Raw genomic sequence first — 57671 nt, forward strand, 5'->3', positions numbered from 1 at the left:
CTCACCGGGCCGAACAAACCGAAAAGTCGCGGTTATGTTCGGGTGCGTTCCGCGGACCCTTACGAACATCCGCAGATTCAATTCAACTACCTGCAACGCGAAGAAGACCGCGAAGGCTTCCGCCGCTGCATCCGCCTGACTCGCGAGATCATCGGCCAACCGGCGATGGACCGCTTCCGCGACGGCGAGATCGCCCCCGGGCCACAGGTGAACACCGACGAAGAAATCGACGCCTTCGTGCGTGAAAACCTGGAAAGCACCTACCATCCCTGTGGCTCGTGCCGTATGGGCGAAGACGAGATGGCCGTGGTTGATTCCGAGCTGCGTGTGCGGGGCATCGCGGGGTTGCGGGTGATTGACTCGTCGGTGTTTCCGACCGAGCCAAACGGCAACCTCAACGCACCGACCATCATGCTGGCCGAGCGGGCTTCCGATCTGGTTCGTGGGCGCACCATGCTGCCGGCGTCCGATGCGCCCGTAGGGCTTGTGCAGGATTGGGAAACCAGCCAGCGATCATCGTTGCCGGGACGCAATGTGAGGGTTTAAACCCGACGGGTTAACCGCTTAGGAGAAGACATATAAAACGGGCGCCTTCAGGGCGCCCGTTTTTTTACTTCGCTGCACGTACAGACGCTAGCTCATTTCAACACCAGCAAGCGATAAACCCCGCCCTCGCTTTCGATCCCATGGGTGTCATGGGTGTCATGGGTGTCATGGGTGAAACCCGGGAAGGATTTGTCGAAGGCTTCCAGCGCCTTGAGACAGGCCAGCAACGGCCTATCCGCAGCTTCTTCGAGTGTCACCCGTTCGATCAAAAAACGTCCGTAAGACAACGGAGAAAACAAGCTTTAGCGCACTTAAGGCATTTTGCTGGCCCCGAAGTCTGAAACTTTTGACCAAAATCAATTTATTTTCAGTTAGTTGGGATCGAATGCAAATGCGGAATGTGATGGTTGCGCTGATTTCGTTAGGCTTGGCGAGCGCTGCTGCTTCTGTCCAGGCCAAAGAGCTGGCATCGAATGATCGTTACATTTGCAGCTGGGGCGCAGGTACCGCGGCGAGAGCCCAGGAACTCAAGCTGTCCGGGGTTTCACTGTATGCAGCGCGGCAGAAGTTACATACCTACAAGTTCAGCAAGCCGTGGATGCACATGATGGCGATGGGCATTACCGAGCAGACCTATGACAGTCATTCGCGGATGAAGCCCGCAGCCCTGCGCGAGAGCTTTTATGAGGAGTGCGTCCGGTACAAGTTGGCGCGCAAATGACGAGGGCGGTCCGCCACAATCACCCAGACACGGCGCCTGCGCCGTGCCGGGTTGGTTACGTCAGACATTGGGTACTTCAGACTTCCCCTAAATGGAGAAAACTATCGAGTTCTTCTCAGGTTTTTTGCCTTCAACCTCCTAAGCATACCCATTACCGGCCGCAGGAGAGGCACTCTGTCAAAGATGGAAAGCTCATGCAGGTCCGTCCGCGAGGGCCTTTGATAGCCACAATTCCAGGTGAAATAGTAAGCCGAAATTTCTTTATTCTTATGAATAAGCGTATTGAGAGCAGCGTCATAATGCATCGGACCTCCGTCAGGATGCCCCGGCGGCCGCTCCAGAACCTGGAATAAAAAATCCCTCAATTTCCCAAAGCATCTTCCGTTTACAGCATAGAAATGGGCCAAATGTATTGGCCGGTCGACTGCTTTCCAAGCGGGCAAGTTTGAATTTTCTTCAAACGGATGCCCAAAATAGACGATGTCCCACTCCAAACCTTCCAGAGACTCGATCGCCTCTTTCCCATATTGAGAAATATGTCTGGAAAACTGTATGTCGTCCTCCATGATCAAGATATTTTTCAAATTCAGGCGCATTGCCTCTTCGAGCACCCCCAGATGACTCAAAAAGCAGCCTCTGACCCCGACGCTCGGGAAGCCATTTCCCTCACTGGGCGTAACAGCCTCAAAAAAGCCTATTTTTTCATCATCAATGTGAAAGCCATTGCGAGTGAATTCTTCTACTGTTTCTAAACGGCGATCCCTTCTTGACGAGATATTGATGATTCTTACTCGATCAAAATATTCGATCACATTCATCTGTCAGGTCCTTAGCGCAGACAATCAGGGCAGTTGGATTGGGGAACCCGCAGAATTCGGAAAAAATCGTACGTAAACACTGCCGACAGAGGGCAATCCCTTACGTCTTCTGGGTTGTGTTCGATTGAAGTGCACCTCATCAACCAGGCTGTCCGGCGGTTCACGCGCGCAGCGTCAGAGTAGGGCCACTTTCTGCATTTCCTGACGGCTCGGCGTCAACTTCCATGATCTCAACCTGACAGGCTGAATGCTTGGCGATTTTGTCCGTTTTCTCTATCGACCCCGGACTGCAGTATAGGCAGCATTTGCGGATGAAGTTTTAGTCTCGTAAATCGGCGTGCAGCACCCGTTCGAGAAGACACGCCAGATAGGTGCTCAGTGAATGGGCTCCGGGCGGAAAGCTCCGATAGGTCCGGACATTTACCGCTCGCGCCAGCTCTTCGGCGGGGTGCAGAGCGAAGTCTTCAAGGTCTCCTATACTGGATCGTTCCGAGAGTTTCCCTACCCTTCACAGCGAGGAGAACGCACATGACCATTCGTATTGGCGACGAAGCACCGGATTTTACCGCCGAAACCACCGAAGGCACGCTCCATTTCCACGAATGGATTGGCGATAAGTGGGCCATCCTGTTCTCGCATCCGAAGGACTTCACCCCGGTCTGTACCACTGAACTCGGTTATATGGCCGGGCTCAAGCCGGAGTTCGACAAACGCAACACCAAGATTGTCGGTCTCAGCGTCGACCCGGTCGGTAACCATCAGACCTGGGCCAAAGACATCGAAGAAACCCAGGGCCATGCGGTCAACTACCCTATGATCGGCGACGAGAATCTGGTGGTGGCAAAGCTCTACGACATGATTCACCCGAACGCCAGTGGCGGCACTCGTACTGCCGTGGACAACGCCACGGTGCGTTCAGTGTTCATTGTCGGCCCGGATAAAAAGATCAAGGCGATGCTGGTCTACCCGATGAGTGCCGGGCGTAACTTCGATGAAGTGTTACGGCTGCTCGATGCTATTCAGTTAAACGCCAAGCACACGGTTGCCACGCCGGTGAACTGGCGTCCGGGTGAGGACGTGATCATTCCTACGTCGGTATCCGACGACGACGCAAGAAAGAAGTACCCGGATGGCTTCAAGACGGTGAAACCTTATTTGCGTACGGTGGCGCAACCGAAGTAATGGTCAGGCATTCATCCTGTCTTCAATCGCGATGCCTTTTACACGCATTGCATTGATCTGCTCGGCGCGGGTGCCAGGGAGGTTGAGCATGGTTCCCTGGCACAGCGCCGAGACTTCTACAGTGTTCCAGGGCTGAGTATGCACGGGGAGCCTTTACCTGCCATGCCGTCTTCATGCGTAAAAAACTCTAGGCCTCCGGGTACTTTCAGAAAGTCGCCGACAAACCCGCCTTTACAGACGTCGTCGGCGGTCGAGCCCATGACGTTGTCAAGGTGCTTCGTAGCCCGGTGCAGGGCGCTTTGCCGGGTCATGTGCCAGCGTCCTGATGCGGGCTAACGCCCATGCGTGAAGCTATTTCACATGGATAGAATTCACTGGACTGATGTGCTTGTTGTGGCGTTATTTTGACGCCACCCTCCCTAAAATGAAATTTCGATTTATTATTGTGACGAGCTATTGACGTAATGGCGATGTGCTTATAGGCTCAATTTAACCGATAAAGATTCCTTCAACCGACAAAAGAATAACCCCCTGCGCAAGGAGGCGGTGTTATGCGCTCAACACTTGTCATTAAATTTGTGTTGTTTTCTGTGATCCTGAATGCTGCAGCCGTTGCTAGTGCTCAGGCGACCAGTTTGTCTTATGAAATTAGTCGTATAAGCAACACGAGCGAGGAGTCAAGGCCTCAACTTGGCACGGCTCTTGAAGAGCGTACAAGTGGCGCGTCGCTTACTTTTGGAAAGGGCCTTGGTTTGCCTTCGTTGATCACCGATATTTACTTCGATGATGCCCATTCTGCCAAATTTAACAGTGTCATTCATCACGCTGACTCAGGCGTGGGCGTATCCGTCAATTCTTCTTCGGGTGACGGATTAATGGCGGCGGTTGACACTAAGCAGTTCAAGATTGATTCGACAATCCAGGATAAAAGCCTGGTTGAGGTCTCTGATATCAACCAACTGAATGCGGTACCGCTTCCTGCGGCAGCGTGGTTATTTTCTTCCGCATTGTTTGGTTTTATTGTGGTCGCCAACCGACGGAAGATATAGGTGTTTGTTAACGCTTTTGGTAATAATGGTTATTTAAACGGCCACTCTGGTGGCTGGCTGGACACACGTCTTTCTGTATTGTTTTTGCGGATGATGTCCATCTTGCAATAATACTTAGTGTGTAATCGTTGACATCAGTTAGTTGCGCTGGCAAACGTAGCCATCGCCAGGTTGACAGTGTCACAGTTGAGCCGGCTCAAGCGGGTACGGTGTAGTTAATATTGGCGCGGAGTACATCGGGGGCGGTTTGCTTGCTCCAAACCATTGTTAAATAACACTATTCTGCTGTTTTGTACTAGCGTTCCGGTTTCAGGTGTGTTGCATTGGCGGAATTGACCGCCCAGAAGCTCAAGATGATTGCTGTTTCGTAGTTTCTTTGGCGTGAAATAGGCTAGAGTGATTTGACTAGGTTTTTTTGTTCTAAACTCCTTGCATGGCTACTTAGACGGAGGGATCCCGATGTTCCGTTCATTGATACCTGTGCTCTGCGCGCTGGCTGTTTGGCCCAGCATTTCCAGTGCCGTCGAAAACGACCCGACTTACCGGCTGAGTCCGGGAGATAACCTTTCTGTTTCCGTGTGGGGCGAAGACAAGCTCAAACAGGATGTACGCGTACTTCCCGATGGCAGCATTACCTTCCCGCTGGCAGGGCAAGTCAATGTTGCGGGGCTTGATGCCACCGCTGTCGCGAAGCAAATCGCTGCCAAGCTTGAGGCGTTCATACCTGATCCGCAGGTGAGCGTTGTCGTCACCGGCACCGAAGGTAATCTCGTCTACGTTCAGGGCAAAGTGCTGAAACCCGGCACCGTGCATATGTCAGGTCAAACGTCAGTGCTGCAGGTAATAAGCATGGCGGGAGGGCTCGACAAATTCGCCGATAAAGACGACATTAAGGTCGTGCGACTCAATGGGGCTAGACAAGAGATCCTGCGCGTCAACTACAGCAAGTTGATGTCGGGGGATGACATGTCCACCAATTTTCTACTTAAAGCCGGCGATACGCTGGTCGTGCCTTAGCCTTGCGCGAGGCACTAGGGATTATCTTGCTTGGATTTCGAACGACCGGGGTTGCGACGGCAATCCTGGCTTTGTCGTGTTCGGACATGGCCTATGCTGCTACTTGGCAATCAGCTATAGCAGTGCCTTCGACGGTCGAGTACGACAGCAACCCACTGCTGCTCACGAGTGGTGAGAAGGGGGTGACCCGTACCATCATCGCCCCCGATTACAGCCTTGTGGGTACTTCCGGACGGGATGAGTTCCAGTTCGGTCTCGGATTAAATATCGTGCGCTCGTCGGATACGTCCATCGTTTCGGACCGTGAAGACCCCAGGTTAAAGCTAGGGTGGCAGCGCACGACCGAAACGGGTGCTTTTGGACTCACGGCGAGATATGAAGAAAACTCGACGCTCTCCACGGTGGTTCAGGAAACCGGCGTAGTTGCCTCTGATGGCACGCAAAAGATGTATGTGGTGGGCGGCAACTGGAGCACTGCTCTCAGCGAGCGAAGTACCCTGGTTAACGAGACCGACTACACTCATGTCACTTACGATGTTGCTTCACTGACCAACTATGACGAGCTGGCGACCCGCTTCAGCTGGAACTATGCATGGAGTGAGCAGGTCGAGCTGTTCACCCGTCTTGGCGTGACGCGCTATGAGCCGGAGAAGGGGTCTGCGGTGGCTTCCTCAAACAGCTACACCCCCGCAGTCGGCTTGAATGTCCAATTCTCCGAGCGACTTAAGGGTACGGCCTACGCGGGTCTCAACCAAGTCTCCGGCACCGGTAGCGGCCCCAAAGGCCAAGGCGGTTTAATGTTGCAATATACCGGTGAGCGTATTGATACCAGCATCGACGCCAGTCGTAGCACTCTCGCCAGCGGGGACGGTGGTTTCGTCGAGGTTGATGCCCTGAGGGGTACATGGAGCTATGCCGTCGACGAGACCCGACGCACCGGTTTCGATGCCTCTTGGCAAGACGCAAAAGGCCGGACGCCTAATACCCTGAAAAATTACAGTGCCTGGTTTAGCCAAGAACTCTCGCCTTTTTGGATTGCACGCCTATCCTACACATACAAACAACGCCAGCAAGATGGCTTGCCGGATGCCACTGCAAATGTCGTCGGGCTGATGCTGACTTATAGTTATCCCGGTCTCTGAAATTCAGCTGTGTGAGAAATATGGCCTCTGAATACGAAATGTCGTTCAACGACTACCTAGCTATCATCAAGCACCACGCCCTGCTGTTGATCGTGAGTTTCGTGGTCATACTGGGCGTGTGCATAGCGGTAGCGATCTCTCTCCCGCCGACCTATGAGTCATCTGGCACGATTCTGGTGGAGTCTCAACAGATTTCGCCAGACCTGGTGGCGGCCAACAACAATACCTTTGCCGATGAGCGCATCGAAGTCATTCGCCAGCGCGTGATGACCCGTGAGCATCTGGAAGGGATCATCGACAAATACAATCTTTTTGCTTCGCAAAGTCGGCCACTGAGCGTTAGCGAAAAGATCGAAGAAATGCGCAATGCGATTGTGGTCTCCCTCGTCAGTGCTGCTGTTAAGGGGCGCGGAGAGGTGACGATTGCTTTCCGTCTTTCCTTTGAGCACCGGCAGCCAGAGATTGCGAACAAGGTTGCCAATGAGCTGGTGACGCTGTTTCTGGATGAAAACATCAAGCAGCGCACCGAGCGCGCCAGTGAAACGACAGAGTTCCTGACGCAGGAGGCGGACAAACTCAGGGTGGAACTGGAAGCCCTGGAGAACCGGCTGGCGGACTTCAAGCAGGCACACAGCAACGCGCTGCCCGAGCATCAAGAGCTGCGCATGAATATGTTGACGCGCGCCGAAACCGAGCTTAAAGAGGTCGACCGTGACTATAAAACTGCCCGTGAGGAGTTGCGCTTCAATGAGTTGGAGCTTTCCGCTGCGAATGCCGGGCTAGCGACCAAGCCTGGAACACCCGGTGCGGCAGTTGATAAACCACAGGATCTGGCTAGCCTCAAAGCGGAGTACACCCGGTTGCAGTCGCTGTATACGCAAGCCCACCCCGACGTGCGAGCCGTCAAACGCAAAATTGCTGCACTTGAGGCTAACAAAGGTGCTGATGGTGCAGCAGCTTCGGTCAACCTGGACGTTGCCAAGGCCGAGGCGCGGATCTCCGGAGCAGAAGCACGTATCAAGTCGCTGGCCGATCAAAAGCAGCAAATACTCAGCAAAATAGCCGAATTAGAGGCACAAATTATTGAGGCACCGCAAGTCGAACGCGGCTTGGTCACGGTGATGCGTGACCATGATAACGCTCGTAAGAAATATGAGGAGATTCGCACGAAGGAGATGAGTGCGAAAATTTCCGAAAGCCTGGAGCAGGAAAACAAAGCCGAGCGTTTTGTTCTTCTGGAGTCGCCGCTGATGCCCGAAAAGCCGGTACGGCCGAACCGTAAAAAAGTGGTTGCCATGGGTTTCTTGCTTGCCCCGGTGGGTGCTGGCGCGCTGGTGATGCTCCTCGAGATGATGAGTCAGCGTGTGCGTGGTGCCCAGGCCCTGGCTGCCGTGCTGGGTAGACGCGTATTGGTTTCCATTCCCTACATTCACACCAAGGCTGAACTATCACGCCGCAGGAAGTGGCGAACGCTATTGATCGTCTGTGGAGCCGTGACAATCGCGATCTTTCTGGTGCTCCTGCACTTCCTCTACATGCCTCTGGATCTTCTGATGTTTAAAGCTCTGGGCCGGTTTGCATAAGGAATATAGCCATGGAAATAATCAATCCCGATACCGAAAAAGCCGAGCAACAGACCTCGTCAAAAGCCATGACGCCGACCGCGCAGTCCACAGGTCTGAATGCACTCAGTTATGTGCAAACCAAGGTTGTACCTTTGCGACCAGATCACCTTGAGCGCAACCGCATTGTGGCTTACAACAAAAATTCGAATATGAGCGGGGCATTCGATCTACTGCGTACACAAGTGCTGAAAATCATGGAAGAAAATGGCTGGCGCACGCTCGCCATCACCTCGCCGACTCCGGAGGCAGGCAAGACGGTATTGGCGATAAACCTGGCGATGAGTATCGCGCATCACACGACCAAGACTGCGTTACTGGTGGACTTCGACTTGCGTCGTCCGAAGGTGGGTCAGTATCTGGGTCTGCCGATGGATAAATCGCTTAATGAATTGTTGGCAGATGAAGCTGAACTGCAAGAAGTACTGGTCAATCCGACCTTGCCGCGCTTTGTGGTCCTGCCGACGCGTGAGCCGATTCCTCTTTCCACCGAGGTGTTGTCATCGCCTGCTGTGAGCCATTTGATTGCTGATCTGCGCGAGCGCTACAACTCACGCATCGTGATTTTCGACTTGCCGCCGTTGTTGAGTTCGGATGATGTAATTAACGTCCTGCCCAGGTTCGACTGCGTCCTGCTCGTTGTCGCTAATGGATTGAACAGCAAGAAAGAGATCGAGGAAAGCCTGCATCATCTTGGGACAGCCAATCTGATTGGCACGGTGTTGAACAAAGCCGAGCCCGAAAACCGCTCTTACTACTAGAGCATCACCCGCAGGAGGTCGGCGCTATTGGCTAGCGCCGACGCTCAGTGCCAAGGGTACTTCTGCTCCCAGCTCCAGGCATGCGCCACTATCTGTTCAAGTGAGCCAAATTGCGGTTGCCAGCCAAGTAATGTGTTGGCCCTGCGGGGATCGGCCACAAGGCGTGGTGGATCGCCCGCGCGACGTGGCGCTTCGCTGACAGCGATATCCTGGCCGGTCACGTAGCGCGCGGTATCTATCACTTGCTGTACTGAGAAACCTTGACCGTTACCGAGGTTGAACGCCGTGCTTGCACCCCCTGCCAGCAGATATTCCACGGCAAGCGCGTGAGCGGCAACGAGGTCGACAACGTGGACATAATCGCGAATACAAGTGCCGTCAGGCGTATCGTAATCACGGCCATAGACGGTGATGGTTGCGCGCCGCCCGGAGGCTGCTTGCAGGATCAGGGGCAGCAGGTGGGTTTCCGGTTCATGGCGTTCACCTAACTGTCCTTCAGGGTCTGCTCCGGCGGCGTTGAAGTAGCGCAGGCAGACTGATTTCAGCCCGTATGCACGGTCGAAATCTTCAAGCATCTGCTCCACCATCCACTTGCTGCGTCCATAAGGGTTGATCGCGGCCTTGGGATGCTCCTCATCGATGGGTACATACACCGGGTCACCGTAGACGGCAGCGGTCGAGGAAAAAATGAAGTTTTTAACCCCGGCGCGAACCATCGCCTGTAGCAGTGTCAGGGTGGCGGCGAAATTGTTTTGATAGTACTTGGCAGGTTCAGCGACGGATTCGCCCACCTGTATAAAGGAGGCGAAGTGGAACACGGCATCAAAGTGGTGTCCCGCAAACAAGGTGTTCAGCGCCTGTTCGTCGGCGATGTCCAGTTCGACCAATGTCCCACCCCTCAACGCGCTGCGATAACCCGTTGAGAAATTGTCTGCCACCACAAGCTCGTGACCTGCACTCAGTAGCTGCTTTACCATGTGCGAGCCGATATATCCCGCGCCACCCACCACCAAAAATTTCATCCTGATCTCCGATTTCCTGGGCACTATCGCTGTGCAAGCTACTGCCAGTCGAACTTGATTGTATAACGGCCATCAAGGCAGGTCGCGGGCGGCTTCTTCATTTGCCCCAGAATGCCAAGGGTGAGCAGTGTCAAGCCTTGCGACTCGCTACATTTGGAACGCCAAAGGAGAGAGTATTTCGAACAAGATACAGCGAGCGCGCCAATTGAAGCTACCCTCTGAGGAGGCATTTGGGCATCCTGCGAGAATAATTATCACATGAAAAATTCTGCCAAAATTATCGATTACTCATTAAAAATATTTAAAGCAGAATGGCCAAATTTAGTATTGTGGTCATTTCTGCTATCGCCGTTGATTGTTAGAACGCTAACAAACTACCAATACTCTAAAATTGATTTATTAGTCTTTTATACCCTTGGCATGTCGGTGTTGTGGCTTTTGGCAATTAGATTTATTTCATCCAATCAGTTCAAGGTTCACATCATTCTGCTGCCATTCTATTTGGCAGCAGCTATTGATCTATTTTTGGTTTTGAACTTCAACTCGAGATTAACAGCTGCCTATATATTTATTGGCATGACAAATTATCAGGAGGCAAGCGAATTTCTGCCGACCTATTGGCAGCCCATCAGTATCGTTTTGGTGATTTTCATATTTTGCTATGGGGCTGGATTAATAGGACTGCATAAGCGCGAATTATATAAAAACAAAGGTGTTTTTGTTTTGGTCGTTAGCGCCTTGCTCGTGGGGTATGGGGCGTATTTTTATAAAACCGTCAAACTTAATTCTTTCGGGAAATCTGCAGTCATGGATCTCCTTGCAAAAGATCAAAGCGCGCCAGTAGGTTATTTGTCGCAAATTGCCCTGACTGCAAATTTGTATTTGGGGACGGAGGAACTTATCAAGCGCCGTCGGGAATCTGATGTAAAAATAACCAGCCTGTCGAATCAATCAAATATAGAAACCGTTGTTTTTGTGATCGGTGAGTCATCACGGCCGCAGAACTGGTCGCTTTACGGTTATAACAAGGAAACAACCCCGAATCTCGGTAAGCAGGCGGGGCTTTTCAAGTTTAACAAGATCTGCACGACAGCCCCCTATACCTCGTTTGCGGTTCCTTCGATGCTGAGCCTTGAGCCTATATCGGATTGGGACTCCATTGCGTCAACAAAATCATTGGTGGGTATATATCGCGCAGCCGGGTACATGACCTATTGGTTGTCTGTGCAGGAGGTTGATAGTTTTGGCGGAATAATTCCACAAATAGCTGCAGAGGCACAACACCGTCAATATTTTGAGAGAAGCTATGATGGAGCATTGATTTCAGAATATGAAAAAATACTAAATAAAAGCGATACGGAAAAGAAAGCCATATTCATTCATGTCAAGGGTAGTCATTTCGAGTATTCACGCCGATACCCGGAAAATTTCGATAAATTCAAGCCGTTAACAGACAGCTTCAAAGACAAAACTACCGCAGAATATGATAATAGTATTTTATATACGGACTGGTTGTTGAGCTCAATTATTGATCAATTGAGGTCAAGTAAAAAACCATCTGTCTTGGTTTATTCATCGGATCATGGTGAAAACATGATGGATGACAGTCGAGGGCTCTTGGGTCATGGCATTGGCAATAAATATGACCTCCCGGTTTCGGCATTTATCTGGGCGTCCGATAATGTTTCAAGCCAGCAATCGCTCAAGCTTTTAAAGCTGAAGGAAAGAGAAAGTCAGAAAGTCAGCATATCGTCCTTGCCACATACGCTTTTAAGTATCACAGGGGTTTTTACGAATAAGTACAAAAGTTCGGATGATTTATTAAGTGATGATTTTGTCTCGTCGAAATGTCCATATCTGCTCGGCGCAGGCTATGTTCCATCGTTTGATTTTGACGCCCATTAAATAATCCTCGCTGAACAACGCCGCAAGGCGTTGTTCCATCAAGTCGAGGTCGGCTGCGCATCGCCTAAGGTTGTGCTTGCGTGACGCCTTTTTTCAGAAACAACCAGTTCGACGCCTGCAAGCCGTCGAACTTGATTGTATAGCGGCCATCAAGGTAGGTTGCGGGCAGCTTCTTCATTTGCCCCAGAATGCCGTGGGTGAACAGTGTCAAGCCTTGCGGCGCCTGGATGGTTAGCGTGCCCTCAAGGGGCTCAACGTAAAAAGGTATTTTGTCGTCGTCTTGGGGGACGGCACGGGTGCCTAACGAAATCAGTAAATCCTGCGATCGGCCCAAAGGCGCGTCGTCCAGACTTTGCACCACCACACTGGCGTTGGCGGTCTTCACTTGAACCTTAATGTTGCCGAGGCTGATCGACTCACCGCCGATCCAGCCGGTAGCGGTCTGGGTGCGCGGTGTATTGATGGTGTAGACGCCTTGTTTCCAGTTGCGCTTTAGCTCTCCCGTGTCGGTCGTGGACTCGATGGCATTGGCGTCCAGCAGCGACTGGTCAGGGTCATGGAATTCCTGTGCATTGCTTGGGATAACGCTCTGTTGCAACCAAGGCAATTCCGGCGTCTGTGGCATCGCGATTTCCAGCTTGCCTTTCTCCATGGCTGTGCGCAGGAGAGCAGAGTTGGCCGGTGTGATCATTTGGTTGAACAGGGTGGCTGACGTCGGCGCGAAGACGTAGGTCGTTGTTGCTTCGCGAACGTCTGCACGGCGATAAAGCAAGGCGGCGGCGGGCAGGGTGGCCAGCATTGCAGGGTCGTTATAGGCGTGCCAGTTGTTGGCACTCATCCCTACGCCCCCCATTGGCTCCTGGCTGTAGGCATATTGCATCAGTGCATCCCAGCCTTGGTGGCTGGCGGTGCCGGCGATATAGAGTGGCAGCGAGTGACGGTCTGGTGTCGGGAAGGGCTCATTGTTCCACTCAGTGACGGTCAAGGGTTTGCCGACGACCTGGCCGGCGGCAATCCAATTCACTATGCCGTCGCTGTAGAGCGGGTTTTTCTCGACCTGTCCCGAGCCACCGTAGCTATGGACATCTATTACGTCTCCGGCAGTAAGGGCCGGCAGGGAGTTCAGGCCATTGCGGCCCCAGCTACTGGTCGTGGCGATGGGGACCTTCACGCCTATTCCACGCAGGTGTTGAATCATGTCGATGTTGAAACGTCGCTCCAGATCGTTAAGGAACATCTTGGAGGGGCCTGGCTCCCAGGAGCGCCAGGTCTGGTCTGCAGACAGATTGTGCTGTTTGGCAAAAGCCTCGGCCTCCGCCATGTAGACGCGGTTGTGCTTCGGCACATTCTTGTCTGGCAGCAGGGCGTTGCCAAAGTGGTTGGTGACGTCGTTTTCGTTGGTAATCAGTACGGCGGCAATCGCCGGGTCGTCTTTGTACGCGAGGCCGGTATAGCTGTTTACATGGGTCAGATAGGCTTCGGTAAAGCGCTTCATCGCTTGCTGAATGGTGAGATTTACATAGGAGTAGCCCTTGAGATAGGTGAAATTCTGTTCTTCTTTGGGCAATTCATCGAAGCCATAAATGTTGTCCTTTTCAGTAAAGACTCGCTGGACGTGCAGATCGAGCCACACATAGATGCCTTCGTCTTTCAGGCATTTGATCCACCAGTCGATTTTTTTCAGTGATTCCGGGCTCAGTTGCTGGGTGCTGCGCGTGACCCTGCCGTCGCCAAAGATGTTCGGGAAGACCCATGGCGAGTCATGGTGGTGCAGTCGTACAAGATTGAAGCCCAGTGCCGACAGGCGTTTGGCCTGCAGCTTGATTGCATCGTCTGAGGTTTGGAACAGCGCGTAGGCCGAAAGGTTGGTGCCCCAGAAACGCGCCGTGGTGTTGTCGGCAAATTGCAATTGCTCGCCGGAGGCTTTGACGAAGCCGCGCTTGCCTGCAGGTTTTTCCTGAGCGTTGAGAAAGGACAGGTCGACCGGCGAGGTTTTCCAGTCGAGCTTGTCAGTCGGCCAGCTCTTTGGGTCCGACAAGCCGAAGCGCTCGGTAACGGTTGGGCCGACCGCCACATCGCCAGAAACGCTCAAGGTCGCTGTGAAATCCAGGCGGCCAGGTTTGATCGTGTTCTTGTAGAAAAAAGCACGCACCTCGGATTTACTGCCCGGTTCTAAGTACACACTCGCCAGTGCGGGCTCGAAGCGCATTTCGATGCGTCGCCCTTGCGCATTGCCCCAGGTCCAGCCGCGGTTGTCGGGTAGCAAAGTCGGCTCGCCCATTTCTCCAGCAAAAAGAGCGGGGTCGAATTCGAAGACCATTCCACCACCTGAAACGCCCGACTTCCCGCTGTGTGCATCCACGGCAAAGTTCCAGGTCAGCTTTTGCTCGTCTTGTTTCTGAATCTGCGCAGTCAAGTCGAAATCCAGCGCTTTGTTTTTGCCTGCAAGGGCGTATCGATAAGGGGTGTTTACCTTGAATTCGGTCTGCAAATACGTCCAGTCCCAGTTGCGCCCAAAAAACGAAAATGTCGTAGCAATTGCCGGACTGCCGCCACGCTCCAGCATTGGCAGGCCGTTGCGCTCATCCACACTGACGACCCAGTCCGATGCCCAGGTACGAAGCGGCCAAATAGCAAAAAACAGCAGGAGCAGTATCTGGGGGCTGCGACACAACTGGATCATGGGTTCTACCTGAGTTGGAGATGGGCACTCGCCGTGACGACCGTCGAGGTGTGCTTGAGCCTGCGTGCCATCTGAGCGTAGGCCACGCCCAGTCCAGCCACCGACCAATACACCAGGGGGATGACCGTGATACTGCTAACGGTAACGATGGTGATCAGGATCCCGGCCAGTGTCGCCAGAAGTGCACGTCCGAGTCGGCGTGCCTCATCATCTTCGTTGGGGAACGAACGCATCCCCTTGCGGATGCCCTGCAGAACACTGGCGAAAAAAACCACGAAAAGCGTCAAACCAATCAAACCGAACGACAGCGCTATGCCGATATAGGTGTTCACGATATCGATGATCCCCTGGCCCTGAATCATGGACTGCATTTCCGGTGTGCTGCGGAAATTGAAAGAACCCAGCCAAGGGTTGCGCTGGATAACGATCACGGCGTTATCAATCAAGCGCTGCCGGTAGGTGATATTTTCGACATCCACCGTGCCGATAAACGGTAGCAGATCAAGCATTTTTTGCCCGCCCGGCACGATGGCCAGCACGGGCAGGGCGAGCGCCCCGGCGGCCGCCAGCAGCATCAGGCGTTTGATTGCTTTACGGCCAGTGCCGATGAACACGACGATCATGATGGCTGCACCGATCCAGGGCCCACGCGACAGCGGTGCGTACAGACCACCGGCGAGCAACAGTGCGCCGAGGCTGCGCTGCAATTTGCTACGTACCTCCTCCTGCAAGTACAGGTAAAAGCCGATGGCCACGCTGATGACGAAGCCCAGCGCAATGGCCTGGCCGGTAGTGGCGCTGGCGCGTAATGAGCCACCACGGCTCAAGTAGCCGGGGTCCCATTGCATGCCCATGGCGTAGACAACCGCGCTGTACAGTTGCCAGTTCTTGGCATATTCGAAGAGACCTATTAGCGAAAGCGTCATGGCGGCGAGTACATAACCGAACAGAGCGTCCTTGAAGTCGCTGAGGTTTTTCAGCGCCCGGCTGGCAACGTAGTAAGGCAAAAAAACTTCGATGAACAGGTAGAGCATTTGGCGCAAGGTGTCGGTGACGGTGGTTTCGCGCAGGGAAAGCAGACTCGTCAGCAGGAGGTAGGCGGCTAATATTTTGTCAGGCCAGGTGCGCCCGAAAGGGACCGTGTCGGCGCGCTTGCGCAGAGTGAAAAAAGCCGGAAGCAACACACACAGTGCCAGCACACGAATATGGTTAAGGGCAAAAAAATAGTTGACCAGGCCGAAGCCCGGAATCTCCGCCGTGGCCGGCGGGATGAGAAACAGCAGGAGGAAAAATAGCGCCACGGGATTGCGTTCGCGATTTCGTGCGAAGGTCAAAACGATCGCGGCAATGCCTGCGTACACCCAGAAGCTGTGCGACACAAATGCCAGAAGCGTCAATACGAACCACAGATTGCGCCGACGAGTGAAATTACGGTCGGGAATCAGGTCTGCTGCTGGTCGACGTGCCATGGCAAAAACGATGCCAGTGAGGACCAGAATGACGATTAACGCTCGGAAGTGCTCAGGCATGGATGATTGGACTTATTGATTGATGAGCGACGGCTAGTGGAATGGCCAAACGCGACTATAGTTCGTTTTGAGCCATTGAGTCCGGGGATGATGTTATGTCGTTAGTTGATTTGTCGCCATCGTTGGGCCTTCGTAAGCGAGCGATCTCTGCCGGGGCATGGAATCTGGGGGCGCTGGTTACGTCTCAAGCCTTTCGCTTGGGCGGCAACCTGATAATGGCCCGTCTGCTGATGCCGGAGATGTTCGGCATCATGATGATCGCCATCACCGTTTCTCTGGTTCTGCACATGCTTTCCGATGTCGGCTTGCGCCAGAACATCATCCAGAGCCCGCGTGGCGACGATCCGGTGTTTCTCAATACCATTTGGACCGTGCAGATCGTGCGCGGCTTTATCCTATTTGCTTCGACACTTCTCCTCGCGGCCCTCGCCTGGTATGCACAGGCCCTCAATCTGTGGTCGACCCATTCCACCTACGCCGCACCCGAGTTGCCGCTGGTGTTGGCCGTGACCGGTTTCTCGGCAATCATCGTTGGTTTTCAGTCGACCAAAATCGACTTGGCAGTGCGCTCTTTCCAGCAAAAGAAAGTGGTACTCACCGAGTTTGCGTCTCAGGTCGTCGGGCTGGTGATCATGCTGGGCATCGGTTACTTCACCAGGTCCATCTGGTCGCTGGTGATTGCAGGTCTGGTCCAATCGATGGTCAACACGCTGCTGGGGCATTTCTGGTTTGAGGGCCCGTCTAACCGACTACAGTGGGAGCGTTCTGCGCTCGATGAATTAGTCGGTTTTGGCCGTTGGATACTGTTGTCGTCGGCAGTGGGCGTATTGGCCATGTACGGTGATCGTGTCTGGTTCGGCGGCAGCATGACGACCGCCGAACTGGGCGTTTACTCCATTGCCGTGCTGATTTTGGGAGCCGTTCAGCTTGCGTTGCAAAAGGTAGTCGGGGCCGTGGCCTTGCCGGCCTTCAGTGAGTCCTCAAGAACTAATGACACTGTACGGCTCCACTCTTTGTATTACCGCTTGAAATTGATGCTCGATCTTGCCTGCCTGTTTCTCTGCGGACTGTTCCTGACCGGCAGTCCACTGCTCATCAGCATCTTGTACGATGAGCGTTACGCTCAGGCCGGCAACATGATGGCCATTCTTTCACTCTCTTTTTTCACAATGCGCTACATGCTGGCGAATCAGGTCTGGATTGCCTTGGGACTCACCAAGTACCAGGCCATGGATAACATTATTCGCGTGGTCTCGTTGTGGGTGCTGCTGCCTCTGCTGTTGGCGATTGGCGGGGTCAAATATGCGATTTGGGGCGCTGCCCTGTACACGTTTCCTACGCTTATCCTGGTTTTTTATGTCAATTGTCGTCTGGGGATGTTCAGTCTCAAGCGTGAATTGGTGGTGCTGCCTATGCTGGCGGTGGGGGCATTGTGTGGGGAGTTATTGACGGATTTTGTTAAATGGCTTTGATCTATTTCTCTTGATGTTTCCAAAGCTGCGGCACCGCGTCGCCATTGAGGTATTGATGGCCGTCGCCAAAAAATGTGGCCTTGATGTGTAGTTGAAATTTCCAACGTAATCTCGATGTCGTGAGGCTTTGAATCATGAGAGAAACTGATTTGAATACCTCTGTGATGGGGCGCAGACGCTTCCTCCAGGCTTCTGCTCTATTGAGTCTCGGGGGGCTCATGTTCGGATTTTCCAAAGCCGTTGCCCGGCCTTCTGCTGCTAAATCCGAGTTTGTTGTCATCAACGGATGGGTGCTGCCTGCCCAGCATTTTCGGCAAACACACGCATGATCAAAGACTACCAATCGCAGAAAGAACTCCGCGACCACTATGACGTCTGCATCATAGGCGGTGGGCCGGCCGGCATTACGCTGGCCTTGCGTTTGGCCGGTAATGGTCGGCGTGTGGTGCTTGTCGAGGGCGGCGGGCACGAGTATTCGCCGGCTTCGCAGGGCCTCTACATGGTCTCATCGTCAGGCCTCGAGATGTACGCTCATGAAACACGCCTGCGTTATCTTGGCGGGACCTCCAATCACTGGGCCGGGCGATGCCGTCCATTCGAACAGTCGGACTTTACCGTGGGCCCTCCGGTGCCCGTGCCGGGTTGGCCCATCGCGTTTTCCGAGATCGAGCGCAATCTGTCGGCGGCCATGGATATTGTCGATCTTCCGCCGCACTCCGGATTCAAGGCTATCAATGCGAGTTTGGACGGCACCGACTTTGACGCTGATCGTTTCCTGCTAAGCCCGCCGACGCGATTTGCACAAAAGTATGCCAAGGAACTTAATGACACCGAGGGGCTGGATGTCTTCATCCATTGCAATTGCGTCGATCTTGAGTTCGACAGCAAGACCGGCCGTATAGCAACGATAGTCGTCTCGGACTACCAGTTGCATCGAGAGCGAGTCACGGCAAAACAATTCATTCTGGCGACAGGCGCGATCGAGAATGCCAGGCACCTGCTCAACAGCGAGTCCTTGGCAGCGGGCGGTATCGTAAGCAAGGATGGTTTCGTCGGTAGATGCTTCATGGAGCACCTGAACGTCGAAATGGGAACCTTCATCCTGAACGACGAGCAGGGTACAGATGCTCGGAAGGAGTACTTCACGACCGATGCATTCGTGATGGAGCACAAGTCAGGTAAAGGGAATGTGACGGCCACGCTTGTAGCTGAAGTGAAATCCTATGGGCGAATGGCTGCCATCAAGAGCTTTTTCGAGAACCTCGTTTGCGAAGTGGGTGCGGAACGCAAGGTTGAATTTATTGCCAAGTTCGATTGCCCTGGGGATGGGGTGCTCGGCACGCTGATCGAGCAGTTTCCCAACCCTGATAGCCGAATCTCATTGCTCGACGAGCGAGATGCGTTAGGGATGAGGAAGGCAAATGTTCATTGGGAACTGACCCCGGCAGACAGAAATACCGTCAAGTCCATAGGGCTCGAAGTGGCAAAGTGTTTTGCCGAGACCGGGTTGGGCTTTGTCAAGCTGGAAGAATACGTTTATGACGTCGATTTGCCACTGAAGCTCAATCCCCATGCTCATCATATGGGGACCACGCGCATGGCGACTTCGCCTGAGTTTGGCGTTGTCGACGAGAACTGCAAAGTATTCGGCGTTGAGAATCTTTACGTGGCGGGCAGCAGTGTTTTCGCTACAGGCGGTGCCTGTAACCCCACGATGCCTCTTTTGCAAATTGTTTTAAGGCTGGCGGAACATCTTAACCATCAGATGGGCAGGTATTCCTGAGGGGGGAGCATGTGTAGATTATTTGGGTGTTGGATTTTAGGGAAGCGTCTACTCTTAGGGAAGTGGTAATGAAGAATCAGGGTGTATCTAACCCTGGCACAGGTGTCTATCGCTGAATTAATGAGGCTGACAGGATGATTGGTCTACTAAAACGTACTATTGCTTATATTGCAAAAACAACGGGGCATGGGACCTCGCTCTATAAAAAATTCTGTAAGCCGGACGGGTATGAATGGGCTAAACATATGGTTCGATGGGGATCTTTGCACTCCATCGGTAAAGGCGTATGGATAAATCCTGCTGCCAACATAACTGACCCGTCGCTGGTACGACTCGGAAATAATGTAGGTTTATCTTGTTGTACGCTGTTCGGCCACGATGGAATAATCGGCATGCTCGAGGTGCGCTTTGATAAAAAGCTGGACTCTGTCGGCCCTATCGATATTCTTGATAATTGTTTTATCGGCTATGGTTCTATCATCATGCCGCGTGTGACTATTGGCCCTAATTCGATTGTCGCGGCCGGTGCTGTAGTCGTAAAAGATGTTCCGCCTGGGGTAGTGGTTGGGGGTAATCCAGCCAAGGTTATCTGTACCTTGGAAGAAGTGTTGGCGAAAGTCGAAGAGCGTAGCGCCACTTATCCGTGGATTGAGCTTATCAGGCAGCGCGATGGTGTATACGACGCGGAATTTGAACCGAAGCTTATAAAAATGAGAGCGCAACACTTTTTTGGCGAGCAACCCAATGGTTAGTGCTCCCCTTGACGTGTTGGTGGTTAATTACAACACAGCGGAGTTGTTGCAACCGATGTTTAATGCGTTACGCCAGTCAAATAGCGTGGATCGCACGCGCTATTTGGTGGTGGATAATGCCTCTGTCGATAATTCGCTGGAATGTCTGGCAACTATTTGTCCAGAGGCATTGCAACTCGCCAATGAAAATAATGTTGGCTTTGGGCGTGCCAATAATCAATTGGTTGAACACCTGCAGGGCAAGTATGCGTTGCTCCTCAATACCGATGCCTTTGTTGCTGCGGATACGCTGAGCAAGACGCTCGACTACATGGAGACTCATCCTGATTGCGGTGTCCTCGGCGTTCGATTGGTTGGACGAGAGGGTGATTTACAGCCCTCCTGTCGCTATTTTCCAACGCCGTTAAATGTCTTCCTTTCGCATACAGGGCTTGAACGCTTTTTCCCTGTGGTGAAAAGAGTCGACGACATGGCCTGGGATCATGCTTCGGTGCGTGAGTGCGACTGGGTGCCCGGGTGCTATTACCTGATCCGCCGTGAAGTCATCGACCAGGTTGGCTTGTTCGATCCGCGCTACTTCCTTTATTTCGAGGAGATAGATCACTGCAAACGCGTTAAACAGGCAGGCTGGAAGGTCGTTTACTACCCGCATACTACGGTGGTGCATATCGGCGGTGAAAGTGCCAAGTCTGTTGACAAACTCAATGCGGATAGTCGTCAGCTACCCACGTTACAAATCGAAAGTGAGCTTTTGTACTTCCGCAAACACCACGGTCTGCCTGGTTTAGCCTCACATATGCTACTGGTGAGTCTGGGTGATCTGATTTTGGCGCTCAAAGCGCTATTGAAAGGCCGTGGCCGGGCCGCTTTAGGGGCGTGTTGGCAGCATACTCGTGTGACCTGGGCGCTGCTGCGTGATACCAAATTCGCTAGCCAACCAACACGGTAGAGCCATTTATGTTCGAAAACATACGTGCGGACTTACGTGCATACGCCGGAGACTGGGGGGCTCAGGGGTTTTGGGTGATGGTGGTTTATCGCTTTGGGCGCTGGCGTTACAGTGTGCGACCGGCACTGCTACGCAAGTTGTTCTCCTTTATATACAAAGTGCTCTTCAAACTGGTGCAGATCGTCACGGGTATCGAGCTGCCGTGTGAGGTGGTGGTCGGGCGCAACTTCGTCATCGATCATTTCGGCGGAATCGTGATCAGTGGCTATGCGCAGTTCGGCGATGATTGCCGCATCCGCAATGGCGTCGTCGTGGGCCTCAAGAATGTGAGTGAGCCGATTGCTCCGGTGATGGGTAACAATGTTGATATCGGTGCAGGGGCCAAGGTACTGGGCAATATCCGCATTGGTAACAATGTCGTGATTGGTGCAAATGCTGTGGTGCTGACCGATGTACCGGACGACTCGATGGCAGTGGGCGTGCCTGCGACTATCAAGAAAAGGAAGTACGCAGAATCGAGGGAATTCTCATGAACCACCCGATGGATTACTTGAACTGCGTCGTTGAGTGAACGCCATGACTATGGGGATTGGTGTCGTTGTTATCGGTCGCAACGAAGGCCTACGGCTTGAGCGTTGTCTGACTTCCCTCGTCGGTTCGGCGCAGAAGGTTGTTTATGTCGACTCTGGATCAACGGACGGTTCAGTGCAGATGGCACTGAGGCTTGGGGTCGAGGTGGTCGAGTTGGACATGACGATTCCCTTTACGGCTGCGCGTGCACGCAATGAGGGATTTTCCTGCATGCAACGCTTATTGCCGGCGATGCGTTATGTGCAGTTCGTCGACGGTGATTGTGAGGTTGTCGGCGGTTGGCTGCCCCGGGCGCTGGCCTTTCTTGATACACATCCTGACGTCGCGGTGGTCTGTGGACGGCGCCGTGAACGTTTTCCGCAGCACTCTGTTTACAACTTACTGTGTGATTTCGAATGGGATACGCCGGTAGGTGAGGCCAAGGCATGTGGTGGCGATGCGCTGATGCGGGCTGACGCTTTCGCCGAAGCGTCCGGGTTTCGACCGGGCCTTATTGCCGGGGAAGAGCCTGAATTGTGCGTGCGACTGCGTGGGAATGGTTGGAAGGTCTGGCGTCTGGGTGAGGAAATGACCTTGCACGATGCAACCATGACCCGGTTCGGCCAATGGTGGCAGCGTACCCTGCGCGGTGGTTATGCCTTTGCCGAGGGCGCATTTTTGCATGGGGCCGCACCGGAGCAACATTGGTTGCGTGAGTCGCGCCGTGTCTGGTTTTGGGGATTGGGCGTCCCGCTGGCGACTGTTATCGCGAGTTTGGTGTTGGGATGGTTTGGGCTGCTTCTTCTGCTGGTCTATCCATTGCAGGTCGTGCGCCTCGCCCGCGGGGGCGATAGATCCACGCGCGAAAACTGGCTGCGGGCTTTCTTTCTCGTGCTGGGGAAATTTCCCGAGATGCTCGGGCAAGTCAAGTTTCTACTGAACAGATTCGGCGCCGGCAAGACGGCGTTGATCGAATACAAGTGAGACTTATATGAATAATTGGGTGATATTAAAGAGCGTGTTTTTTTTACACGCCGGGTATTCTTTAAGGGCATTGAATAATAAGTTTAAAATGCTGGTTTTAGTTGCAAAAAACTGGTCCGAGCTAAAGTTGTTTTGCGAGCGTATGTCGAGCGCTCTGGGTAAGTCCGGTGTAGAGAAGTTAGGCGGGGATTGTGTGGGCGTTGTTCATTGGCCCTACATCAGTAGAAGCTGGAGCCCAAAGAATAAACTTAGTGTGTTGGCCTCGCATTACGAAGTGGTTACCAAAAGCTGTCCGCAGTTATTGCTGTTGGGGCGAAGTGACAGTTTGATGCTGAGTGATTTGTCGGAGTTTGCTGCTGGCTGTTCCCTGGTGCTGGATCGTCCCTTCTGGTTTATGCGTGAAGGGGAGCTGGTGTTGAACTTGTTTCAAGGTGATCTGCGCATTGCATCAATAGCATTCACCTTGTGTCGTACGGACACTGAGTTATGTATTTTTATCGGCGCCGTTCAAGGGATACATAAAGGCGTCGAGAGTGAACTGTCGTTGAGTATCTACAGGGACCTGACAAAAGACTTTGAAGGCCTTCGGCCAAGAAGCTTTCTGATCGAAGTTATTAAATACATTGCCATTAACATTGGTGTTGAAAAAATTTATGCGGTAGGGGATGGGTATCGCCACCATCGTCATCCGTATTTTGGTGCTCACAAAGCTCTAGAACTGGCGGCAAATTATGATGTGATCTGGTTAGAGCATGGAGCGACTCCATCAGAGCGCGAAGATTTTTTCGAGATTCCCATGATTCTGTCCAGGAAACCGCTCGACAGTATTGCTTCAAAAAAACGCGCCATGTACCGCAGGCGCTATGAGCTGCTGGACGACACCTTTAAAAAGATAGACAGCGTGTTGATAGGTAGTTATAGCAGCAACCGTATGGCTAGTTAACGTTCCTGAGACCTGTACTACTGTGGGATTACTTGCAGTAATAATCCACCGCAACGACAAATAAGTCTGGTTCCTATGCGTATCGCTTATTTCATCAATCAATACCCCAAAGTCAGCCATAGCTTCATTCGTCGCGAGATTTTGGCGTTGGAACGTCAGGGGTTTGTGGTGCAGCGCATTGCTCTGCGTGGCTGGGATGCCGAATTGGTGAATGCCGAGGACGTGTCTGAACGCGATAAAACCCAGTATGTGCTGCAGGGCGGAGTCAAAGAGCTGTTAGTGCCTGTGCTGCAGGTGCTGCGCGCCCAGCCCCGACGGTTTTTTTCGGCGCTGTGGCTGGCGCTACGCATGGGCCAGCGGGCCGATCGGCCCTGGCCGTACCATTTGGTCTATTTGTTTGAGGCATGTCGCGTACTGTCTTGGTTGCAGGCGTTCGGCGCCGAGCATGTGCATGCGCATTTCGGCACCAACTCAACCGAGGTGGTGATGCTGGCCAATGTACTCGGTGGGCCGGCGTACAGTTTTACCGTGCACGGGCCGGAAGAGTTCGACAAACCGCAGTTTATTCATTTGGGCGAGAAAGTCCGGCGCGCAGCTTTTGTCGCGGCGATCAGTTCTTATGGGCGTAGCCAGCTGTTTCGCTGGGTGGCTCATGCGCACTGGCCAAGAGTAAAGGTGGTGCACTGTGGGCTGGAGCGGGCGTTTCACGATGTGCCGGCCGTTGCCGTGCCATCCGCGCCGCGGTTGGTTTGTGTAGGTCGTTTGTGTGAGCAGAAGGGGCAGCTTTTGCTGCTTGAGGCCGCCCGCATTCTGGCAGCACAAAACGTGGCGTTCGAAATAGTACTGGCCGGCGATGGGGAAATGCGCGCGGAAATCGAAGCCCTGATTGCACGGCATGGCTTGCAGGCGCAAGTGCGAATTACCGGCTGGATCAGTAGCGATCAGGTGCGGGCGGAAATTCTTGCGGCGCGGGCCTTGGTGTTGCCGAGCTTCGCCGAGGGTTTGCCGGTGGTCATCATGGAAGCCATGGCCTTGCGCCGGCCCGTACTGACGAGCTATGTGGCGGGCATTCCCGAGTTAGTGCGACAGGGTGAGAACGGTTGGTTGTTTCCCGCTGGAACTGTGGATGAGTTGGCGGCGGCACTGGCGGACTGCCTCGCGCAACCTGTCGAGGTATTGCAGCGAATGGGCGAGGCGGCTTATCAGAGAGTGCTGGAGCGACACGACATCGATATCGAAGCAGCCAAGTTGGCTAATTTGTTTAGGGCGCAAGCATGATCACATTACTTAGTTGGCTGTTCAGCTTACTGCTGATACTCATCCTCCTGCCGGTGTTGGTGCTGTTTGTACAGATGCTAATGGCCTGCCTGCCTGCACGGTCGCGCTCGTCGGCGCAAGGACCGCGACCGCGGGTGGCGGTGTTGATACCGGCACACAATGAATCCTCGATCATCGTCGCGACGTTAAACAGCATTCGGCCGCACCTGCTTTTGGGTGATCGCCTGTTGGTGGTGGCGGATAACTGTTCTGACGACACGGCGGCGCTGGCCCGCACAGCGGGCGCCGAGGTGGTGGAGCGCAGCAATGATCAGCAGCGTGGCAAGGGTTATGCGCTGGACTGTGGGGTGCGTCATTTGTCGAGTGATGCGCCGGAGGTCATGATTGTTGTCGATGCGGATTGCCAGGTGGCCGAGGGTTCTATTGAGCGTTTGGCAATCTGTTGCATCGACTCAGGGCGGCCCGCACAAGCACTTAATTTAATGCGTGCTCCAGCAGGTTCCGGGCTAAAAGTGCGGCTAGCCGAGTTTGCCTGGTGTGTGAAGAATCGGGTACGGCCTCAGGGTTGGACTCGGCTTGGTTTGCCCTGTCAGTTAATGGGCACGGGAATGGCTTTCGTCTGGCGGGATCTGACGTTGATCAATTTGGCCAGTGGTCACATCGTTGAAGATTTGAAGATGGGCCTGGATTTATGCCGAAGCGGCAAGCCGCCTGTGTTCTGCCCCGATGCCCTGGTGACCAGTTACTTTCCGCGCAGCGATGAAGGTTTGACTACCCAGCGTACGCGCTGGGAGCATGGTCATCTAGGAGTAATCCTTGGGGATACGCCAAAGTTACTGGTGGAGTCGATTGGCCAGCGTAACTGGAGTCTGCTGGCGATGACGCTGGATTTGCTGGTCCCTCCGTTGGCCTTATTGACGTTGGCCTTGGCGGCGGCATTTGGTCTGTCATGGTTGGTATTTATACTGTCGGGAGCTTTGGCGCCAGCATTGATAGCTTCTTCCGGGGTGGCAATATTGGGGGTGACTATCTTGCTGGCATGGAGCCAATTTGGTCGCGGGATTATTTCTTTTTCAGCCTTGTTGTATGCGCCGTTCTACGCGATGAAGAAAATCCCTCTGTACCTCGGATTTTTGCTTAAGCGCCAGGTTGAGTGGGTGCGTTCGAAGCGAGATGACAGCTAATGCGTGCTTTATCCTGGCAGCACAGCTGGCAAACGATTACCCAGAAACTCAGGGTGATCAGCGATGTTGATGACGAGCAAGCATTGATTGATGCGTTATCCAGACCTGACGTGACGACAGTGCTCGGGTTCGCCAATGCCCATGCCATGAATCTGGTGGCGGCTAATACCGACTACTTTAACGCGCTGCTGGCTGCGGACGTGTTATTACGGGATGGCTCCGGCATGGCTATCCTGTTTCGTCGCCTTGGCCTGGAGCCGGGGCTAAATATGAATGGCACCGATTTCATTCCCAAATTACTGGCCGCGTTCAAGGGCCGGCGCGTGGCTTTCTGGGGTACTGATGAGCCCTTTCTAGCCAGCGCGGTGCAGCGTAGCGAAGCGATATTTGCGGTCAATGTAGTCTCTGCTCACCATGGTTTCGCGCCGGTGGATGTCTACATAAACCTTGCCCGGCAGTTTCAGCCGGAACTGGTTGTGTTGGGTATGGGTATGCCCAAGCAAGAAGCCGTCGCGGCGAGGCTCGCCGCCAGCGGCGTGCCCTGTCTTGTCGTGTGCGGAGGGGCGATCCTGGATTTTCTCGGTGAAAAGGTGACTCGCGCTCCGCAATGGGTACGTAGTCTCGGGTGTGAGTGGGTGTTCAGGTTCATCAGTGAGCCAAAGCGCTTATTCACTCGCTATGTGGTGGGTAATCCGATGTTCTTGTTGCGCACGTTGATCTATAGGAATTTCTGACGCACAGGAAATTGACACTTGGATGGACTTCCCTGCGTCATAAAAAACACGACTGAAGTATCTTGCAAAACTCCGGTGTAGCACCTTTACTCAGGTTGGACTTATCGACTTGACGGGCGTGTTCGGGGTTGTTTTTTTCATTAAGATTGGCGTCAACAAAATGGTGTCGGACAATCTTGATTTCAGGGAAGGTGTTGCGAGTTTTTCGCAAGAAGGAAAGGTGTTGTTCCAATTAGACGGCAGTTTGTGTCGGTGCTGTAATTAGGAATCATCACATATCTTGCAAAAAAAACGTGCTCTGCTGTCGAGCGCTAATTTCAAGTATTTAGTTTGTTGATTTGTAAACTAAAACGCCCCTTCCTTGAATTGTGCTAATAACCAAATGAAAAGATATATAGCAGAATTAATACGTAAGCTGATATCGCCTTCGATGCGATTCGAGCTAAGAAAAGCTGTCGCCTGGCTGCGGGATATACTTGGCCGAGCCTGTTTTTGGCGCTGGGAAATTGTCAGATTTCGTCTGCGGGAAGACAGTCCTTACGACATCCTCTATGTAGGCAGGAAATCACAACGGGAATTTGTGAAGGTGCTCATGGGCGCTGACACTCACATGGCGGACAGCAAGTTAAAACTGGATAACTCCAGTCGCACGGTGTGGGTCAGTGAAATGCCAACCTTGGGTGCATTGTATGTGCCTCAATATTTGAGTGCTGTCGTGCCGCTGAGCCGGTCAATTGACGATATCACCGCCAGGTACAACACCGAGTTACGTCGAAATTTGCGCAAGAACCGGCTGCGCTACCGTATGAAGCAGGCATTAAACGATGACGAGATAGACATCGCAGACCGGGAAATGCTTAAACCTTATGCCAGCGCAAGGCATGGTGCATCCGCCTCTCAAATTGAATCGCATGAGGTTCAAAGGGTGGCAAAAAATGCCGGACGGCTCGATCTAGTACTGCTGGAGGATGAGATTGTTGCATGTCATCTTGGGTGCGTAATTACCCGGGCAGGGAAGCGCTATTGGAGTACGGTCCGTTTCGGTTATCCCGACGCTGTTTTTTCTGATGCTAAAAAGTTACGTGAAGTTAATTCGATTACTACGTTCATGGCACTTGAGTGGGCGATAGAAAACGGCTTTGACTATTATGATATCGGAACTTGCCTGGCACGCCCGGACGATGGACTTCTTGAGTGGAAAAGAAGGCGTGGCGGCGATGTTGATACGTTGGGTAATTACGGTTATTTGTTCGTTCGACTGCCCAAGGTAGGCGCGGCTCAATTTCTTTGGGAGACACCGCTATTTGCTGTCGAAGGCAAGAAGTTGACACTTCACCTCGGGTTGCCGGACGGTCCGAGTGACGAGGAAGTTGCTAGTCGATATCGCGAAATGGGTTTTGGTGGGCTTTTCAAAATATACATTCATTGCTCCAGAGCGCCGGGAGAAACGCTTCTCGACACGTTGCGCGGTCGCTACGCTCATCTGAAGTCACCCCCTGTCCTGGAAAGTGTTGTATCCACTTGAACAGGTTGTTGATTTTAAATGAAGCAGTTTTCGCCATAAAGGCTGTTTCGGTATAACCACATTTGAATGGGGTGCATATGTCGGAATTCAATGCATTGACGAGTGATAGCCAATCAAAGTGGAGCCTTGCTGCGTATAAACACATGTTTAACACACGGCTCACACGCCAACCGTCGTTATCCCTGCGAAGCCAGGCCGTGAAAACCTGGGAAATTGCTCCAGGTGAAATCTCAAATGCTCCGCCGGCTTTTTTCCTTCCCGACCAGCTCGAACGTGTGACCGGGTGGGCAGGAGATCTTTTTTATCCTTATGAACATCCCCGTCGCACAATGGAAGGCATCGGTAGTGTTGAGCATGGCGCAACACGAGGCTACCTGCTTAAAGATGTCTGGTTAATTGATGGCGCTCTCTACAAAGGTAATGCCAAAGCATCGTTGTCGCCCAGATCCGGATGGTTGCCAAATATTCGTGTAGAAAACGAAATTGATCGCGGCGCGATGTATTGCACGGCGGGGGGAAATAAATGGTTCGGCTCCTGGTTAATGGATGATTGTATAACCTATCCAATTGCATGCGAGGAGGGCGTTCCGGTGACCACGGCAGCGTCTGCCAATCTTGTTTCCACTGTCACGAACGGCATACTTCATACCCCCGGCTATGAGGACTGGCTTGGCATGACCCCGGTTCGTTTACGTAATGCTTTTTTTCGTGAACTCGTGATCTTTGACGATCTGTGTCAAAACAGAAATAAGCATTTGCGTTTTCGTGCGATGGGGGGAAAGTTGCTTTCACACGTCAACGTTTGCTCTCACCCTGGCGTGTTCATTCTGCGAGGGGGCACAGGTGAATTGCGATTGTTACGCAATGAAATGGAGCTTGCCGAGCGCCTGCGTGACCGCAGAGATTTTCGTATTATCGATCCTGCGAAATCCGACGTGCCGACCATCGTCGCGGCCTGTGCCGGGGCACGAACCGTGGTAGGGATTGAGGGGAGTCATCTTATACACGGCGTTAATGTGCTGCAGCCAGGTGGTTCGCTACTGGTTTTGCAACCGCCTAATCGTTTCCTCTGTTTTTTCAAATATCTAACGGATCGCGATCAACAAAATTTCGGTTTTGTGGTCGGCACCCCAGAGGGGGACGGTTTTAGTGTCGATCCTGATGAAGTGGAGCGCACGCTGGACCTCTTTCCATCCTGATACGGCGAGGCCGTTGTTGGCCTCGCCGTTATTCCGCATCAAATGGGTTTAGATATCGTCCAGACGCTCAAGACTGGCTAATAAGCATGTTTGCCGGAGAAGGCAAACACCGTTCGTAAAAGAATGACGAAATCGAGCCATAGCGACCAGTTGTTGATGTACTCGATGTCCGAGTCAACACGCCGAATCATCTGATCTATATCCTTCGTTTCACCACGATAGCCACGTACCTGAGCCAGGCCTGTGATGCCCGGCTTAATGTTGTGACGCGCAAAGTAGCCCGAGACGTCGGGCGAGTACTGCACATCGTGTTGAATAGCGTGCGGGCGAGGCCCCACCAGAGACATTTCCCCCATCAAAACGTTGAACAACTGCGGTAACTCATCCAAGCTGGTCCGCCGAATAAAGGCCCCAACCCTGGTCATGCGCGGGTCATTCTTTTGCGCCTGCTTGACGATGCCGTCTTCAGGCTGATGGACGACCATGCTTCTGAACTTCCAGATCCGAAAAGCTTCTCCACTCCACCCCATGCGCTGCTGACGAAAGAATATGGGGCCGGGGCTATCGAGCTTGATGGCAATGGCGACGGCTACCAGGATTGGCGCTGCAAGAACCAAAATGAGAAAGGCCAGGACTTTGTCCTCAAGGTTCTTCAGAAACAGGCGCATCCCCATCAGCGGAGTTTCAGACAAGGTCAGCACGGGAATGCCGGCAATTTCGCGAACACTGTGGTTGATCAGGCGCAACGAGAAAATGTCAGGCACCCAGTTAACAGAGATGTGTTTATCGAACAGCCTTAAATAAACATCCTGGATGACCTCTGAGCCACCCAGAGGGGTCACGAAATAGACGGTACGAATGGCATGTTTAACAACTAACTCGTCAAGGTCGGAGATATCGCCCAGTATCGCCAGACGTTGCGCCCCTTCCGGACTTTCCTTTCCCCGATCATCGTCCGCGCCAATCAACACACAGCCGACTATTCGCTCACCGAGCCAGGGATTATTGCTGATCTTCTTGTGAAGATAGCTGGCCAGCTCGCCGGAGCCAATGATGAGCGAGTTTTCCAATTGAGTCGGGTGGGCCAAAAACTTCTTCTGCATCTCGCGTGTCGCGAGGTGCAAAAGCAACTGAGCAAAATATCCAACAACAAATAACTGCCCGACCAATAAGCGCGAGTACTGTTCACTTTGCTTGGTAAGAAAGGCCATGGCAACGAGAAAGCCAAACGTGGCGGTCCACGCTTTCAAAAGCTTGAAGGCTTTGACGGTAAAACCAACATTGCTGCGGTAAATAGCATAGTGGTCGTACACGACAGCCAACGCCCCCAGCAGCAACAGGAGCAGGATGACATAGGACTGCGTTATGAAGCCGATATGATAATTGATCAAAAACCACGCAACACCGGTCACCGCAACACAATCGAGACCAGCCTGGATAACGATACTGGTACTGCTTCTTCGCTGGAGCACGGAACGGGTACTGTTGGGCTCAAATATCATATTTAGACCTCATGTCTGCTGCCCCTCGCGCTCGATGATGACGCGATTCAGTTCATGCTGCCCTCGCTTGAGAGCGTTGGCGTCACCGTGATTAGCCAGCCACCTTCGAAAATGCAGGCTTTGGGAGCATGTGGCGACGCGTGCTATCACTTTAGCAGTGCTGTGAAATCATTCACTGAATCTGCGTAGTTCTGAGTAGTTTAGTAGAACCTCCGGGCTTGAAAAAATGAAGCCCATCGAGATACCGACCGGCCGGCAGCGGGGCCGTCCGCGGTGTCAGCAGCAAGGTCGTGCCTGGTCGGCAATCGGGTAGGGGGCGCGAGTTTGGTTGCGCAGTGATCGAGGTTTACACCGAGCTGAAATCTATGTGCATTGCGCACTGATTCCATCGCGGTAAAACGAGACGGCGCCCACAAGGGGCGCCGTCTTCGTTTGGGTCGATCAGACGCGTTCGAACAACACGGCGATGCCTTGGCCGCCGCCGATGCACATGGTTGCCAGGGCATAGCGGCCCTGAACACGGTGCAGTTCGTGAATCGCCTTGGTGGCGATAATCGCACCGGTCGCGCCCACCGGGTGGCCCAGAGAAATCCCCGAACCGTTCGGGTTGACCTTCTCCGGGTCGAAGCCCAGTTCCTGCGCCACGGCACACGCTTGGGCCGCGAATGCTTCGTTGGACTCGATGACATCCAGGTCGGCAACGGTCAGGCCGGCGCGTTTGAGGACCAGGCGGGTGGCGGGAATCGGCCCCAACCCCATCAGCTCTGGCTCCACACCGGCATGGGCGTAACCGACCAGTCGGGCGATGGGCTTGAGGCCTTGGTCGAGAACCATCTGACCCGTGGCCATGATCAGTGCTCCGGCACCATCATTGAGGCCCGACGCGTTGCCGGCGGTGACGCTACCGTCTTTTTTGAAGGCTGGTTTCATCTTGCCCAATTGCTCGGCATTGACCTCGGCGCGGACATGCTCGTCCGTCGCAAACGTCACGGTACCTTTGCGGGACGCCACTTCGATCGGCACGATCTGGTCGGTAAACCGCCCTTCAGCAATCGCCCGGGCCGCTCGTTGCTGGCTGAGCAGCGCCAACTCATCCTGAGCCTGACGAGTGATGCCATAGCGCTCGGCGATGTTTTCCGCAGTAATGCCCATGTGGAAACCGCCAAACGGGTCTTGCAGAGCGCCGAGCACGTAGTCAGTGGCTTGCATATCACCCATGCGTGCGCCCCAGCGCGCCTGCGGCAACAGATAGGCCCCGCGGCTCATGGACTCGACGCCACCCGCCAGCGCAGCGCCTGCGTCTCCCAACATCAAACTTTGTGCTGCGCTGACAATGGCCTGCAAACCAGAACCGCAGAGGCGGTTGACGTTGAAGGCGGGTGTCTCTTTCGGCAGGCCGGCATTCATCGCCACGGCACGAGAGATGTAGGCGTCACGTGCTTCCGTCGGGATCACATGCCCCATCACCACGTGGCCGATGTGTTCAGGTGCCAGCCCCGAACGTTCAATGGCGGCACGGCAAACGTCAGTGGCTAATTGGATAGGTGGCACATCTTTGAGCGAACCGCCAAAGCTGCCGATAGCGGAGCGGACGGCGCTGATAACAAAAATGTCGGATGGGTTCATGCGGGTTCCCCTGGAACAGTCCTGGACTCAAGTGTGCTTTCGCACTGTTATATGGGGGGAGTCTAGACACAGCGATGATTTTGGCCTATGCCAAAACTGCTCAAGGGGGGTGGCGTTTTTGGCCATTTCAGTTGAAGTCGCTTTTTGATCCGTCTGATCCGGTCAAAAGCGCAGGAAAGAAAAAAGCCCGGTACACGTCCGGGCTTGATCGTTCCCATGCGCAGCAAAGGAATGCCACCGGGGACGCTCCGCGTCCCGCTATCGCCGCAAGGATTGGGTCCTGCGCATGGGTGACGCGGAGCGTGGGAACGATCAGTGGGTGCCGGGGCATCATTCATCCAATTGCCGCACCGGAAAAAACAACTCGAAGCAGGTGATGCCTTCGCTGCTGCTAACGCTGTAAGCCCCATTGTGCAGCTGCATGATCGTCGCCACGATCGACAAGCCCAGGCCGTTGGAGTGCGCCGAGCGTTCGCGGGATTCGTCGACGCGGTAGAAGCGCTCGAACAGTCTGGGCAAGTGTTCGGCGGGGATGGTCTGGCCGTGGTTGCGCACTTGCAGGCGGATGCCGTCGGCCGCGGGCGTGGCGCGGATGAACAGTTCGGAGTCAGGCGCGCCGTATTTGATCGCGTTGGCGCAAAGGTTGGCCAAGGCACGGCGCAGCAACATCGGTTCGGCCCAGATCACTCCGCTGCCCTGGGCATCGATGCTGATCCCGACATCCGCCGCCAGCCCTTCGAAATAGTCGGTCATGCGTTCCATTTCATCGGCAGCATCCAGTTCCTGCCGTTGGCGCAAAGCACTGGCGGGGTCGGTGCGGGCCAGAAACAGCATGTTGTCGAGCATCCGCGCGAGACGCTCCAGCTCTTCGACATTGGAGGCGAGCAGTTGCTGATAGGCCTCAATACTGCGGTTTTGCTGCAGGGCGACCTGGGTTTCGCCGAGCAGGTTGTTGATCGGCGTGCGCAGTTCGTGGGCCATGTCGGTGGACACCTGACCCAGTTGCACGAAGCCCTTGCCGAGACGGTCGAGCATTGCGTTGAACGCCTCGATCATCGGTAGCAGTTCCCGCGGTGCACCCTGGCTGTCGAGGCGCTCGGTGAGGTTGCCGACGCCGATGCCTTGGGCGTGTCGGGCCAGGCGTCGCACGGGCAAGAGCCCGCGATGTACCAGCAGATAGCCGGACAGGGCCAGTAGAATCGCCGCCACGCTGGCGAAGAGGTACACGTTGAGGCGGTAGCGGGCGAGGACCGCGGTGCGCTCGGTCATCAGGCGCCCGGTGACCACTTGCAGGCTGCCCAGGTCGCCGGAGTCGATAGTCGCCGCCAGCGCCGCGAAGGGCACGCCATCCACACTCGGGTAATGCTGCACGTCGGCCAGCGTCAACAGATGGTCCATGGCCACCGGTGTCAGCGACGGTACGGCGAGGTTTCCGGGGTTGACCACCAGCAACGGTTTTTGTCCGGGAGCGCCGATGGTCAGCAGCGCCTCGCGATTGCCGAGCATGTTCTGGAACAGCGCCGGTTTGGTCTTGATCAGGTCCAGGGTGTTGCTGTCGTTGAGGAAGGTGCGCAGTTGATCGATGCGGTTCACCAGGGCGGCGTCGTCGCGTCGAATCAGCTCGCGTTCCAGATCCCGGTACAACGCCACCCCCAGGAGGGTCAGCGAGACAAAGGCGAGCAAGGCAAACACCAGTGCCAGGCGCAGCGTTAATGAGTGGCGAAGGCGTGAGGTCATGGTTGCGTATCGAAGCGGTAGCCGATACCGCGCACGCTGTGAATCAATTTGAGTTGGAACGGGTCGTCGATTTTCAGCCGCAGGCGCCGCACCGCGACATCCACGACGTTGGTGTCACTGTCGAAATTCATGTCCCAGACTCGCGAAGCGATCATCGAGCGCGACAGAACCTGGCCCTGGTGCGTGGCGAACAGATGCAGCAGGGCGAACTCCTTGTTGGTCAGGGCGATTCGCACGCCGGCACGGGTGACGCGGCGTTTGAGCACGTCGATTTGCAGGTCGGCGACTTGCAACTGTTCCTCTTCCCGGGTGGGGCCGCGCCGGGTCAGGGTGCGCAGGCGCGCAACCAGTTCGGCGAAGGAAAACGGTTTGATCAGGTAATCGTCAGCGCCCAGTTCCAGGCCCTTGATGCGATCGGCGATGTCATCGCGGGCCGTGAGAAACAGCACCGGGGTGTCGGCGTCCTTACGCAAGCGGCGCAGGACTTCCCAGCCATCCATTTTCGGCATCATGACATCCAGCACAATGACGTCGAAATCGTGCTCCAGGGCCAGGTGCAAGCCATCGACGCCATCGCGGGCCAGGCTGACGGAGTAGCCGAGTTCCTGCAGGCCGTTGAGCAGGTAATTGCCTGCTTTGGGTTCGTCTTCGACTACGAGGATGTTCATGGGATCTGCCTGGTTCGGTGTCGGCAACATACCTGTCGCGGCGGCGGGCTACAGAGGTCAGCCAGTGGCGCCAGTGTAGCCCGATCCTTTGTGAGTACAGGCGTCTGATCAATTATCACCAATGCAACCCATGCCCTGGACCTGGTAATCCAGCTCGTGCTTGCGACCCTGATGGTCGAGGTAAATCAGCTGCGCGGGGACGATGCCGCAATCTTGCGTGAGGATATTGCTGGACAGGTCTTTGGCGATATCCAGGTGGACGAAGAAACCGGTTCTGTCGTGGATGACAGGTTCGGTGGTCTGGGTATCGGCAAATGCCGAACCGGTGGCGAGGAGAGCAGCAAAACCAAGGATTAACATTTTCATGATGATTCCCTCTATTCAGAGGCGGATTGGCTGCCGACGGGTTGCCTGGCAGTGGATTCAGGTTAACCAGGCGATCCGCACAGCCGACCCACAGTTGAATGACAATTTTGTAATGAAACGGCGCCGAAGTTACGGTTGGCGACCGGCGGCTTCGAGGATCAGGTCAGCGATTTCCTTGGAGTGGGAGACCAAAGACAGATGGCTCGACGGCAGCTCGATGGTGGTCGCGTTCATGCGTTTGGCGAGGAAGCGTTCCAGGTCTGGGTTGATGGTTTGATCGAGGCTGGAGACCGCGTACCAGGACGGTTTGGTGTGCCAGGCGGCAGCGGTGGTGCGGTCGGTGAACAGGGTTTTGGCGATCGGTTGCTGGACGGCAAACAGTTCCATCGCCTTGTCGTGGGGCACGTCACCGGCGAAGTACTTGAGGAAGGCGTCTTGCTTGAGGCTGATGAAACCATCGTGTTCCTCGGTGCCGGCACGTACGGGCATGGTCGGGTACTTGGCCGACAGCGCGACGAAGTCCTCACCCGCGTCCGGTGCTCGGGCTGCAACGTAAACCAGCGAGCTGACGTTCGGATTGACCCCGGCTTCACTGACCACGGTGCCAGCGTAGGAATGGCCGACCAGTACGGTCGGGCCGTCTTGTTGATCGAGCACGCGTTGGGTGGCGGCAACGTCGTCGGCGACCGAGATCAACGGGTTTTGCACCGCAGTCACGTGCAAGCCGGCGGCCTGCAACCGGGTGATCACATCCGACCAGCTCGAGCCATCGGCCCAGGAACCGTGCACCAGCACGACGTTGTTGGCCTTGACCGGCGCGATGTTGCTGGCCATGGCGGAACCGGTGCCCAGCATCAACAGGCTGGCGGCGATCAGGCAGAGTTTGCTCAATGGTTTCATGGTGTCGACCCTTGTCATCAGCGGGAGGTGTGTCACCCGCGGTGGGTGACTGACGACGCCACTGTATGAAGCGAGGGTGCTGGCTACGCTGACAACTCAATGACAAGTTTGTAATGCACGGCGCGCCTGTCTTTATGCTGCCTGCCGTATGTCGGGAGCGAGGAACGCCACCCATGAAAAAACTTCAAAACGAAGACTGTCTTTGGGAGTTTGAGCATGAGTGATGATCAAAAGAGCGAAGCCCTGGCGGCCTGGTATCAGCTCCTGAAAGTGCCCGAAATCCGGATGGATGCCGAAGAGCAATATGACGAGTTGCTTAAGGCTGCCGATGAGATGGAGCGGACCGGACTCATCAACAGCGCTGAATGGCGCAGGCTGGTTCAAGAGGCGAGCGCTGCTTTTGCCAATGCGACAGAAGGGTTGGGGCGCGGGACATAGGTATCCAGTTTTGTTTTTGCGATTTTTGGTGTCTGAGTAGGCGCCATCGCGAGCAAGCTCGCTCCCACAGGGATCTTCGTTGTGGCTAGATCCAATGTGGGGGCGAGCTTGTCTCCGGGCGGCGATCCGACGATGGCTGTTCGGCCTGTTGGGCAAACCACTGCATGATCAGCGAACAGGCTGGATGAGAGGCGGCAGAAGGTTGCAGGTTCAAGGCGTAAATGCCACGGGTCTTCAAGGGGTGGCCGAACGGAACGACGAGCACGCCTCGTTCGAGTGATTCTCCTGCCAGGGTCAGGTCAGTCATGGCGACGCCCAGCCCTCGCGCCGCCGCATCAAGCGCCAACTCGTCGAGGTTGAAGGGGATATGGCGGTAGTCCTCGAGTGACTGGCCGCCATTGGCGTGCAGCCACTGGACCCAGTCATGCTTGTCCGCCGAGCGATGCAACAGCGGGAAACGCACGAGATCGGCCACCGACTCCAACGGCTGGGAGGTGCTGCCCAGGCCTGGGGCGCACACCGGCACCAGCGCCTCCTCGAACAACGTCAGGCAGTCAGGATCGCGGGACGGCTCTGGCAGATAGAGGATGTAGGCGTCGCTGTCGATGGCCGGCTCCACCACTTCCGTGGCCACGGTTTCGATCGACAGCGAAACCTGCGGATGGCTTCGATAGAACTCGCTCAACTTTGGCAGCAACCATCGAACCGCCAGCGACACATGCATGCGTATACGGAAGGGTCGTTTTTGCGGTGTCAGCCGATCTTCAAGGGTTTTCAGTTGCGCCAGGATACTTCGGGCGGTCGCAAGTACCTGTTCGCCTTCCGGTGTCAGTCGAACACTGCGGCTGTTCCTTACGAACATCGGCAAGTCGAAGTGGCTCTCCAACTGCTGGATTTTTCGGCTCACTGCGCTTTGGGTCAGGCACAGCTTTTGCGCCGCTTGCGTGAAGCTGCCCGAGCCTGCGACCTCGACCAGCGCCTGCAAGGCCTGGAGAGAAGGAGCGTGGTGGATTTTATCCATGCGTTTTTTGAATAGCTCGATGATTTTATAACGTTGGTTGTATCACTACAGGCCTTATAGATTCTAGCTCTAGCTAGCGCCAGCCGGAAATACTCATGCGATGACGTCATGGGCGGTGCTTGCAGAACGACAGGCAGATGAGGTGATGCATGACCAATGTATGTGGCTGGATTGCGCAGGCGGGGAGTACACCCGCTCGCGACGCTCTCAAAGGCACGCAAAAAGCCGATTGGCTGATTGTCGGTGCCGGTATCACTGGCCTGTGCGCCGCCCACTCGCTCGCTGAAATGCACCCTCAGGCGCGGATCGTGATTGTCGACAGACAACGGGCCGCACAGGGCGCCTCGGCGCGCAATTCAGGTTTTGTGGTGGGGCACGAACATCCGGCCAAGGATGAGCTGATCGGCAACCCGGGTTTTGCCGGTTTTGAAGTCGATACCTCGATTTCCCGTGCCGCCAGTGACGAAGTGCGCCAGCGCATTGCTCGTCTCGGTATCGAATGTGAATTCAGGGAATCGGGCTACTACTTCGCCGTCAACGATCCCGGCAAGTTGACCGATGTCGCGGCCAAACTGGCAACGCTACGCGCTGTCGGCGCCTCTGCGCATTTTCTGGAAGGTGAACCACTGAGCAAACAACTGGGCACCGCGCATTACCAGGCCGCGATCTGGTGCGGCAATGGCAACGCACTGCTGCAACCCGCGAAATACGTGAAGGGCCTGCTGGATACGCTGCCGGCCAACGTGACCCTGTTTGAGAACACCGATATCACGGGACTGGAGCGTTTGGGCAAAGGGCGTATTCGCGCCAATGGCGCCGATGGAAGCATCGAGGCCAGGCACGTCCTGGTGTGCCTGAACGCGTTCATCCCGCGCTCAGGGATCGAAGACAGCGGGACGTTCCCGATGGAACTCAGCGCCAGCCTGACACGACCACTCAGCGACGCCGAGTTCAAGTCCATCGGCGCGGTTGAGCCTTGGGGCGTGCTGTCCACAAGGCCACTGGGCGCCACGGTGCGACTGACTCCGGACCGCCGCGTGATGATCCGCAACACGGCGGAATACCGTTCTCGGGATTTATCCGACAGTGAGCTGCTGCACCGTCGCAAACACCATGTGCTCGGCTTGCAACGACGCTTCCCGTTCTTGAACGAGCAGGACATTCAATACACCTGGACCGGACACTTGAGTGCTTCGCGCACCGGGCAACCGTATTTCGCCAAGGTCGACGAAGGGGTGTTTGCGGTGGCCGGCTGCAATGGTTCGGGCGTCGCACGCGGCACCCTTTGGGGACGCTTGCTCGCCGAACTGGCATCGGGTGCCAGCTCGCCCATCCTCGAATCAGTGATGCGCAGAGCCCAGCCGGGCTGGCTGCCACCGCGACCCTTGCTCGATATCGGTGCCATGCTTCGAATGCGCGTGGAGGCGGTCAGGGCCAAAACAGAAATCTAGAAACCCGGCGATCAAAGAATAAAAACTCATCAAACACACGGTGATTGAACATGCGCGTCAATAACATTTCCCTGATGGTCGTGCTGACGACGTTGTCGGCAACCACTTACGCTGACGAAGTCGTCAATATTTCAAACTGGAACGGCTATATTGCCGACGACACCTTGACCACGTTCACCAAGGAAACGGGGATCAAGGCAACGTACGACATTCACGACAGCAACGAAGTGCTCGAATCCAAACTGATGACCGGCAACACCGGCTATGACGTCGTGAGCCCCTCGAACCATTTCCTGTCCCGATTGATCAAAGCCGGAGCGGTTCAGAAACTCGATAAAAGCCAGCTGCCCAACTGGAAAAACCTTGATCCGGCGTTGATGAAAAAACTCGAGGTCAATGATCCGGGCAACCAGTACGGTTATCCGTACATGTGGGGCACGGCGGGTATCGGCTACAACGTCGAAAAGATCAAAGCGATCTTCGGCAACACCGATGTCACCCATTCGTGGAATCTGTTTTTTGATGAAAACAACATTAAAAAGCTGAGCCAGTGTGGGGTGGCGATTATCGATAACCCTACGCAGATCCTGCCGATCACCCTGAATTACCTGGGGCTGCCGCCGCATAGCCACGAGCCGGCGGATTACAAGAAAGCCGAGCAGGCGCTGCTCAAAATCAGGCCTTACGTCCAGTATTTTCACGCCTCCAAATACATCAGCGACCTGGCGAACGGCAATGTCTGCGCGGTGATCGGTTTCAATGGCGACATCGTGCAGGCGGCCGCCAGCGCCAAGGAAGCCAACAACGGCATCGACATCGCCTATTCGATCCCTGACGAAGGTTCCACCTTGTGGTTCGACATGGTGGTCATGCCCAAGAGTGCGCCGCACGAGAAGAATGGCTACGCCTACATGAACTACCTGCTGACACCGCAGGTGATTGCCAACATCAGTAACAGCATTCACTACGCCAACCCCAACCTGGCAGCGGATCAGTATGTTGTTCCGGCCGTGAAACAAGACCTGGCGATCTATCCGCCGACCCGTGTGTTGGACAAGTTGTTTACCGTCGAGGAACTTCCCGCGGCCATTGCACGGTTGACGACCCGTTTGTGGACCAAGCTGAAAACCAACACATGACAACATCGGCACGATCCTTGGGCTGCGTCGCAGCTGAAATTGCTTAGCTGATTGGCATTAGTCTTATTCCTAGAGATTCTTCGTTGTATGTCATCGCCCTAACCATGGCCTACGCTTATCCCGAGATTGCTATTCATTGATCAGGGTTTGCTCCCTGATCGACGTTCAACGACTGCCCATAAAAACAAAAAGTCTCGGGAGAAAACGCATGCTCGCTTTGTTTAGTCGATTCAGCCGCTACATGGCAGTGGGAATGACCGCTGCCGCACTCGCGACACCGGCCTTTGCGCTGGACACCGTCAAGTTCATGGCCCCGGGTTCTGTGGGGGGCGGCTATGACCAGACCGCGAGGGTTCTGGGCAAAGCTTTGATCGAGGCCAACACGGCCAAATCCACCACCTTCGAGAACAAAGGTGGAGCAGGGGGGACGTTGGGGCTGGCGCAGTTCGCCAACAGCACCAAGGGCGATCCAAATGCGTTGCTGGTTGTCGGTGCGATCATGGTCACTGCGATTGAACAGAACAAGCCGCAAATCACCTTGAAGGACGTGACGCCGATTGCTCGGCTGTTTACCGAATACAACGTGATTGCCGTGCGCAAGGAGTCCGAGTTCAAAACCCTGGAGGACTTGCTGAAAGTCTTCAAAGACAAGCCGACCAGCATCTCCTGGGGCGGTGGCTCCAAGGGGTCGATCGATCACATCGGCATTGCCGAGTTGGCCGCGAAAATGGGTATCCCGGTCAACAAGGTGAATTACGTCGCCTTCGCGGGTGGGGGTGAAGTCGTTGCTCAAGCATTGGGCGGGCAGATCAAGGTGATCACCGGTGGTTATGCCGAGCTGGGCCAATACATCAGGAACGGCCAGTTCCGGGTACTCGCCATCGGCGCGCCAGAACGCATTGAAGGCATCGATGCACCGACCCTCAAAGAGAAAGGCTACGACGTGACCATCGGCAATTGGCGCGGTGTTTACGGTGCGGCGAACCTCACGCCCGAGCAGCGCAAAGAAGTGACCGACGCCGTCGTGGCCGCCACCAACAGCAAAGTCTGGAAAGACAATATCGACACCAACAAATGGTCACCCAACGTCCTGACTGGCGATGAGTTCGGCAAATTCGTCGACGAAGAGCATGTGCGGCTGCGTGCGATGCTGGTCGAGGTCGGGCTGGTTTCGAAATGACTCAGCCTCGCGCAATAGTGCCGGTGCAACTGGCGATTGGCGCCGGAGTGATTGCCATCAGCGCCGTGTTGGCGGTGGGCGCATTCCGGTTTCCGCCCGAGATGGGGTTCGTCATCCTGGGAGCCCACGTCTATCCGTACGCTGTCGCGGTGTTCCTGGGCGGGGTCGGTCTGTTGCTGTGTTATCAGGCTGTCACCGGTGGCTTCCGCGAGCTGGCAGACCACGATGACGAAGCCGCCCAAGCGCTGCCTGGCGGCAAATCCGGCGCAGCCTGGGTGACGGCGGGACTGGTGGGGGTGGCCGTGCTGATTAACCTCACCGGCTTCGTATTAGCCGCAGGGCTGCTGTTTGCCTGTTCGGCGCGGGGGTTTGGCAGTCGTCGTCCGGTGAAGGACCTCGCAATCGGCATTGCCTTGACCCTGCCGATTTACTGGCTGTTCAACGCCGGGCTAGGGGTTTCCCTGCCGCCCCTTGTCAACGCCTGGATCTGACTCGGGCCGAAGGAGGTAAACAAGGTGGAAACTCTCGCGAACCTGGCCATTGGTTTTTCCGCTGCGCTGACACCGATCAATTTGATGTGGGGCTTTATCGGCTGTTTGCTCGGCACCGCCATTGGAGTCTTGCCGGGTATTGGACCGGCGCTGACGGTGGCGCTACTGCTGCCGATCACCGCCAAGGTTGATCCTACGGGCGCCTTGATCATGTTCGCCGGTATCTATTACGGCGCTCAGTTCGGAGGCTCGACCACCTCTATCCTGCTCAATACGCCCGGTGAGTCGTCCTCCATGGTCACGGCCCTGGAAGGCAATCTCATGGCGCGCAACGGCCGGGCAGGACCGGCCCTGGCAACGGCTGCGATAGGCTCATTTGTTGCCGGCACCATCGCGACGGTGTTGCTGACGTTGTTTGCCCCTATTGTTGCCACGCTGGCGCTCAAGTTTGGTCCGGCCGAGTATTTCGCGATTCTGGTGCTGTCCTTCACGACGGTGTCTGCGGTACTCGGCGCTTCAATGCTGCGCGGTTTTGCCTCGCTCGGGATTGGACTGACCATCGGCTTGATCGGCCTGGACTCGACCTCGGGCATTGCCCGCTACACCTTGGGGGTGCCGGAGTTGGTCGATGGCATCGAAGTCGTGCTCGTGGCGGTCGGTTTGTTTGCAGTGGGTGAGGCCTTGTACAGCCTGCTTTATCAAAAAGAAGAGGCGTCCGGTCGGCACCGCTTGACCTCGTTGTGGATGACGCGCGCTGACTGGAAACGCTCGGTCCCCGCCTGGCTGCGGGGCACGTTAATCGGTTTTCCATTCGGGTCGATTCCGGCAGGAGGCGCTGAAATTCCGACATTCTTGTCCTATTCGGCAGAACGCAAACTGAGCAAGTACCCGAAAGAGTTTGCGGGCAGCAAGGGCGAGGGGGCGATCGAGGGGGTTGCCGGTCCCGAGGCGGCCAACAATGCGAGCGCGACGGGTTCGTTGGTGCCACTGCTGACGCTCGGCATACCGACGTCCGCCACCGCGGCGATTCTGTTGGCCGCGTTCCAGAACTACAACCTGCAGCCGGGGCCGATGCTCTTCCAGACGTCGGGCGAACTGGTCTGGACCCTGGTGGCCTCGCTGTATGTCGGCAACGTGATTCTGTTGGTGTTGAATCTCCCGTTGGTGGGCCTGTGGGTCAAGCTTCTGCAGATTCCCCGGCCGTACCTGAACGCCGGCATTCTGGTGTTTGCCACCATCGGCGTGTACGGCATGCGTCACTCTTCCTTCGATCTTTTGCTGATGTTGGCAATTGGTTGGGGTGGGGTCTTGATGCGTCGTTTCGATTTTCCCGTCGCCCCCGTGATCGTCGGCATGCTGCTTGGGCCCATGGCCGAGAAGCAGCTGCGCAATGCGTTGTCCATCAGCGAGGGAGACTGGCTGGTGTTTGTGACACAACCGATATCGGCCGCGTTCCTCGCACTAACGCTGCTGGTGCTGGTAGTCCCGCACCTGCTTCACGCCCGCGGTATCAAGTTGCATGAGGACGATTGAGCGGATTGGCCAGCGCCGTCTATGACGAAAAGGCTTACCTGCAGGCTTTAATACGGCGGGGATCAACATTGATAGAGGCACCGGTGGAGGTGGCGGCGGGTTGACGGAGAGGCTCAGGGCGTGAGGGGGCGTGCACCGCAAAAGCGAGGCGGCCTACCTCTTCAAGCGTACGCACTCCCCTGTGGGAGCGAGCCTGCTCGCGAAGGACGTCAACGATGACGCGTGCTGTCTGAATGAACGCGGTGTCCGGACGTTTTTCGCGAGCAGGCTCGCTCCCACAGGTACAACGCCAGGCTTTTGATCTTGCTTTTGATCTTGATCTGCCCCGTCGGAAGGCCGAGCGCAGGTTCTGCGTAGTGGGCACCGCGGCAAGGATGCCGCGGTAGCCGCCCCCGGCCATGGATGGCCGATGGCGGCGGGCCCCCGGAGCAATGCCTTCGTTACGGCATGCCGAGCCACAGCGAGGCACCGAATGGCGGGGAAAGAGCCCTTGGTTACTTGGGGCTCTTCCAAGTGACTCGCTGTAAAAGCGAAACCGCTAGCCGCCGTGACCGCGGAAACGGATATGTACCCCAACCCTAAGTGAACAGCCTTAGGCCGCACGGGGTGCTTTGGTTAAACCAGATTGATCGTGACGTCGATGTTGCCACGGGTCGCCTTGGAGTACGGGCATCTCTGGTGTGCGCCATCCACCACCGCCCGTGCGACAGCCGGGTCCAGGCCCGGAAGGCTGACATTGAGGCGCGCCTGGAGGAAAAACGCGTCTTCGGTCTTGCCCAGGTCCACTTCAGCATCGACGGCGATGTCGCTCGGCAGGGTCACCTTCAACGCGACAGCCGCCTTGCCCATTGCACCGATGAAACAGGCCGACCAACCCGCAGCCAGCAGCTGTTCGGGATTGGTGCCACTCCCTGGCGAGCCAGGCGCGGAAAGCTTGACGTCCAAACGTCCATCGTCGCTTCGCGCCTCGCCGTTACGGCCTCCGGTCGTGTGGGTCTTGCCGGTGTAAAGCACGGTATCGATTTCATTGATCATGAGGTGGCTCCTGCTGGGGTGTTGGGCTCTTTAGCCTGGGTTCATCGGAGAACGCCAGGTGTGCGACGCCACCCACTTTTTCACCTTCATGTACTGCGTATGTGTCCTGATTCAGTGGTTGTGTAACGCTGTGTAAGATCGCCCGCGAACATACAGAGCGATACAAATCATCTTGCCTCCTGACCCTTCGCAGGTGCGCCTCACCATCACCCTCGTTTAGGCAGTTTCCAGTCTGGCCGAATGAAATGGCAGGTGTAACCGTTGGGGTAGTGTTCGAGGTAGTCCTGATGTTCCGGTTCTGCTTCCCAGAACGGGCCTGCGGGCACGATTTCAGTGACGACCTTGTCGGGCCAGAGGCCGGATGCATCAGCGTCGGCCACCGTGTCCTCGGCCACTTGCTTCTGTTCATCGTTGAGATAGAAGAGTGCCGAGCGGTAGCTCATACCCACATCGTTGCCCTGACGATTCGTCGTCGTCGGGTCGTGGATCTGAAAGAAAAACTCGAGGATCTGGCGATAGCTGATCTGGTCCGGATCGAACACGATCTCGATCGCTTCCGCGTGCGTGCCATGGTTGCGGTAAGTCGCATTGGGTACATCGCCGCCCGAGTATCCTACCCGCGTGGACACTACGCCGGGGTAGCGTCTCAGCAGATCCTGCATGCCCCAGAAGCAGCCACCTGCCAGGATGGCAGTTTCAGTTCGCGTCGTCATAGTACGGTCCCTCCCATCAGTGAATTTGGGATCAGGTATCAATGTACCTCATGTGCTTTCGTTTTTTTGGCCGAAAGTGCTCATTCCGTCTGCGGCCAGCGATCCTCAATCTCATACCACGGCGCTTTCGATGCAACCCACACGTGTTTCTGTTTTTCACTCAGGAACGGCGTATCCAGGGTGCCTATCGCCACGGACATCCAATCTGAAAACTCGCCTTTGGAATCAGACCAGAACAGCGAAGAGCCGCAGTCGCCACAGAACTGGCAAATCGAAAGCAAGCGGGCGTGCAATCACCGAATTAGCTAATTCTTATAGTGATGCCCTGACCACTAATGGACAATCAACTGGCTGAGCTCCCGATACCTCAATGGTCTCGATCAGGTGCCGGGCAGCCTTACGACCGATCTCGTAGTACGGCAGTTGCACTGTCGTCAACGGCGGGATGAACAGCTCAGCGATACCGATCATGTTGTCATAGCCGAGCACGGCGACATCGTCGGGGATTTTCAGGCCTCGGCCCAACAACAGCTGATAGGCACAAAACGCAATGCGGTCGTTGCCACAGATCAGAATGTCGAATTGGGGATGACCATCAATGATGTGCCGGTCGAGGATGGCTGCGGTTTCACCATAGGCATCATGATCGGAAAGGTCGTATTGCAGGAGTGCGTCAGGCGCAAGGCCGAATGCCTGACAGGCACGCAGCAAGCCTTTTTGTCGCAGGTCCCAGGCCAGACTCTGTTTTGGCAGATTGATACACAGAGGGCGCCGATAGCCTTGACTCAACGCGTGATGTACGGCTCGATACTGCCCCGTTTCGTCGTCGGGCACATAACTCACCAGGCGACTGTCATCCGCCAGGCAATTGGCGAGTACCAGGGGTTTGCTCTTCAAGCGCTCCGGAATGCACACCTGGCGAAATCCCATGGCGCTGAAGATCAACCCGTCGGGACGGTGCGACAACATCAGGTCGATGTTCTGGTCGGTGGGCGGGTTGCTCAACAGGTTAAGGATGAATACATTCCAGCCCGCCTGCTGTGCGGTCTGTTCGATGGACAGCAGCAACTCGACCGCGAACGGTGTGGTCGCGGTGTCCAGCGCGAACACACCGATGGTGCGCGACTGGAGGTTATCGCCGCGCATCCTGCGCGCCGACAGGCTCGGTACGAATTGCAGTTCATCAATGGCGCGACGTACCCGCTGAAGGGTTTCGGGGCTCAGTTTTTCCGGGTTGTTGAGCGCTCGAGAAACCGTCATCAGGGACACGCCTGCCAGCTGTGCAACGTCTTTCACTGAAGTCATGCGAGGCGAGGCCGGTCAGGTTGACGCAGAATCATGACACAGGGCCCGCGCTTCTCGCGACTCGAATGACGCTGCTCATAGCCATCCCGAGGCGAGCGGCCATGCTCTGGGAATGGAGACACGCCCGCCACTCCCGCTGGCCAGCAGCTTCACGCCCAGACTGTCGGGCCGCGGATAGAGGCGACTACTGAGGCTGAAGCGTCCGTTTTCGTCGAATACCTCGATGGACGAGCGATCGAGGAACACACGCAGTTCCAGCTGCCCCTGTGTCGGGTCTATCGACACGCTGCGCTGACCGGTGACTTGCGCACCCGAGCGGCTGCGGTCAAGCACCAGGCGCTGCAGCAATGCATCGTAATAAAGCAGGGTTTCTTCATGACCATCATCGCTGCAACGCAGGGCGATTCCGAGGTGGCCGTCGGTGCAGCCGAGCAGATCCAGATGCACATGGATTTCGAGCATATCGCCATTCACTTCCGGCACCTGCCGGGTTCCCGACTCACCCCACCAGAGCGTGCCCGGCAATGGCGCTTTGCGCAGAGCGGTGAGCTCACGTGCCGGATACACGCAAAGGCGATCGGCGCACAGTTCAAGTTCGCGCGGCAAACCGAGCATGCCGCACCAGTGATGGGCCTGGCTCGGCATTGGGCTTTCCCACATGTCGAGCCACGCCCACACCAGGCGTCGACCGTCGGCGGCCAGGAGCGTTTGCGCGGCATAGAAGTCGTGGCCGTTATCCAGCTCGATAAAAGGTCCGCCCGTGAAGTGCCATTCGCTGTCGAGTCGGCCCACTCGATAACCGGTCTGGTATTTGTTGAGCCGTTCGTAACCCTCGGATTGCATGCCCTGGGGGGAGTAGAGCAGCACATCGCGCCCGTTCAGCCGGAACAGATCCGGGCACTCCCACATATAGCCATCGCCTTCGCTGCCGCCAGACACATAGTCGAGGAACTCCCAGGTGTGCAGATCGGTGGAACGGTACAGCGGGAGCAACGGCACATCGCCCAGACGTGCGCCGGCAATCAGGTACCAAGCGTCATCTTCCTGCCATACCTTGGGGTCACGGAAGTGCATGATCGTGTCTTGCGGCGCGGTCTTGATGACGGCGCCATGTTTGACGAACCGGATGCCGTCGACGCTGGTGGCCAGGCACTGGACTTGACGGATGTAGCGTTCGTCACCCACGTCCGCCAACCAGGTATGCCCGGTGTAGATCAGGGCCAGGGTATCTCCACACACCACCGCGCTACCGGAAAAACAACCGTCACGGTCGAAGTCATCGCCGGGCGCCAGCGCAATGGGCAGATGCTGCCAGTGGACCAGATCGGCACTCTTTGCATGCCCCCAATACATCGGGCCCCATTTCGCTTCGAAGGGGTAGTGCTGATAGAAAACGTGGTACTCGCCACGAAAGAACACCACCCCGTTAGGGTCGTTCATCCAGCCCGCAGGAGGGGCAAGATGATAACCGGGCCGATAATCGTCGATGACGCGAGACAGACCATCACTCAGCGCATGCTGCGCAAGGTCAAGGGCGCAAGACATTGGGTCGTTCATAGGATTCAAATACACAGTCATAGGGCGCTTGCTCGTGCCGAGCGCAGAGAGACGCCATCCGGCAGGGTTTCAATGGCTTGTGGGTGGCGCCTCAAGGCCGCGCCGTCGGCGTCGAACAGGTGCAGGTTGTCGATGTCCAGCTGCAGCTGAACCCGATCGCCTGCTTGCCATCCGGCGCTGACTTCGCAACGACAGATCAGTGGCTCGTCTTGACCTGTCTCGAGGTGCACATAGGTTTCGCTGCCCAGGTATTCGACCGCGGTAACGACGACGCCAGCGGCTCCATCCGCCGCCTTGAGCGACACATGCTCCGGGCGAATCCCCAGGCTCAGCTGCGTGCCCATCGCCAGGTTCGAGCTGTCGAAGGGCAGGGGCGTGATACCCCATACGAGGGTATCGACCAGGCTGGTTTCGCCTGGCGTCTGCAGGCGCGCCGGCAGAAAATTCATTCTGGGCGAACCGAGAAAACCGGCGACAAAGCGACTGGCCGGGCGCTCATAGAGTTCGCGCGGTGAGCCGACCTGTTCTACGCGCCCGCCGTTGAGCACGACAATTTTGTCGGCCAGGGTCATCGCTTCAACCTGATCGTGGGTGACGTAGATCATGGTCGAGCCCAGCCGATCATGCAGTCGGGCAATTTCGTTGCGCATCTGCACCCGCAAGGACGCATCCAGGTTGGAAAGCGGCTCATCGAACAACAAAATGTCCGGTTCCCGCGCCATGGCTCTGCCCATGGCCACACGCTGACGCTGCCCACCGGACAGTTCCTTTGGCTTGCGTTGCAGCAGTTTGTCCAATTGCAGGATCTGCGCCGTTTTCAGCACCCGCTCGCGCAAGCTGCTCTTTTCAGTCTTGGCCAGTTTCAGGCCAAAGCTGATGTTGTCGTAGACGCTCATGTGCGGGTACAGCGCATAAGACTGAAACACCATGCCGACGCCACGCTCGCGTGGTTCCAGGTCGTTGACCCGTCGGCCGTCGATCAGCAGGTCGCCGCCGCAGATCGAATCCAGTCCGGCGATCAGTCGCAGCAGGGTCGACTTTCCGCAGCCCGAAGGGCCAACGAACACCACGAATTCACCCGCCGCGATTTCCAGGCTGACGTCGCGAAGAATCCGCATGCCGCCCAATTGCTTGTTCACGTTGTCTAGCTTCAATTTGATCACGATGCTGTTCCTTGTAATTGTCGGGCATCAACCCTTTAACGCGCCGGCAGTGAGACCGGAAACGATGCGGCGCTGGAAGATCAGCACCAGAATCACCAGTGGGACGGTGACCACCACCGAGGCGGCCATCAACAACCCCCAAGGCAACTCATGAGGGCTGCCGCCGGAAATCAAGGCGATGGCGACCGGCACCGTGCGTTGCGTGTCGGTGAGGGTGAAGGTCAGGGCAAACAGGAACTCGTTCCACGCTGCGATAAAGGCCAATAAGCCAGTGGTGACCAGTGCGGGCCAGAGCAGCGGTAATAGCACGCGGGTCAGAGTGACCCAGGGCGACGCGCCATCCATGATTGCCGCTTCTTCCAGTTCATGGGGCAGTTGCCCCATGAACGTGGTCAGCACCCAGACGGTGAAGGGCAGGGTGAAAATCGTGTAGCTCAGGATCAATGCCCAGGACGTGTTGTACAGGCCCAGGGCGCGGATCACTTCGAACAGCCCCGACAGCACCGCGACTTGGGGAAACATCGACACGCCAAGGACCATCATCAAGACCGTGCCACGCCCACGGAACTTCACCCGGCCCAAGGCATAAGCGGCGGTCAGGCTGAGGAACAGCGCCAGCGTCACCACGCACAGTGCAACCACCAGCGAGTTGCCGATCGCCCGCAGGAATGAGGCTTGATTGAGCACCGCCGCGTAATTGGAGAAGTCGGGGTTTTCGATCCAGTAGCTCACTTCGAACAAGGCGCTGGACGGCTTCAGCGAAGTCACGATTGCGTAGTAGAAGGGGAAGACCGCATACAGCAGCAACACCCCGATCAGACACCAGAACCCGAGGCGCAACAGCGCTTTTTTCAATAGGCGCAGGTTCATGACCGGACCTCCAGTTGACGGCGTCCGAGATAGAGATAAAGCATGGCGATTACCGCAACCACTAAAAACAACAACGTCGAGGCCGCACTGCCGTAACCAACGTCCTGGAACTCCACCAGGTGCTGGCGGGCATACACCGACATGCTCATGGTGCTCGATGAGTTCGAGGTCAGCACATAGATCACGTCGAATACCCGCAGGGAGTCGAGGATGCGGAAGATCGCCGCCACCAGCAGTGCGGGCATCAGCAGGGGAAGCGTGACACGCCAGAACACTTTCAGCGGATGAATGCCATCGACCCTGGCCGCTTCGTAGCAATCGCTCGGCAACATCTGCAAGGCCGCCAGCATCAGCAGCGTGACAAAAGGGACGGTCTTCCAGACGTCGACGATGATCACCGCCCACATCGACAGATCCGCATCTGCCGTCCAGGCCAGGGGCGCGTCAATCAGGCCGAGGCTCAGCATCAGGTGATTGATGATGCCGAACTGGTCGTTAAGCATCCATGACCAGATCTTCGCCGAGACAATGGTCGGAATCGCCCACGGAATCAGAATCAACGCACGCACCAGAGAGCGTCCTGTGAACTTGATGTTCAGCAGCAACGCCACCAGCAGTCCCAGTACGACTTCCAGTCCCACCGATACCACGGTGAAATGCAAGGTGTTGCGCACTGCGTTCCACCATTGTGGATCGACCAGAATGCCCGACCAGTTGGTACCGTTGTGGAACAGATAATTGCTCAAGCCAATGAAGGTTCCGCCACCGGTGTCCGCCAGATTGGCGTCGGTCAGGCTGAACCAGAATGTGCGCAGTAGCGGCCAGGCTGCCACCAGGGCCAGACACAGCAACATCGGCGTCAGAAACAGCCAGGCAGCGCGTACTCGGCGTCGTTGTACGGGCGTTTCCCTGGTGAGCAGGAGTTCGTCACAGGGGGCATGGGTAGAAGAGACAGACATGGTGATTTCCTTCCTTGTGGCTTACCAGTTCCGGCGTTTGATGCGCGTGAGTTCACTTTCCAGTTCGGCCAGCGCCTGATCGACAGGCAACTCACCCGCCAGTACGCCATGCACTCGATCGAAGAACGCATTGGAGACCCGTGGATAGCGATCGGCAGTGATAGAGGCGGGGCGCATGACCCCATCGTTGAGAATGCTGTGCAGCTGACTGTAATAAGGCATTGCCGCGAGCAGTTCGGGATCTTGATAGAGCGACTCGATAACCGGGTTATAGGCGCCTATCAGGGCACGATGTTTTTGCTCTTGGGCACGGGTCAGATAGCTCACCAGCTCTGCGGCAAGTTTTGGATGGGCGCTGTAACGCGATACCGCCAGACCCCAGCCACCGAGAGTGGATGCATGGCTGCCGGTCTTGCCGCCGCGGGGCAGGGGGGCGACCCCAACCTTGTCTTTTACGGCACTGTCCTGGCTTTGCACCAGGGCCCAGACGTAAGGCCAGTTACGCATAAACAGCGCATTGCCCGATTGGAATACGCCACGTCCTTCTTCCTCGGTGTAATTGAGTACGCCACGCGGGGAGATGTCTCCTACCCAGCTTTTCGCCAGGGTCAAAGCCGTTCTTGAGGCCTGACTGTTGACCACGATGTCACCTCGTGGATTGACCAGCCCGCCTTCCGGTTGGCTGCTGATCCACTCCAGCGCATTACACGTCAGGCCCTCGTAGGCGCGTCCCTGAAAGATGTAACCCCACGCATTGGGATTCCCGGCAGTGCGCTCGGCCTGTTGAATATTCCTGGCGGTAGTGGTCATTTCCTCCCAAGTCTGGGGAACCTGCTTGTCGTACTTCTCGAGCAAGTCCTTGCGGTAATACAGCAGGCCCGAGTCGGTGAACCACGGCATCGTCACCAGCCGCCCATTCACCGTGGCGTTATCCACCTGTGCCTGGAAGTAGCCTTGGGTCGCGTTGGCTGGAAGCACCTCGCGCAGATCCATCAGGTGTTTGGCGAGCATCCCTGGCCACACCATATCGATTTGAATGATGTCGATGTCGGCGGACTGCGCACTGAGGATCTGTTGGTAGAACGACAACCGCTCGGTCGCCGAGTTAGGCGTGGAAACTACCTCGACGTTGTTGCCGGTCTGTTTTGACCATTCCTCGACAGCCTCCTTGCAGAGTTGTAATTCAGCACCCACCGCACCGCACGAGATCGTCAAATCTGCCGCGCTCGAGACGGATGGAAGTCCGGCACAGAGGGTGATTAGTGCTGCTGGAAGGAGAGATTTCAGCTGTTTCATTGAGCACCCTTTATTTTTGTTTTTAGAAAAGTTAACGTTAACATCGCCAAATGTAGCAGCGTATTTGCGATGAGGCATCCTTTTTTTCGTCGATTACGACAATTCACAACTCACGAAAAATGGCCGGTCGCGGTAACAAAACAATAAAAACAAAATAGGGAAATCCACATGCAGAAAGCATCAGGCTGGCTCCTCGCAGGCGTGCTCGGCACCTCTGCGGCAACCTCTCAGGCCGCCACTCTGGAAGAACGCATGGCCGCGTTTGAAGCTCGCACCAGCGCAGCGGAAAAGCGTGCGGCCGCAGCCGAACAGCAAACCCAGGCGCTCGCCAGGGAATTGCAGCAGATCAAACTCACCACTCCCGCCTTGCAGCCGACAGCAACCACGGCGACAACCGTTGCGGCGCCCACGCTGGACACCCGACTGGCAAAACTCGAAGCCCGTCAGCAAAGCATGGAAAAGCAGGGTAGCAGCGGCCACCTCACTGACGGCTTCAGCTTCAAGGGCTACGCCCGTTCTGGATTGCTGATCAACGATGGGCTTGGCGGTGGTCGTGGCGGCCCATATACAACCCCTGCTGGTTCAGTCGGTGGTGCCGTCGGGCGACTGGGTAACGAAGACGACACCTACATGCGCATAGACCTCTCGAAAGAATCCTATGCGCAGAACGGCACCCATTCAAAATTCACGGTGTCCATCGCCGATGGAGTGGAAAGCTCCAATGACTGGACGGCCGACGAAAGCAACCTGAACGTGCGTCAGGTATTTACAGAGCTCGACCATCTCGCTGCATTCAAGGGTAATTCAGTGTTCGAGAACGCCACTTTGTGGGCAGGCAAGCGATTCGATAGAGACAATTTCGATATCCACTGGCTGGACTCCGACGTGGTCTATCTGGCCGGCACCGGAGGTGGCATCTACGATGTGCAGATGAACAAGAATTGGCGCTCGAATTACTCCTTGATCGGGCGTAATTACGGGGATTTCAGTGAAGGCGGTATCAACGCCGATGTGGAAAGCTACATCCTGACCTCCAACCAGTTCTTCGACAGTGGTCAGTGGCAGTGGATGTTCAACGCCATTGGCTCAAAGAAAAACGACATTGGCACTCGCCGCAATGAAGCAGGGCTGACGCCTGCGGACTCCGGCTTGCACAGCATGATCGCCAATCATCAGAAAAACTTTTTCGGCAGGGAAGGCTTTTTCAAAACAGCGCTGCTCTATGGGCAAGGTCTGGGGGCAGAGGTCAAGAACGTCGGCTCGGATGGTGAACTGATTGACGATGCCCGCGCTCTGCGTCTGGCGCTTTATGGTGAGACACCCATTGCACCCGGCTGGCGTATCGGCCCCAGCTTGTTGGCCGAACAGAGCAAGGACAGATACGTCAAGGGTGACGACTACCGCTGGTTGACCCTGAACGTGCGGTTGGCCAATGCAATCAACAGCAATTTCGAGATGGCCTACGAAATGAGCTGGCAAACCATGGATCTCGACCCCAAGGGCTACCTGCAGCGCAATGCGGTCGACGGTAACTTCTGGAAATTCACGATCGCTCCAACATTCAAGCCTGACGTTGGAGACCTTCTCACACGTCCCGAATTGCGAGTGTTCGCAAGCTTCATGAACTGGTCTTCGGATCTGGACAGATACAGTTCCACAGACAACTTCGGCAAGACGGACTTCAACGCCGGAGGTGTGTGGCAATACGGGATACAAATGGAAACCTGGTTTTAATAGTTGAACGCGTCCGGCCAACCCGCCTTCAGCGCGCCTGCCGGCGGTTGTTGCGAACAGAGATGTCGGTTGCAGATATTGGCTTCGAGGTTGGCTATGAAAACCTCTCTAGCTTCAACAATCACTTTCGCATCGAAATGGAACAGTCACCGAGTATTGTCGCGGAACAGCGATGACGTTATTCAATCGAAACGGTGCTCATCAATCCCTGCCTTTCACCAAAGCGCATTGAGTAAGTGATTACCGGTCGAAGCTGATCAGCCAGCAGTTATCCCTACGACAAAAAATTGAGGAAATGACGATGGTATTGCCTCGCGCAGTAGTATTTGGCGAAGCCCTGACTGACCTTGTCCAGGGTGTCCCTGGACAGTGGAAAGGCTATCCAGGCGGCGCGCCCTGGAACGTGGCACGAGCGCTAAGTCGCTTGGGCGTCAGCAGCGCCTTTGCGGGTTCTATCAGTACGGACTCTTTGGGCGACGAGATCGCCTGGCAATCAGAGGAGGCAGGCCTGGATATGCGATTTATCCAACGGGTAGACCAAGATCCTTTGGTCGCCATTGTTCCATCGAGCCGTCCGCCAAGATACTTTTTTGCTGGAGAGGCCGATCTGTTTTTTGATCCGGATCTGATGCCCAAAGGATGGAGCAACCAAGCAGAGCTGTGTCATTTCAGCTGTATCAGTTTGGCTCGACAGCCACTCGCAGACAGGCTGGTTAAAATAGCTCAGCAGGCCAAAGAAGCCGGTAAACGGATTAGCTATGATCCGAACTGGCGCAATTTAATGGATAGCCATTATCGGGAGCAGACCTTCCCTACGATGACTACTCTTGCTGACATGATTAAGCTTTCCGACGAAGACCTTCGGCACATTTATCCAGGGCTGACCGAGCACCAGGCAATGGATGAACTTCGTGCTCTTAATCCTCAGGCGCAGATCCTTTTTACCCGAGGGGAGCACGGGATGATTCTCCACACCCCGAACAGCCAACTCGAGCAGCTGGCTATTGCCGTGAAAGTGGAAGACACGGTTGGCGCAGGAGACGCTTGTATGGCTGGTTGGTTGGCTGCGGAGTTGCTGGGGATCGCAGACTTGGGAGAGCGCTTGCGATTTTCAGCGGCTTGCGCATCCGTATCTTGCCGCCATGCCGGAGCCCATGCTCCTGCGCTAGCTGATGTGGAAGGTTTACTGGAGCTGCTAACACATACCTGACCATGGCCTTGTCCTGAGCCGTTGGCTTGCTGGTGTACGGCTTTCGTTCTGGTTCAGGTTTGGCTGCATAGGTCGTTAACGCTTCAGGATCGCGCTGTAGCTTTTCTTGAACTTGGGACTCCAGCATCGTACGAAGTGTGTGTGCCTTAACTCTGATTCATTCGATAGGTCGTCGCGCTCCAGTAACGGTTACCGTTGCTTTTTTTGCGAGTCCATCCGGCTGCTTCCAACTGCTTCGCGATCATTCGATTCATGAATCCATGACCGAGCAGAAGCACTGCCCCTTCGCGGGTAAGGGACTGAAGTCGTTGAGCTGCCGTATTAGCTCGTGTTCTGGCCTTACGGGCAGACTCGACCTTCCCTGAGAACCCGCACAACCACAAAACTCGGAGAATAAATGCCCACGTAAACGGTGAAAGGCGCGGCAGTGTCCATCGTCCATAGGGCAGCTGCGCCTCGCAGAAAATCTCATCTATAAGGGTGGGCTGAAGGCCCAGCGCCCGAACAGATGTCAGCGCCCGGGGCGCACTGCTCGACACGATCACTTTGGCGGTAACGGCCAGCTCCACACTAGCCTTAGGGGCGGGCTGGTTGATGATTTCGGATAGGTCGTATTGCTCGATCCAGCGTTTCATATCGAGCGCTGAAACCTTGTCGACCACAACCAGATCCGGCTGGCCATGACGCATTAAGATGATTTCCCTGTCCACTGTAATTACGTCCTTGTTTTGTTCTCTCGCGAATTCGTAGGATGCACTCCTACGGGTATTTGAAGCGCAATGAGCGTGCCTGAATAACACAACATAGGGACGCGAGAGTATCAGCCAGAAGTGACGTGAGCGTCCGCCCATCAAATTTTCTGTGACTAAACGGGCGCCCACCTATGTGGCAGTAACTTGCCAATCTTGGCCCTTTCATATGTATCACCCATTAAAAAAAACACCCCTTAGCCCCAGATAACATGATTTTTCACACGTTCAAGTCTTCCATATAGTCATCACAAGCCCATTCGGAACACATCTGTGTTTCATCGATGCGAGATAGACTTATGGATGAAAAGATAAAACCTCACCAGAGCCAGAATGCTGGTTTGGGGACGCGAGTGGTTTGGGGGGGAGAGCAAGTTCAGCATCCCTACAACGCTACCCAGACTCCCATCGTAGTCAGTGCCGCCTACGGTTACCATGACATCGATGAATGGTATGACGTGGCATTGGGTAAAGAGCCTGGCTTCATTTACAGCCGCATGAGCAACCCGACTGTCTCTGTCCTGGAAGACAAACTCTGTGAGCTTGAAAGCGCAGAGTCGGCTGTCGCTTTCAGTACCGGGATGGCTGCAATCAGTGGTGTGCTGCATACCTTCCTGTCCTATGGTCAGCGTGTGGTTTCTACCCGCGACAGCTACGGTGGTACAAACAAGATCTTTGAAGAGTTTCTCCCACGCATGGGAGTCGAGGTCACGCTTTGCGATACCCTCGACACTGAATCTATCGAGCATGAGATCGCAAAAGGCTGCAATGTCCTTTACCTGGAAACCCCGACGAACCCAACACTGAAAGTTCTGGATATACGACGTCTAGTGACGGCGGCGAAGCGTGTTGGGGCGTTGGTCATAGCAGACAACACGTTCGCAACGCCCTTGAATCAGAATCCCCTTACTCTCGGGGTAGATGTGGTGGTGCACAGTGCTACCAAGTTCCTGTCCGGTCATGGCGATGTGCTTGGCGGTGTGGTCTGCGGCAACGAGCATCTTATGTCTCAAGTTCGCCATTACCGCGAAATTAATGGGGCCTCGCTGGATCCGTTCTCGGCTTATCTCATCATCCGGGGCATCAAGACTCTGGCTTTGCGTCTCCGCCAGCAACAGGTGAGCGCGCAAGCACTGGCCGAGTACCTATGCACCGAGCCGCTGGTTGAGTCTGTGAACTATCCGGGACTGCCTCAACATCGAGGTCATGTCATTGCTCGCTCGCAGATGCGCGGATTTGGCGCAATCGTCAGTTTCGTGCTGGTAGGGGGGATGGACACAGTGACTCGTTTGCTACCGCTGCTTAAGTACGCCCATCGGGCGGGTAACTTAGGAGCGGTTGAAACCATCTACGGGCCGGCACGGACAACCAGCCACGTGGAAAACACCTTGGAGGAACGCGAGGCACTTGGGATTTCTGAGGGCTTGGTCAGAGTCTCTGTAGGTATTGAAGATACGGCTGACTTGTTGGCTGATCTTAAACAAGCATTTGAGTTGGTTCGCAGCAAACAAGATCATTCAAGCCTCCACGCTGGAAACACCGAGCGTTTCACCGAGGTGGGAACCTGAACTCGGGTAAGACTTCCGATTTTATTATCGGATAGTCCTTCATGAATAGTGAAAACAATAACAACTAGCGACAATTTAATTGTGCTGCCG

At 55.4% G+C, this 57671-nt stretch carries 52 protein-coding genes and 2 pseudogenes (1 of these 54 cut by a window edge); 31 read left to right on the forward strand and 23 right to left on the reverse strand.

Annotated elements, in window-relative coordinates; all coding sequences use genetic code 11:
• Positions 1-546: the 3' end of a choline dehydrogenase gene (gene betA, locus EAH74_RS22590; RefSeq protein WP_140681196.1), read on the forward strand. 1143 nt of this gene lie to the left of the window's left edge; the window shows 546 of its 1689 coding nt (coding positions 1144-1689); its start codon lies beyond the left edge, outside the window; its stop codon occupies positions 544-546.
• A gap of 92 nt (positions 547-638) precedes the next feature.
• On the opposite strand, the gene EAH74_RS22595 is transcribed toward betA, so the two are convergent.
• Positions 639-815 (reverse strand): hypothetical protein, encoded by a 177-nt coding sequence (locus EAH74_RS22595; protein WP_240050543.1) that lies wholly within the window; start codon positions 813-815, stop codon positions 639-641.
• A 122-nt stretch (positions 816-937) separates the two neighbouring features.
• Between EAH74_RS22595 and EAH74_RS22600 the strand changes: the two genes are divergently transcribed.
• A complete protein-coding gene (locus EAH74_RS22600; RefSeq protein ID WP_140681456.1) occupies positions 938-1267 on the forward strand; it encodes a hypothetical protein in 330 nt (109 codons plus the stop codon).
• A gap of 101 nt (positions 1268-1368) precedes the next feature.
• Here EAH74_RS22600 and EAH74_RS22605 read toward each other — a convergent pair whose 3' ends face one another.
• The gene (locus EAH74_RS22605; protein WP_140681197.1) at positions 1369-2085 is read right to left on the reverse strand and encodes a glycosyltransferase family 25 protein; all 717 of its coding nucleotides are present in this window, start codon (positions 2083-2085) and stop codon (positions 1369-1371) included.
• A gap of 528 nt (positions 2086-2613) precedes the next feature.
• Here EAH74_RS22605 and EAH74_RS22610 point away from each other — a divergent pair.
• The gene (locus EAH74_RS22610) at positions 2614-3267 is read left to right on the forward strand and encodes a peroxiredoxin (protein WP_123368812.1); all 654 of its coding nucleotides are present in this window, start codon (positions 2614-2616) and stop codon (positions 3265-3267) included.
• Between the two features lie 3 nt (positions 3268-3270).
• Here EAH74_RS22610 and EAH74_RS33010 read toward each other — a convergent pair whose 3' ends face one another.
• Positions 3271-3411, reverse strand: coding sequence for a hypothetical protein (locus tag EAH74_RS33010; protein WP_161600339.1), 141 nt, complete (start codon positions 3409-3411; stop codon positions 3271-3273).
• 407 nt (positions 3412-3818) lie between these two features.
• Between EAH74_RS33010 and EAH74_RS22615 the strand changes: the two genes are divergently transcribed.
• The 5 genes from EAH74_RS22615 (at position 3819) to EAH74_RS22635 (ending at position 8858) form a co-directional block, all read left to right on the forward strand.
• Positions 3819-4316, forward strand: coding sequence for a VPLPA-CTERM sorting domain-containing protein (locus EAH74_RS22615; protein WP_140681199.1), 498 nt, complete (start codon positions 3819-3821; stop codon positions 4314-4316).
• 459 nt (positions 4317-4775) lie between these two features.
• Positions 4776-5333: a polysaccharide biosynthesis/export family protein gene (locus EAH74_RS22620; protein ID WP_140681200.1), complete on the forward strand. Its 558-nt coding sequence runs from the start codon at positions 4776-4778 to the stop codon at positions 5331-5333.
• An 86-nt stretch (positions 5334-5419) separates the two neighbouring features.
• Positions 5420-6475, forward strand: a complete 1056-nt coding sequence (locus EAH74_RS22625; RefSeq protein ID WP_430539795.1) for a hypothetical protein — start codon at positions 5420-5422, stop codon at positions 6473-6475.
• Between the two features lie 20 nt (positions 6476-6495).
• The gene (locus EAH74_RS22630) at positions 6496-8058 is read left to right on the forward strand and encodes a GumC family protein (RefSeq protein ID WP_140681201.1); all 1563 of its coding nucleotides are present in this window, start codon (positions 6496-6498) and stop codon (positions 8056-8058) included.
• A 68-nt stretch (positions 8059-8126) separates the two neighbouring features.
• On the forward strand, positions 8127-8858 hold the full coding sequence (locus EAH74_RS22635) for a CpsD/CapB family tyrosine-protein kinase (protein WP_240050547.1): 732 nt from the start codon (positions 8127-8129) through the stop codon (positions 8856-8858).
• A gap of 44 nt (positions 8859-8902) precedes the next feature.
• On the opposite strand, the gene galE is transcribed toward EAH74_RS22635, so the two are convergent.
• Positions 8903-9880, reverse strand: coding sequence for a UDP-glucose 4-epimerase GalE (galE, locus tag EAH74_RS22640; RefSeq protein ID WP_140681203.1), 978 nt, complete (start codon positions 9878-9880; stop codon positions 8903-8905).
• A gap of 258 nt (positions 9881-10138) precedes the next feature.
• On the opposite strand from galE, the gene EAH74_RS22645 reads away from it, so the two are divergent.
• On the forward strand, positions 10139-11785 hold the full coding sequence (locus tag EAH74_RS22645) for a phosphoethanolamine transferase (protein WP_140681204.1): 1647 nt from the start codon (positions 10139-10141) through the stop codon (positions 11783-11785).
• Positions 11786-11849: 64 nt separating this feature from the next.
• Here EAH74_RS22645 and EAH74_RS22650 read toward each other — a convergent pair whose 3' ends face one another.
• Complete coding sequence (locus tag EAH74_RS22650; protein WP_140681206.1) at positions 11850-14468, reverse strand: glycosyl hydrolase family 5; 2619 nt, start codon at positions 14466-14468, stop codon at positions 11850-11852.
• A 5-nt stretch (positions 14469-14473) separates the two neighbouring features.
• Positions 14474-15997, reverse strand: coding sequence for an O-antigen ligase family protein (locus EAH74_RS22655; protein ID WP_140681207.1), 1524 nt, complete (start codon positions 15995-15997; stop codon positions 14474-14476).
• A 95-nt stretch (positions 15998-16092) separates the two neighbouring features.
• Here EAH74_RS22655 and EAH74_RS22660 point away from each other — a divergent pair, with 95 nt between their 5' ends.
• From EAH74_RS22660 to EAH74_RS22720, 12 genes are all read left to right on the forward strand, one after another.
• Positions 16093-17469: an oligosaccharide flippase family protein gene (locus EAH74_RS22660; RefSeq protein WP_140681208.1), complete on the forward strand. Its 1377-nt coding sequence runs from the start codon at positions 16093-16095 to the stop codon at positions 17467-17469.
• A gap of 325 nt (positions 17470-17794) precedes the next feature.
• Entirely contained in the window at positions 17795-19252 is a 1458-nt protein-coding gene (locus EAH74_RS22670; protein ID WP_140681210.1) for an FAD-dependent oxidoreductase, read from the forward strand.
• A 134-nt stretch (positions 19253-19386) separates the two neighbouring features.
• Positions 19387-20004 (forward strand): acyltransferase, encoded by a 618-nt coding sequence (locus EAH74_RS22675; protein ID WP_140681211.1) that lies wholly within the window; start codon positions 19387-19389, stop codon positions 20002-20004.
• Positions 19997-20953 (forward strand): glycosyltransferase family 2 protein, encoded by a 957-nt coding sequence (locus EAH74_RS22680; RefSeq protein WP_140681212.1) that lies wholly within the window; start codon positions 19997-19999, stop codon positions 20951-20953. Before EAH74_RS22675 ends, EAH74_RS22680 begins: the two co-directional genes overlap by 8 nt.
• A gap of 8 nt (positions 20954-20961) precedes the next feature.
• Positions 20962-21486, forward strand: a complete 525-nt coding sequence (locus EAH74_RS22685) for a serine O-acetyltransferase (protein ID WP_140681214.1) — start codon at positions 20962-20964, stop codon at positions 21484-21486.
• Positions 21487-21529: 43 nt separating this feature from the next.
• The gene (locus EAH74_RS22690) at positions 21530-22507 is read left to right on the forward strand and encodes a glycosyltransferase family 2 protein (protein WP_140681215.1); all 978 of its coding nucleotides are present in this window, start codon (positions 21530-21532) and stop codon (positions 22505-22507) included.
• A gap of 7 nt (positions 22508-22514) precedes the next feature.
• Positions 22515-23450: a DUF535 family protein gene (locus tag EAH74_RS22695; RefSeq protein ID WP_140681216.1), complete on the forward strand. Its 936-nt coding sequence runs from the start codon at positions 22515-22517 to the stop codon at positions 23448-23450.
• A 75-nt stretch (positions 23451-23525) separates the two neighbouring features.
• Positions 23526-24728, forward strand: coding sequence for a glycosyltransferase (locus EAH74_RS22700; protein WP_140681217.1), 1203 nt, complete (start codon positions 23526-23528; stop codon positions 24726-24728).
• A complete protein-coding gene (locus tag EAH74_RS22705) occupies positions 24725-25912 on the forward strand; it encodes a glycosyltransferase family 2 protein (protein WP_140681218.1) in 1188 nt (395 codons plus the stop codon). Before EAH74_RS22700 ends, EAH74_RS22705 begins: the two co-directional genes overlap by 4 nt.
• Positions 25912-26646: a WecB/TagA/CpsF family glycosyltransferase gene (locus EAH74_RS22710; RefSeq protein ID WP_140681219.1), complete on the forward strand. Its 735-nt coding sequence runs from the start codon at positions 25912-25914 to the stop codon at positions 26644-26646. The genes EAH74_RS22705 and EAH74_RS22710 overlap by 1 nt, the downstream gene beginning before the upstream one ends.
• 430 nt (positions 26647-27076) lie before the next feature.
• On the forward strand, positions 27077-28171 hold the full coding sequence (locus EAH74_RS22715) for a hypothetical protein (RefSeq protein WP_240050544.1): 1095 nt from the start codon (positions 27077-27079) through the stop codon (positions 28169-28171).
• 77 nt (positions 28172-28248) lie between these two features.
• Positions 28249-29370, forward strand: a complete 1122-nt coding sequence (locus EAH74_RS22720; RefSeq protein WP_140681224.1) for a glycosyltransferase 61 family protein — start codon at positions 28249-28251, stop codon at positions 29368-29370.
• Positions 29371-29447: 77 nt separating this feature from the next.
• Here the strand turns inward: EAH74_RS22720 and EAH74_RS22725 are convergent, their stop codons facing one another.
• The 6 genes from EAH74_RS22725 to EAH74_RS22750 form a co-directional block, all read right to left on the reverse strand.
• Entirely contained in the window at positions 29448-30872 is a 1425-nt protein-coding gene (locus EAH74_RS22725; RefSeq protein WP_140681225.1) for an undecaprenyl-phosphate glucose phosphotransferase, read from the reverse strand.
• Positions 30873-31313: 441 nt separating this feature from the next.
• Entirely contained in the window at positions 31314-32498 is a 1185-nt protein-coding gene (locus tag EAH74_RS22730; RefSeq protein WP_140681226.1) for an acetyl-CoA C-acyltransferase family protein, read from the reverse strand.
• A 330-nt stretch (positions 32499-32828) separates the two neighbouring features.
• Entirely contained in the window at positions 32829-34235 is a 1407-nt protein-coding gene (locus tag EAH74_RS22735) for a heavy metal sensor histidine kinase (RefSeq protein WP_140681227.1), read from the reverse strand.
• Entirely contained in the window at positions 34232-34903 is a 672-nt protein-coding gene (locus tag EAH74_RS22740) for a heavy metal response regulator transcription factor (protein WP_140681228.1), read from the reverse strand. Before EAH74_RS22740 ends, EAH74_RS22735 begins: the two co-directional genes overlap by 4 nt.
• Before the next feature lie 108 nt (positions 34904-35011).
• Complete coding sequence (locus tag EAH74_RS22745; RefSeq protein WP_140681229.1) at positions 35012-35269, reverse strand: DUF2790 domain-containing protein; 258 nt, start codon at positions 35267-35269, stop codon at positions 35012-35014.
• A 129-nt stretch (positions 35270-35398) separates the two neighbouring features.
• Entirely contained in the window at positions 35399-36169 is a 771-nt protein-coding gene (locus EAH74_RS22750) for an alpha/beta hydrolase (RefSeq protein WP_140681230.1), read from the reverse strand.
• Positions 36170-36385: 216 nt separating this feature from the next.
• Here EAH74_RS22750 and EAH74_RS22755 point away from each other — a divergent pair, with 216 nt between their 5' ends.
• Positions 36386-36607, forward strand: coding sequence for a hypothetical protein (locus tag EAH74_RS22755; RefSeq protein WP_140681231.1), 222 nt, complete (start codon positions 36386-36388; stop codon positions 36605-36607).
• An 85-nt stretch (positions 36608-36692) separates the two neighbouring features.
• On the opposite strand, the gene EAH74_RS22760 is transcribed toward EAH74_RS22755, so the two are convergent.
• Positions 36693-37628, reverse strand: coding sequence for a LysR substrate-binding domain-containing protein (locus EAH74_RS22760; protein WP_140681233.1), 936 nt, complete (start codon positions 37626-37628; stop codon positions 36693-36695).
• Positions 37629-37777: 149 nt separating this feature from the next.
• Here EAH74_RS22760 and EAH74_RS22765 point away from each other — a divergent pair, with 149 nt between their 5' ends.
• The 5 genes from EAH74_RS22765 to EAH74_RS22785 all read left to right on the forward strand — a co-directional run bounded on the left by EAH74_RS22765 (position 37778) and on the right by EAH74_RS22785 (position 43422).
• Positions 37778-39079: an NAD(P)/FAD-dependent oxidoreductase gene (locus EAH74_RS22765; RefSeq protein WP_140681234.1), complete on the forward strand. Its 1302-nt coding sequence runs from the start codon at positions 37778-37780 to the stop codon at positions 39077-39079.
• Between the two features lie 50 nt (positions 39080-39129).
• Entirely contained in the window at positions 39130-40218 is a 1089-nt protein-coding gene (locus EAH74_RS22770) for a polyamine ABC transporter substrate-binding protein (RefSeq protein ID WP_140681235.1), read from the forward strand.
• Positions 40219-40426: 208 nt separating this feature from the next.
• A complete protein-coding gene (locus EAH74_RS22775; protein WP_140681236.1) occupies positions 40427-41398 on the forward strand; it encodes a tripartite tricarboxylate transporter substrate binding protein in 972 nt (323 codons plus the stop codon).
• The gene (locus EAH74_RS22780) at positions 41395-41889 is read left to right on the forward strand and encodes a tripartite tricarboxylate transporter TctB family protein (protein ID WP_140681237.1); all 495 of its coding nucleotides are present in this window, start codon (positions 41395-41397) and stop codon (positions 41887-41889) included. Before EAH74_RS22775 ends, EAH74_RS22780 begins: the two co-directional genes overlap by 4 nt.
• Positions 41890-41913: 24 nt before the next feature.
• The gene (locus EAH74_RS22785; protein ID WP_140681238.1) at positions 41914-43422 is read left to right on the forward strand and encodes a tripartite tricarboxylate transporter permease; all 1509 of its coding nucleotides are present in this window, start codon (positions 41914-41916) and stop codon (positions 43420-43422) included.
• 615 nt (positions 43423-44037) lie between these two features.
• Here EAH74_RS22785 and EAH74_RS22795 read toward each other — a convergent pair.
• From EAH74_RS22795 to EAH74_RS22835, 9 genes and pseudogenes are all read right to left on the reverse strand, one after another.
• Positions 44038-44457: an organic hydroperoxide resistance protein gene (locus tag EAH74_RS22795; protein WP_140681241.1), complete on the reverse strand. Its 420-nt coding sequence runs from the start codon at positions 44455-44457 to the stop codon at positions 44038-44040.
• A gap of 206 nt (positions 44458-44663) precedes the next feature.
• The gene (msrA, locus tag EAH74_RS22800) at positions 44664-45170 is read right to left on the reverse strand and encodes a peptide-methionine (S)-S-oxide reductase MsrA (RefSeq protein ID WP_140681242.1); all 507 of its coding nucleotides are present in this window, start codon (positions 45168-45170) and stop codon (positions 44664-44666) included.
• Between the two features lie 80 nt (positions 45171-45250).
• Positions 45251-45436 (reverse strand): annotated as a pseudogene (locus EAH74_RS22805) (GFA family protein); the annotation flags it as partial.
• Between the two features lie 46 nt (positions 45437-45482).
• Complete coding sequence (locus EAH74_RS22810) at positions 45483-46475, reverse strand: LacI family DNA-binding transcriptional regulator (RefSeq protein WP_123368775.1); 993 nt, start codon at positions 46473-46475, stop codon at positions 45483-45485.
• 75 nt (positions 46476-46550) lie between these two features.
• Positions 46551-48053 carry a glycoside hydrolase family 32 protein gene (locus EAH74_RS22815; protein WP_193560144.1) on the reverse strand — a complete coding sequence of 501 codons (1503 nt, stop codon included), beginning with the start codon at positions 48051-48053 and terminating at the stop codon, positions 46551-46553.
• On the reverse strand, positions 48050-49195 hold the full coding sequence (locus EAH74_RS22820) for an ABC transporter ATP-binding protein (RefSeq protein ID WP_140681244.1): 1146 nt from the start codon (positions 49193-49195) through the stop codon (positions 48050-48052). Before EAH74_RS22820 ends, EAH74_RS22815 begins: the two co-directional genes overlap by 4 nt.
• A 27-nt stretch (positions 49196-49222) precedes the next feature.
• Entirely contained in the window at positions 49223-50065 is an 843-nt protein-coding gene (locus EAH74_RS22825) for a carbohydrate ABC transporter permease (protein WP_008074255.1), read from the reverse strand.
• A complete protein-coding gene (locus tag EAH74_RS22830; RefSeq protein WP_140681245.1) occupies positions 50062-51024 on the reverse strand; it encodes a carbohydrate ABC transporter permease in 963 nt (320 codons plus the stop codon). Before EAH74_RS22830 ends, EAH74_RS22825 begins: the two co-directional genes overlap by 4 nt.
• A gap of 21 nt (positions 51025-51045) precedes the next feature.
• On the reverse strand, positions 51046-52320 hold the full coding sequence (locus tag EAH74_RS22835; protein WP_140681247.1) for an ABC transporter substrate-binding protein: 1275 nt from the start codon (positions 52318-52320) through the stop codon (positions 51046-51048).
• Between the two features lie 168 nt (positions 52321-52488).
• On the opposite strand from EAH74_RS22835, the gene EAH74_RS22840 reads away from it, so the two are divergent.
• From EAH74_RS22840 to EAH74_RS22850, 3 genes and pseudogenes are all read left to right on the forward strand, one after another.
• The gene (locus tag EAH74_RS22840) at positions 52489-54054 is read left to right on the forward strand and encodes a carbohydrate porin (protein ID WP_140681248.1); all 1566 of its coding nucleotides are present in this window, start codon (positions 52489-52491) and stop codon (positions 54052-54054) included.
• A 20-nt stretch (positions 54055-54074) separates the two neighbouring features.
• Positions 54075-54230 (forward strand): annotated as a pseudogene (locus EAH74_RS33415) (helix-turn-helix domain-containing protein); the annotation flags it as partial.
• A 125-nt stretch (positions 54231-54355) separates the two neighbouring features.
• Positions 54356-55264, forward strand: coding sequence for a carbohydrate kinase family protein (locus EAH74_RS22850; protein ID WP_140681249.1), 909 nt, complete (start codon positions 54356-54358; stop codon positions 55262-55264).
• A gap of 146 nt (positions 55265-55410) precedes the next feature.
• Here the strand turns inward: EAH74_RS22850 and EAH74_RS22855 are convergent, their stop codons facing one another.
• The gene (locus tag EAH74_RS22855; RefSeq protein ID WP_140681250.1) at positions 55411-55974 is read right to left on the reverse strand and encodes a histidine phosphatase family protein; all 564 of its coding nucleotides are present in this window, start codon (positions 55972-55974) and stop codon (positions 55411-55413) included.
• A gap of 338 nt (positions 55975-56312) precedes the next feature.
• Here EAH74_RS22855 and EAH74_RS22860 point away from each other — a divergent pair, with 338 nt between their 5' ends.
• A complete protein-coding gene (locus EAH74_RS22860; RefSeq protein WP_140681251.1) occupies positions 56313-57581 on the forward strand; it encodes a cystathionine gamma-synthase family protein in 1269 nt (422 codons plus the stop codon).
• Positions 57582-57671 lie beyond the last annotated feature (90 nt).

This window comes from Pseudomonas mandelii (assembly GCF_006438925.1).
Taxonomy (GTDB): domain Bacteria; phylum Pseudomonadota; class Gammaproteobacteria; order Pseudomonadales; family Pseudomonadaceae; genus Aquipseudomonas; species Aquipseudomonas mandelii_C.

What these genes read in the sequence shown, in the direction of transcription:
- EAH74_RS22740 (WP_140681228.1), bottom strand. Translation starts at nt 34,903, where the DNA reads ATGAACATCCTCGTAGTCGAAGACGAACCCAAAGCAGGCAATTACCTG.
- EAH74_RS22745 (WP_140681229.1), bottom strand. Translation starts at nt 35,269, where the DNA reads ATGAAAATGTTAATCCTTGGTTTTGCTGCTCTCCTCGCCACCGGTTCG.
- EAH74_RS22705 (WP_140681218.1), top strand. Translation starts at nt 24,725, where the DNA reads ATGATCACATTACTTAGTTGGCTGTTCAGCTTACTGCTGATACTCATC.
- EAH74_RS22760 (WP_140681233.1), bottom strand. Translation starts at nt 37,628, where the DNA reads ATGGATAAAATCCACCACGCTCCTTCTCTCCAGGCCTTGCAGGCGCTG.
- EAH74_RS22775 (WP_140681236.1), top strand. Translation starts at nt 40,427, where the DNA reads ATGCTCGCTTTGTTTAGTCGATTCAGCCGCTACATGGCAGTGGGAATG.
- EAH74_RS22660 (WP_140681208.1), top strand. Translation starts at nt 16,093, where the DNA reads ATGTCGTTAGTTGATTTGTCGCCATCGTTGGGCCTTCGTAAGCGAGCG.
- EAH74_RS22780 (WP_140681237.1), top strand. Translation starts at nt 41,395, where the DNA reads ATGACTCAGCCTCGCGCAATAGTGCCGGTGCAACTGGCGATTGGCGCC.
- EAH74_RS22755 (WP_140681231.1), top strand. Translation starts at nt 36,386, where the DNA reads ATGAGTGATGATCAAAAGAGCGAAGCCCTGGCGGCCTGGTATCAGCTC.
- EAH74_RS22635 (WP_240050547.1), top strand. Translation starts at nt 8,127, where the DNA reads ATGACGCCGACCGCGCAGTCCACAGGTCTGAATGCACTCAGTTATGTG.
- EAH74_RS22675 (WP_140681211.1), top strand. Translation starts at nt 19,387, where the DNA reads ATGATTGGTCTACTAAAACGTACTATTGCTTATATTGCAAAAACAACG.
- msrA (WP_140681242.1), bottom strand. Translation starts at nt 45,170, where the DNA reads ATGACGACGCGAACTGAAACTGCCATCCTGGCAGGTGGCTGCTTCTGG.
- EAH74_RS22650 (WP_140681206.1), bottom strand. Translation starts at nt 14,468, where the DNA reads ATGATCCAGTTGTGTCGCAGCCCCCAGATACTGCTCCTGCTGTTTTTT.
- EAH74_RS22710 (WP_140681219.1), top strand. Translation starts at nt 25,912, where the DNA reads ATGCGTGCTTTATCCTGGCAGCACAGCTGGCAAACGATTACCCAGAAA.
- EAH74_RS22615 (WP_140681199.1), top strand. Translation starts at nt 3,819, where the DNA reads ATGCGCTCAACACTTGTCATTAAATTTGTGTTGTTTTCTGTGATCCTG.
- EAH74_RS22765 (WP_140681234.1), top strand. Translation starts at nt 37,778, where the DNA reads ATGACCAATGTATGTGGCTGGATTGCGCAGGCGGGGAGTACACCCGCT.
- EAH74_RS22835 (WP_140681247.1), bottom strand. Translation starts at nt 52,320, where the DNA reads ATGAAACAGCTGAAATCTCTCCTTCCAGCAGCACTAATCACCCTCTGT.
- EAH74_RS22655 (WP_140681207.1), bottom strand. Translation starts at nt 15,997, where the DNA reads ATGCCTGAGCACTTCCGAGCGTTAATCGTCATTCTGGTCCTCACTGGC.
- EAH74_RS22750 (WP_140681230.1), bottom strand. Translation starts at nt 36,169, where the DNA reads ATGAAACCATTGAGCAAACTCTGCCTGATCGCCGCCAGCCTGTTGATG.
- EAH74_RS22695 (WP_140681216.1), top strand. Translation starts at nt 22,515, where the DNA reads ATGAATAATTGGGTGATATTAAAGAGCGTGTTTTTTTTACACGCCGGG.
- EAH74_RS22810 (WP_123368775.1), bottom strand. Translation starts at nt 46,475, where the DNA reads ATGACTTCAGTGAAAGACGTTGCACAGCTGGCAGGCGTGTCCCTGATG.
- EAH74_RS22795 (WP_140681241.1), bottom strand. Translation starts at nt 44,457, where the DNA reads ATGATCAATGAAATCGATACCGTGCTTTACACCGGCAAGACCCACACG.
- EAH74_RS22610 (WP_123368812.1), top strand. Translation starts at nt 2,614, where the DNA reads ATGACCATTCGTATTGGCGACGAAGCACCGGATTTTACCGCCGAAACC.
- EAH74_RS22645 (WP_140681204.1), top strand. Translation starts at nt 10,139, where the DNA reads ATGAAAAATTCTGCCAAAATTATCGATTACTCATTAAAAATATTTAAA.
- galE (WP_140681203.1), bottom strand. Translation starts at nt 9,880, where the DNA reads ATGAAATTTTTGGTGGTGGGTGGCGCGGGATATATCGGCTCGCACATG.
- EAH74_RS22690 (WP_140681215.1), top strand. Translation starts at nt 21,530, where the DNA reads ATGACTATGGGGATTGGTGTCGTTGTTATCGGTCGCAACGAAGGCCTA.
- EAH74_RS22670 (WP_140681210.1), top strand. Translation starts at nt 17,795, where the DNA reads ATGATCAAAGACTACCAATCGCAGAAAGAACTCCGCGACCACTATGAC.
- EAH74_RS22840 (WP_140681248.1), top strand. Translation starts at nt 52,489, where the DNA reads ATGCAGAAAGCATCAGGCTGGCTCCTCGCAGGCGTGCTCGGCACCTCT.
- EAH74_RS22620 (WP_140681200.1), top strand. Translation starts at nt 4,776, where the DNA reads ATGTTCCGTTCATTGATACCTGTGCTCTGCGCGCTGGCTGTTTGGCCC.
- EAH74_RS22600 (WP_140681456.1), top strand. Translation starts at nt 938, where the DNA reads ATGCGGAATGTGATGGTTGCGCTGATTTCGTTAGGCTTGGCGAGCGCT.
- EAH74_RS22770 (WP_140681235.1), top strand. Translation starts at nt 39,130, where the DNA reads ATGCGCGTCAATAACATTTCCCTGATGGTCGTGCTGACGACGTTGTCG.
- EAH74_RS22860 (WP_140681251.1), top strand. Translation starts at nt 56,313, where the DNA reads ATGGATGAAAAGATAAAACCTCACCAGAGCCAGAATGCTGGTTTGGGG.
- EAH74_RS22815 (WP_193560144.1), bottom strand. Translation starts at nt 48,053, where the DNA reads ATGACTGTGTATTTGAATCCTATGAACGACCCAATGTCTTGCGCCCTT.
- EAH74_RS22720 (WP_140681224.1), top strand. Translation starts at nt 28,249, where the DNA reads ATGTCGGAATTCAATGCATTGACGAGTGATAGCCAATCAAAGTGGAGC.
- EAH74_RS22830 (WP_140681245.1), bottom strand. Translation starts at nt 51,024, where the DNA reads ATGTCTGTCTCTTCTACCCATGCCCCCTGTGACGAACTCCTGCTCACC.
- EAH74_RS22700 (WP_140681217.1), top strand. Translation starts at nt 23,526, where the DNA reads ATGCGTATCGCTTATTTCATCAATCAATACCCCAAAGTCAGCCATAGC.
- EAH74_RS22715 (WP_240050544.1), top strand. Translation starts at nt 27,077, where the DNA reads ATGCGATTCGAGCTAAGAAAAGCTGTCGCCTGGCTGCGGGATATACTT.
- EAH74_RS22625 (WP_430539795.1), top strand. Translation starts at nt 5,420, where the DNA reads ATGGCCTATGCTGCTACTTGGCAATCAGCTATAGCAGTGCCTTCGACG.
- EAH74_RS22630 (WP_140681201.1), top strand. Translation starts at nt 6,496, where the DNA reads ATGGCCTCTGAATACGAAATGTCGTTCAACGACTACCTAGCTATCATC.
- EAH74_RS22730 (WP_140681226.1), bottom strand. Translation starts at nt 32,498, where the DNA reads ATGAACCCATCCGACATTTTTGTTATCAGCGCCGTCCGCTCCGCTATC.
- EAH74_RS22605 (WP_140681197.1), bottom strand. Translation starts at nt 2,085, where the DNA reads ATGAATGTGATCGAATATTTTGATCGAGTAAGAATCATCAATATCTCG.
- EAH74_RS22825 (WP_008074255.1), bottom strand. Translation starts at nt 50,065, where the DNA reads ATGAACCTGCGCCTATTGAAAAAAGCGCTGTTGCGCCTCGGGTTCTGG.
- EAH74_RS22685 (WP_140681214.1), top strand. Translation starts at nt 20,962, where the DNA reads ATGTTCGAAAACATACGTGCGGACTTACGTGCATACGCCGGAGACTGG.
- EAH74_RS22735 (WP_140681227.1), bottom strand. Translation starts at nt 34,235, where the DNA reads ATGACCTCACGCCTTCGCCACTCATTAACGCTGCGCCTGGCACTGGTG.
- EAH74_RS22680 (WP_140681212.1), top strand. Translation starts at nt 19,997, where the DNA reads ATGGTTAGTGCTCCCCTTGACGTGTTGGTGGTTAATTACAACACAGCG.
- EAH74_RS22725 (WP_140681225.1), bottom strand. Translation starts at nt 30,872, where the DNA reads ATGATATTTGAGCCCAACAGTACCCGTTCCGTGCTCCAGCGAAGAAGC.
- EAH74_RS22850 (WP_140681249.1), top strand. Translation starts at nt 54,356, where the DNA reads ATGGTATTGCCTCGCGCAGTAGTATTTGGCGAAGCCCTGACTGACCTT.